The sequence below is a fragment of the Streptomyces sp. NPDC056486 genome (genome assembly GCF_042795295.1).
GTDB lineage: Bacteria > Actinomycetota > Actinomycetes > Streptomycetales > Streptomycetaceae > Streptomyces.
The window spans coordinates 1-47,257 of the sequence record NZ_JBHTSF010000067.1; the positions used below are offsets into that span (position 1 = coordinate 1).

General features: G+C 67.5%; 40 protein-coding genes and 1 pseudogene. 24 read left to right on the forward strand and 17 right to left on the reverse strand.

Features of this window, described 5'->3' with window-relative positions; translation table 11 throughout:
* Positions 1–148 precede the first annotated feature (148 nt).
* The 5 genes and pseudogenes from ACFQ7F_RS24790 to ACFQ7F_RS24810 all read right to left on the reverse strand — a co-directional run bounded on the left by ACFQ7F_RS24790 (position 149) and on the right by ACFQ7F_RS24810 (position 3,455).
* Entirely contained in the window at positions 149–1,684 is a 1,536-nt protein-coding gene (locus ACFQ7F_RS24790) for a UvrD-helicase domain-containing protein (RefSeq protein WP_383274041.1), read from the reverse strand.
* Positions 1,681–2,151, reverse strand: a complete 471-nt coding sequence (locus ACFQ7F_RS24795; protein WP_383273966.1) for a hypothetical protein — start codon at positions 2,149–2,151, stop codon at positions 1,681–1,683. Before ACFQ7F_RS24795 ends, ACFQ7F_RS24790 begins: the two co-directional genes overlap by 4 nt.
* Positions 2,148–2,480 carry a hypothetical protein gene (locus ACFQ7F_RS24800; protein WP_383274047.1) on the reverse strand — a complete coding sequence of 111 codons (333 nt, stop codon included), beginning with the start codon at positions 2,478–2,480 and terminating at the stop codon, positions 2,148–2,150. Before ACFQ7F_RS24800 ends, ACFQ7F_RS24795 begins: the two co-directional genes overlap by 4 nt.
* A 200-nt stretch (positions 2,481–2,680) precedes the next feature.
* Positions 2,681–3,022 (reverse strand): annotated as a pseudogene (locus ACFQ7F_RS24805) (DUF6083 domain-containing protein); the annotation flags it as partial.
* A 178-nt stretch (positions 3,023–3,200) separates the two neighbouring features.
* Positions 3,201–3,455 carry a helix-turn-helix transcriptional regulator gene (locus tag ACFQ7F_RS24810; protein WP_383273968.1) on the reverse strand — a complete coding sequence of 85 codons (255 nt, stop codon included), beginning with the start codon at positions 3,453–3,455 and terminating at the stop codon, positions 3,201–3,203.
* Between the two features lie 548 nt (positions 3,456–4,003).
* Here ACFQ7F_RS24810 and ACFQ7F_RS24815 point away from each other — a divergent pair.
* The 3 genes from ACFQ7F_RS24815 (at position 4,004) to ACFQ7F_RS24825 (ending at position 7,001) form a co-directional block, all read left to right on the forward strand.
* Entirely contained in the window at positions 4,004–4,627 is a 624-nt protein-coding gene (locus ACFQ7F_RS24815) for a hypothetical protein (RefSeq protein ID WP_383273970.1), read from the forward strand.
* Positions 4,628–5,286: 659 nt separating this feature from the next.
* Complete coding sequence (locus ACFQ7F_RS24820; RefSeq protein ID WP_383273972.1) at positions 5,287–5,574, forward strand: hypothetical protein; 288 nt, start codon at positions 5,287–5,289, stop codon at positions 5,572–5,574.
* Positions 5,575–5,762: 188 nt separating this feature from the next.
* On the forward strand, positions 5,763–7,001 hold the full coding sequence (locus ACFQ7F_RS24825) for an IS701 family transposase (RefSeq protein ID WP_383274044.1): 1,239 nt from the start codon (positions 5,763–5,765) through the stop codon (positions 6,999–7,001).
* A gap of 285 nt (positions 7,002–7,286) precedes the next feature.
* Here the strand turns inward: ACFQ7F_RS24825 and ACFQ7F_RS24830 are convergent, their stop codons facing one another.
* Genes ACFQ7F_RS24830 through ACFQ7F_RS24840 form a run of 3 tightly spaced genes read right to left on the reverse strand, consistent with a single transcriptional unit; the run spans position 7,287 to position 10,430 of the window.
* Positions 7,287–9,410, reverse strand: a complete 2,124-nt coding sequence (locus ACFQ7F_RS24830) for a serine protease (RefSeq protein ID WP_383273974.1) — start codon at positions 9,408–9,410, stop codon at positions 7,287–7,289.
* Between the two features lie 35 nt (positions 9,411–9,445).
* The gene (locus ACFQ7F_RS24835) at positions 9,446–10,024 is read right to left on the reverse strand and encodes a hypothetical protein (RefSeq protein WP_383273976.1); all 579 of its coding nucleotides are present in this window, start codon (positions 10,022–10,024) and stop codon (positions 9,446–9,448) included.
* A gap of 7 nt (positions 10,025–10,031) precedes the next feature.
* Positions 10,032–10,430, reverse strand: coding sequence for a hypothetical protein (locus ACFQ7F_RS24840; RefSeq protein WP_383273978.1), 399 nt, complete (start codon positions 10,428–10,430; stop codon positions 10,032–10,034).
* 736 nt (positions 10,431–11,166) lie between these two features.
* Between ACFQ7F_RS24840 and ACFQ7F_RS24845 the strand changes: the two genes are divergently transcribed.
* Entirely contained in the window at positions 11,167–11,403 is a 237-nt protein-coding gene (locus ACFQ7F_RS24845) for a hypothetical protein (protein WP_383273980.1), read from the forward strand.
* Positions 11,404–11,518: 115 nt separating this feature from the next.
* Here the strand turns inward: ACFQ7F_RS24845 and ACFQ7F_RS24850 are convergent, their stop codons facing one another.
* From ACFQ7F_RS24850 to ACFQ7F_RS24875, 6 genes are all read right to left on the reverse strand, one after another.
* The gene (locus tag ACFQ7F_RS24850) at positions 11,519–12,250 is read right to left on the reverse strand and encodes a helix-turn-helix domain containing protein (RefSeq protein WP_383273982.1); all 732 of its coding nucleotides are present in this window, start codon (positions 12,248–12,250) and stop codon (positions 11,519–11,521) included.
* Entirely contained in the window at positions 12,250–14,376 is a 2,127-nt protein-coding gene (locus ACFQ7F_RS24855) for a hypothetical protein (RefSeq protein ID WP_383273984.1), read from the reverse strand. Before ACFQ7F_RS24855 ends, ACFQ7F_RS24850 begins: the two co-directional genes overlap by 1 nt.
* A gap of 24 nt (positions 14,377–14,400) precedes the next feature.
* Complete coding sequence (locus tag ACFQ7F_RS24860; RefSeq protein WP_383273985.1) at positions 14,401–14,997, reverse strand: DNA-binding protein; 597 nt, start codon at positions 14,995–14,997, stop codon at positions 14,401–14,403.
* 90 nt (positions 14,998–15,087) lie between these two features.
* Positions 15,088–16,077 carry a hypothetical protein gene (locus ACFQ7F_RS24865; RefSeq protein WP_383273987.1) on the reverse strand — a complete coding sequence of 330 codons (990 nt, stop codon included), beginning with the start codon at positions 16,075–16,077 and terminating at the stop codon, positions 15,088–15,090.
* A gap of 180 nt (positions 16,078–16,257) precedes the next feature.
* The gene (locus ACFQ7F_RS24870) at positions 16,258–17,094 is read right to left on the reverse strand and encodes a hypothetical protein (protein ID WP_383273989.1); all 837 of its coding nucleotides are present in this window, start codon (positions 17,092–17,094) and stop codon (positions 16,258–16,260) included.
* A gap of 224 nt (positions 17,095–17,318) precedes the next feature.
* Positions 17,319–18,449 carry a hypothetical protein gene (locus ACFQ7F_RS24875; RefSeq protein WP_383273991.1) on the reverse strand — a complete coding sequence of 377 codons (1,131 nt, stop codon included), beginning with the start codon at positions 18,447–18,449 and terminating at the stop codon, positions 17,319–17,321.
* 1,255 nt (positions 18,450–19,704) lie between these two features.
* On the opposite strand from ACFQ7F_RS24875, the gene ACFQ7F_RS24880 reads away from it, so the two are divergent.
* The 11 genes from ACFQ7F_RS24880 to ACFQ7F_RS24930 all read left to right on the forward strand — a co-directional run bounded on the left by ACFQ7F_RS24880 (position 19,705) and on the right by ACFQ7F_RS24930 (position 33,862).
* A complete protein-coding gene (locus ACFQ7F_RS24880; RefSeq protein ID WP_383273993.1) occupies positions 19,705–20,427 on the forward strand; it encodes a TnsA-like heteromeric transposase endonuclease subunit in 723 nt (240 codons plus the stop codon).
* Positions 20,428–20,632: 205 nt separating this feature from the next.
* On the forward strand, positions 20,633–22,567 hold the full coding sequence (locus ACFQ7F_RS24885) for a Mu transposase C-terminal domain-containing protein (protein WP_383273995.1): 1,935 nt from the start codon (positions 20,633–20,635) through the stop codon (positions 22,565–22,567).
* Positions 22,558–23,556, forward strand: a complete 999-nt coding sequence (locus ACFQ7F_RS24890; RefSeq protein WP_383273997.1) for an AAA family ATPase — start codon at positions 22,558–22,560, stop codon at positions 23,554–23,556. The genes ACFQ7F_RS24885 and ACFQ7F_RS24890 overlap by 10 nt, the downstream gene beginning before the upstream one ends.
* The gene (locus tag ACFQ7F_RS24895) at positions 23,553–24,659 is read left to right on the forward strand and encodes a hypothetical protein (protein ID WP_383273999.1); all 1,107 of its coding nucleotides are present in this window, start codon (positions 23,553–23,555) and stop codon (positions 24,657–24,659) included. The genes ACFQ7F_RS24890 and ACFQ7F_RS24895 overlap by 4 nt, the downstream gene beginning before the upstream one ends.
* A 131-nt stretch (positions 24,660–24,790) precedes the next feature.
* Positions 24,791–26,008, forward strand: a complete 1,218-nt coding sequence (locus tag ACFQ7F_RS24900) for an endonuclease domain-containing protein (protein ID WP_383274001.1) — start codon at positions 24,791–24,793, stop codon at positions 26,006–26,008.
* A gap of 416 nt (positions 26,009–26,424) precedes the next feature.
* On the forward strand, positions 26,425–27,615 hold the full coding sequence (locus ACFQ7F_RS24905; RefSeq protein ID WP_383274003.1) for an ABC-three component system protein: 1,191 nt from the start codon (positions 26,425–26,427) through the stop codon (positions 27,613–27,615).
* Positions 27,608–28,087, forward strand: coding sequence for a three component ABC system middle component (locus ACFQ7F_RS24910; RefSeq protein ID WP_383274005.1), 480 nt, complete (start codon positions 27,608–27,610; stop codon positions 28,085–28,087). Before ACFQ7F_RS24905 ends, ACFQ7F_RS24910 begins: the two co-directional genes overlap by 8 nt.
* Positions 28,088–28,092: 5 nt before the next feature.
* Positions 28,093–28,695, forward strand: a complete 603-nt coding sequence (locus ACFQ7F_RS24915; protein WP_383274007.1) for a hypothetical protein — start codon at positions 28,093–28,095, stop codon at positions 28,693–28,695.
* A gap of 38 nt (positions 28,696–28,733) precedes the next feature.
* Positions 28,734–30,056, forward strand: coding sequence for a DUF3732 domain-containing protein (locus ACFQ7F_RS24920; RefSeq protein WP_383274009.1), 1,323 nt, complete (start codon positions 28,734–28,736; stop codon positions 30,054–30,056).
* A 384-nt stretch (positions 30,057–30,440) separates the two neighbouring features.
* Complete coding sequence (locus tag ACFQ7F_RS24925; protein WP_383274011.1) at positions 30,441–30,935, forward strand: hypothetical protein; 495 nt, start codon at positions 30,441–30,443, stop codon at positions 30,933–30,935.
* 5 nt (positions 30,936–30,940) lie between these two features.
* On the forward strand, positions 30,941–33,862 hold the full coding sequence (locus ACFQ7F_RS24930) for a tetratricopeptide repeat protein (protein WP_383274012.1): 2,922 nt from the start codon (positions 30,941–30,943) through the stop codon (positions 33,860–33,862).
* Between the two features lie 799 nt (positions 33,863–34,661).
* Here the strand turns inward: ACFQ7F_RS24930 and ACFQ7F_RS24935 are convergent.
* Complete coding sequence (locus ACFQ7F_RS24935) at positions 34,662–35,990, reverse strand: MauE/DoxX family redox-associated membrane protein (RefSeq protein WP_383274014.1); 1,329 nt, start codon at positions 35,988–35,990, stop codon at positions 34,662–34,664.
* A 358-nt stretch (positions 35,991–36,348) separates the two neighbouring features.
* Positions 36,349–36,804 carry a DUF4231 domain-containing protein gene (locus ACFQ7F_RS24940; protein WP_383274016.1) on the reverse strand — a complete coding sequence of 152 codons (456 nt, stop codon included), beginning with the start codon at positions 36,802–36,804 and terminating at the stop codon, positions 36,349–36,351.
* 1,176 nt (positions 36,805–37,980) lie between these two features.
* On the opposite strand from ACFQ7F_RS24940, the gene ACFQ7F_RS24945 reads away from it, so the two are divergent.
* The 8 genes from ACFQ7F_RS24945 (at position 37,981) to ACFQ7F_RS24980 (ending at position 44,875) form a co-directional block, all read left to right on the forward strand.
* Positions 37,981–38,601, forward strand: a complete 621-nt coding sequence (locus ACFQ7F_RS24945; protein ID WP_383274018.1) for a DUF2589 domain-containing protein — start codon at positions 37,981–37,983, stop codon at positions 38,599–38,601.
* A 16-nt stretch (positions 38,602–38,617) separates the two neighbouring features.
* Positions 38,618–39,331 (forward strand): hypothetical protein, encoded by a 714-nt coding sequence (locus ACFQ7F_RS24950; protein ID WP_383274020.1) that lies wholly within the window; start codon positions 38,618–38,620, stop codon positions 39,329–39,331.
* A 3-nt stretch (positions 39,332–39,334) separates the two neighbouring features.
* Complete coding sequence (locus ACFQ7F_RS24955; protein ID WP_383274022.1) at positions 39,335–39,883, forward strand: DUF2589 domain-containing protein; 549 nt, start codon at positions 39,335–39,337, stop codon at positions 39,881–39,883.
* A complete protein-coding gene (locus ACFQ7F_RS24960; RefSeq protein WP_383274024.1) occupies positions 39,880–40,518 on the forward strand; it encodes a hypothetical protein in 639 nt (212 codons plus the stop codon). Before ACFQ7F_RS24955 ends, ACFQ7F_RS24960 begins: the two co-directional genes overlap by 4 nt.
* Complete coding sequence (locus ACFQ7F_RS24965) at positions 40,515–41,237, forward strand: peptidoglycan-binding protein (protein ID WP_383274025.1); 723 nt, start codon at positions 40,515–40,517, stop codon at positions 41,235–41,237. The genes ACFQ7F_RS24960 and ACFQ7F_RS24965 overlap by 4 nt, the downstream gene beginning before the upstream one ends.
* A 732-nt stretch (positions 41,238–41,969) precedes the next feature.
* Entirely contained in the window at positions 41,970–43,469 is a 1,500-nt protein-coding gene (locus tag ACFQ7F_RS24970; protein ID WP_383274027.1) for a matrixin family metalloprotease, read from the forward strand.
* A gap of 3 nt (positions 43,470–43,472) precedes the next feature.
* Positions 43,473–44,078, forward strand: coding sequence for a hypothetical protein (locus ACFQ7F_RS24975; protein ID WP_383274029.1), 606 nt, complete (start codon positions 43,473–43,475; stop codon positions 44,076–44,078).
* Positions 44,079–44,665: 587 nt separating this feature from the next.
* Positions 44,666–44,875: a hypothetical protein gene (locus ACFQ7F_RS24980; protein ID WP_383274032.1), complete on the forward strand. Its 210-nt coding sequence runs from the start codon at positions 44,666–44,668 to the stop codon at positions 44,873–44,875.
* Positions 44,876–45,519: 644 nt separating this feature from the next.
* On the opposite strand, the gene ACFQ7F_RS24985 is transcribed toward ACFQ7F_RS24980, so the two are convergent.
* Positions 45,520–46,095: a CGNR zinc finger domain-containing protein gene (locus ACFQ7F_RS24985; protein WP_383274035.1), complete on the reverse strand. Its 576-nt coding sequence runs from the start codon at positions 46,093–46,095 to the stop codon at positions 45,520–45,522.
* Positions 46,096–46,296: 201 nt separating this feature from the next.
* On the opposite strand from ACFQ7F_RS24985, the gene ACFQ7F_RS24990 reads away from it, so the two are divergent.
* A complete protein-coding gene (locus ACFQ7F_RS24990) occupies positions 46,297–46,920 on the forward strand; it encodes a LysE family translocator (protein WP_383274038.1) in 624 nt (207 codons plus the stop codon).
* Positions 46,921–47,257 lie beyond the last annotated feature (337 nt).

Below are 47,257 nucleotides of genomic sequence, written 5' to 3' on the forward strand. Positions count from 1 at the left end.
GGAGGAATTCAGCCGGGCGCCTTCGCGCGTCCGCCCTCCGCCCCGGGTCCGGTAGCGGCGGGCGGGGTTCAGGCGCCGGGGGGCGGAAGACGCCAGAGGGCTCCGCAGGGACGATGCTGTGGCCAGCCCGAAGATCTCAAACACGCGCTTAAGGACCCATCAGGCCGTCTGCCACCACGGCCAATGTCCGGGGGTGGCAGCCAGGGCTACTCAACGCTGCGCCCGGTTGCAGGCTGGCGGGGTGGCTGTTGATCCAGCCTAGCCCTCCGATGTCGAGCCGGGTGCGGGTGCGGGTGACAGCGACATAGGCGAGGCGCGCTTCGGCGTCGTCGACCGGACCGGGGAGAGGCTGGCCAGCGTCGTCGCGCTCGTCACTGTCTTTGGGCTGGGTGAAGTCCTCGGCGATCTTCACACAGGGCCATTCGCGCCCTTTGGCCTTGTGGGCGGTGGAGACGGTCACCTCGGCGGCCTTTTCGGGGGCGAGTTGGGCGACGGCGGCCAGGATGGTGTCGGTGCCGTGGGTGTCGACCAGGTCGACCAGGGGCTGCAGGTCGCGTCCTGCGGGGTCGTGGGCGGCGTAGTCCTGCAGCTCGCCCCAGGTGAGGAAGAGCACGAGCTCGGGGTGGTGGGTGCGGCGGCCTTCCTTGAGGTCGCCGGCGGCCTGGGCCAGGGCGTGCAGACTGGCTCCTCCCCCGGCCAGGGCCACCCGGAGCCCGGCAGCCAGCAACTGCATGACCTGGGTCATGGCCCCGACGTTGGTGCGGCACAGCACCGCGTCGGGTCGATCCACGGGCCCGAGTTCGGTGAGCACCTCCGCGGTTCCCCTCAGCCGGAGGGGGGCGTCGGCCAGGGCCAGCCAGCGGTTGGCCTCGGCGGCGAGGTGCGGGCCGAAGCGGAAGGACTGGGACAGGGCGAGCTGGGTGCCGTCGAAGGCGGCCATCACGTCTTTGGCGCCGCGCCATTGGTAGATGGCCTGGGCGGAGTCGCCGACCATGACCAGCTGGGCGTGGTCGCGCTGGCTGTTGAAGATGTGTTCGACGACGGGGTTGGTGTCCTGGGCCTCGTCCAGGAGCAGGAAGTCGGCGTGGATCTTTGGGGAGGTCAGGGACCAGAGTTTGAGGTAGTGGTCGTGGTCGAAGCGCACGGCGCCGTCGTCGGGGTGCTGCAGGTCGGCCCAGGCCTTGTGGGCGAACGGGAGGATGTGTGCGGCGAGTTCGCGGTGGTAGCCGGGGTCTTCCAGGCCGCGCAGTCGGGGCACGTGATGCTGGGTGAGGGTGGGGTCGGCGGAGTGGCAGAAGCGGGTGATGGTGCGCAGGGTGGCGTAGGAGAGGGCGGTGGGGGTCAGGTGGCGGTCGCCGATGCGGATCATTTTGGTGATGCCCAGGGCCTGTCCGGTCTGCCAGCCGGGGCGGCGGGGTGCGTTCAGGCGGCGGTGGTAGCGGTGGCCGACGGCGGCGTAGGCCAGGGAGTGGGCGGTCTTGCAGGTGACGGTGGGCGGGAAGCGGGTGGCGGCGTCCTGGGCGATGGCCCGGTTGTAGGCGAGGTAGCGGCCGCGGCGCGGAGTGGACTTGGCGAGCAGGGCCAGGGTGGTGGTCTTGCCGGTTCCGGCGCCGGCCTGCAGGACCAGGTGGTGGCCGGCGTGGAAGGCGTCGGCCGCGGCGGTCTGTTCGTCGGTGGGATTCAGCACGGGGGTGCTCCGGTGGTGAGGGCGCGTCCCAGGGCTGTCAGAAGCTGGGGCGTGGACGTGCGGGCGAGCAGGGCGTGCAGGGCGAGGTCGAGGTAGTCGGCTTCGTGGCGGCTCTGGCGGGCCAGGGCCTGGGTCAGCGTCTGTTCGACGTAGGTGTGCGGGGATTGTCCGTGCGTCCTGGCCGCCCGGCGGACGGCTTCGTGCGCTGCGGGTGTGAAGGCGATGTTGAGCAGGGTGTGGTTCTGGGGGGCGGGGTAGTGGGTGGTGATCACGTCGATGGGCAGCACGGTGTCGAGTTGGCGGTGCAGGCGGTGCAGCGCCAGGTGGGGGGTCTTGGCGCGGACGAGGGCCATAAGACGGGTCGCGTCGGGGTTGGCGGCCAGCGGCACCGTGCGGGCGGCCTGGTGAAACTCGGCCGAAGTGAGCGCCCGGGTCAGGGTGATTTCCAGGGCGTGGTGTGTCACTGCCGGTCCCCGCAGCGGCTGCTGGCGGCGGTGTCGGGCAGGTGGGGGCGGATGTGGGGGTGGTGGATCAGGGGGTCGAAGGCCTGCCACTGGGTCAGGGCGAGGTCGGCGGCGCCGGGGGCACCTGCGTGGGCGGTGCAGCGCTGGGCGCGCCAGCGCAGCTGCTCGGCGTAGGGCAGGTGGGTGAGGTCATAGACGGCCATGAACCCGTCGGGCAGTGCCAGTTGCCCGCGCCCGGGGCTGGCGGGCCGGAGGGTCCAGGTGCCGGAGGGGACGGCGGTGTCCAGGACGAGGTGCGGGCAGCGGTGGCGGGCGCGGCTCTGAGCCACGCACCGGATGGCCTCGAGGGGTGCGCGGCGAGGTAGCGGGTGTAGAGGAACTGCACGACGGGCCGGGTGATGGGACAGGCCGTGGATGGCCCAGGTCGTGCCTGCGGGGGCGCCGGTGCGGGTGGGGTGAAGAGACCGGCATCGATCAGAGTGCGGGTGCGCACGGCGAGTTGGCGGCGCGCCTCGGCCAGGCGGGGAGTGAGGCGGGCGGTGGGGGTGCGGTGGGGGCACAGGACGGCGTGCGGGATGCGGCACCAGGCGCTGGTGTCGGCGTGGCGGTGGGCGATGCCTCCACTCAGGTGCCAGCGGCAGGAGTCCGGGACGGCATTCGTAGCGACTTCGTCCGGATGCAGACTGACGGGCCGGTGATCCTCGCGCTGGTACCACTCGATGCGGTTGCCGCACGCGCGGCAGCGGCCGGCCTGTCCGGTGCGCAGCAGACGGCTGGGGCTATTTGAGGACACACGCAGCGAGCGGTGGCGGCGGGGGCCGAGCGGACTGCCGTCCCAGCGGCGGGCCACAGGTGGCGGGTGGCGGCACATGAGAGGGAACGTGCCAGGCAGCACGCTGCGGACGCGGGGCTCACGGCGGATGTGTCCCGCGAATGGCGCAGCCAATGAGAACACCCGCGCGAGACTGGGAGTGTTCGTTCTATTGCAGTGACCCGTCCGGGTGGTGCGTTCGCGGCGGCCGCGGGACGGCGGGGGCGGTCCGGACGCGTCAGGCGTCGGGCGGGGTGTGGCCCTCGCAGAGGGTGCCCAGCAGGTGATCGACGGGGACGTCGAGGGCGTGGGCGAGGGCGTGCCAGGTCTTCAGGCTGCCGATGGTGCGCCCCTGTTCGATCTCGATGAGGGTGCGCCGGGCCAGGCCGCTGCGGTCGGCCAGTTCGTCGTACGTCCATCCCCGCCCGGCCCTCAGGCGCGCCAGCTCCAGGCGCAGCGCGGTGAGGTTGAGGTCGGGCGGGAAGATCGTCACTCCACCATCCGATGGTGCAGCACCCTGCCCTGTCAGTGCAGACCTCTGCCCTATTTCCGCAGGTCGTCGCCTTCAGCGGCAGGGCAGGGGTCTGCACTAGCGTGTGCGGTCGTCGTCATCCGACACCGGCGCGGACCAGGCGGAAGGAGCGCACCCGATGAGGCTCTGCACGACGCACGTGAGGGTGCGGCGCATCTGGACCGTGGAGCTCAGGCCGCAGGAGGGCGGCCCAGTGCTGGTGTGCCCGCACTGCCACCCCGGCCCGCTCCCCCTCACCGCGGGATCGGCGCGCTCGGCGGCCCTGGCGCATCTGGCGCATCATGCCCGGCGCGACGTGCTGGCACCATATCTGCGGACCTGCCAGTGCCACGGGCGGGGCTGCCGGTGGCATCCGCGCCACCGGGGCTGTTCCGGAGCCGTGGTGCTGGTGCGCGCACACGGCGGGCGCCTGTGGCGCCTGGCCGATGCCTGCGCGGCGTGCGCGGCGGCGACCGCGCAGGCAGCCGTCGTGCCCGACGGCTTGTTCCTGGCCACCAACCCCGGCCTGCATGCCGTCCCTCACACACGGAACCGACCCGGTCCGCCGCTCGCCGGGGGCGGTGGAGCGTGAGCGTGTAAGGGAGATGCTCACCTACCTGGCCGCCGCGCTGCCCCGCTTCTCCTCCCCCGCCGCCCGCCTTCTCGCCCTGCAATGCGCGCTGCGCGCCGACAGCCAGGGGCACGTCGAACTGCCTGAGGGGTTCCTGCGCGGCATGCGCCTGGCCTCTCACGCGGCCCCCTGGCATGAGCTCGAGCACGCCGGATGGCTGCGCTGCACCGCCCGGCGGCACGGGCGTACCCAGGCGCAGATCCTGGACGCCGCGATCCTGCACCAGGCGCCCGGCCGCCAGGAGCGGGCGCGCGCCGCCCACTGGGCACTGCACCCCACACCGCTGGCCGCGCCCCATGGAGCACCGCCGTCGATGCAGCTGGCGGCTCTGGTCCTTGCGGTGCACACCGAGGCCAGCAGGGGAAGCGCCGACCTCGACGACCTCACCCGGCTGTGCACGGCCGACGCTGCCTCACTCAAGGACCTGCTCGACCAGTTCATGCACTCTCGCCGGCTGGTGACCTGGCGGCAGGATCTCGAGACCAGTGAGGTCTGCTGGCAGCTCCCCCCGGCGCAGGGCTGAGCAGACGGCACCCCGCTACCGTCCCCCTATCCGTCCTCGGCCTCTGGACGCCCGTGCCCTGACTGTCCCGTGCGGTCGAGAACTCGCCCCGAAGTGCCCGCTGGACACCCTCGACGAGTTCAACACCTCTGCACCGGCACCTGCCCCACCCTCACCCTGGAGTTGAGGTTGAGGTGCACTTCGATGTACCCGTGCGCCACCGCACGCGTGCAGCAGCCCGCTGGTTCAGCTGCGCTCGGGCCGAGCAAAGCTCCCGATATCGGCAGATCCCTGGATGACCTCCGGGGCCACGCCGACCAACGTCTCTCGTTGGCTCCAGACATAACGGCAATTTCTTCACCGGAGCAAAAGAACAGCCGGACGCTCGCGGAAGAAGACGGACGCGCAGGCCCTGACCGCATCCACCGGTTGCTGAACCGGATCGAATGGGACTCGGACGAGGTCCTATGCGACATCCGCGGCTAGTACTCCAGCTGTAGATCGTTATCTTGCTGGTGGGGCCCCGGGTGTGGGCACGGGTCTGGCCATCATCGTGACTTGTGTGGGGTAACGATGAGACGGTGGCTGCGGGTGGGGTAGCAGGCACCTCGCTGCTGTATAGCGGCGCCTTCGGTGAGATGGGATGATCGCCGGAGGCCGTTCGAGTGGTAGGGGCCATCGTGATCGAGATGCTGGTCGGAGCGCTGATTTTCGGGACGGGGCTGGCGGTCGGTCGCCTGCTGCCCCGGCGCAAGCACCAGACGAAGGCCGTTGAGACCGGACCGTTGTGCCAGTGCGGGCACGGTGCCTCGTTCCACGATGTCGAGGGACGCTGCCGGGCAGGCGTTGATCGCGCAAAGTGGAACAACGGCGCGTGGGTGGGAAATGAGTTGCTGCCCTGCGAATGCCAGAAGTACACCGGGCCCGAGCCGCTGCCATCGTTCTACGCTCCGGAGCTGCCGGAGTAGAAACACAGATTGGTGCTCCAGCTAGATCGTGATCTTGCTGGTGGGGGCCGGTTCCGGACATGGGTGCGGCCACCGTTGATCATCAGTGTGTGAAGACAAAGGATCAGCCGCAGGTCACAGGTCACAGGTCACAGGTCACAGGTCACAGCATAGATCCTGCCCGCTGGCAGGACACGTTCGAGGCCCTGATGGGCCGCATCGCAGGACGCTTCGCCCGGGTAGAACCACGGCGCCGAGCACGGGAGTTCGTGCTCGGGCTGCTGTCGGACCTACCGCGCAAGAACTGCTGGACGCTGGCCGAGCACGCCGGGGACAGAACCCCTCATGGCCTGCAGCACTCGTTGTCACGGGCGAAGTGGGACGCCGACGCGGTCCGTGACGACCTCCGCAACTTCGTCATCGAGCAACTCGACGACGAGGAGGTGGTGTTGGTGGTCGATGAGACGGGCGATCTGAAGAAGGGCACCGCCACCGTGGGCGTGCAGCGCCAGTACACCGGCACCGCCGGGCGCATCGAGAACAGCCAAGTAGCCGCCTACCTCGCCTATTCCAGTCCACGCGGACACGCGGCGATCGACCGGGAACTGTATGTGCCGCGCTCCTGGACCACGGACGAAGACCGCTGCCGGTCCGCCGGAATCCCCGAGGAAGCCGGCTTCGCCACCAAGCCCGCACTCACCCTCCGCATGATCAATCGCACCCTGGACGCCGGAGTTCATGAGCCCTGGGTGGCCGCAGACGAGGTCTACGGAGGCAACCCGCAGCTGCGGGACACCCTGGAAGACCGCCAGGTCGGCTACGTCCTCGCGGTCGCCCGCGATCACCAGATTCCCACCCGGGCAGGGAAGGTCCGGGCCGATGCCCTGGCCAAGACACTGCCGAAACGGGCCTGGCAGAGGCTCTCGGCAGGCGCCGGCGCCAAGGGAAACCGACACTACGACTGGGCCCTGGCCGACATCCCCGTCGACCGGCCCGGCCACCGCCATCTGCTCATCCGCCGCAACCGCAGCAGCGGCAAACTCGCCTTCTACCGCTGCCACTCGGCCGCCACGGTGCCGTTGACCAAGCTGGTGCAGGTGGCCGGACGCAGGTGGACCATCGAGGAGATATTCCAGGCCACCAAGGGCCTGGCCGGGCTGGATGAACATCAGGTCAGGCGCTGGACGTCCTGGCACCGCTGGGTCACCCTCGCGATGCTCGCCCACGCCTTCCTAGCGGCATCAACCGCCCACGAACGCGCCCACCGCCCGACCCCCCACGAGCTGATCCCACTGACCTGCAACGAGATCAAGCACCTGTTCACCGCACTTGCCGCAACAGCCGTACGTCCAACCGGACATCGCCTCAGCTGGTCTGACTGGCGCCGACGCCATCAAGCCCGATCCCGAGCCTGCCACTATCAACGGCAGGCCGCTCATCAACGATGAAGATCACGAACTACAACTGGAGTACTAGGTCGTGGAACATCTCGGGGACCCGCGCTCTGTCCTGATCGGGGATGACACTGGATTCCTCAAGAAGGGCATCCGCTCGGCCGGCATGCAACGGTAGTGTTCCGGCACCGCGGGTGCAGGACCGCCGGGTAACGGCTATTGCCGCCCGCGAGAGAGGTGTCATGACGCTCCATTCCCACCCTCGATATGCGCGCCTGAGCAGTGAAAGAAGCGAGTACGTTGCCGAGACTGGAGCCTCGCGGGTGTCCTTGCAGATGATCAAATGGAGAGCGTCAGTATGGCAGCGAGCACACTGAGAACGGCCAGTGTCCCGATGGCGGCCTGCTTGAAGCGGGCTCGACGCCGCGAGTGGCGGCTGAGCAGGATGTAGTCACGCTCGTCGTCTGAAAAGTCGTTGGGGTTCAATGCCATCCTGCGATCGGCCTCGGCCAGGTCTGCTCCGCGCAACAAGCGGGCGGGGGCACGATGCTGTGACTCCCAGCGGAATAGGTCAGCCCGCAGTGTCTCCTGCCAGAGGAGGCTGCCCCGGGACTCGACAAGCCATTGCCTCCCGGTCCGCCAGAGCCTGGTTAGCGCCTCATGTGCCAGGTCGACCATTTCCTCTTGCCCGGCATCGCCCGGAGCGCGGGAGAGGACAACGAGCCTTCTCAGGGCCAGCATTCTTGCCGTGGCAGCGAGTTCGGGAGCGAGATCGGTGACGCGCGAGGATCTGCGGACAAAAGTATCGCCGTCGCTGGGTCGGGTCAGCTGAATGAACAGCCTTCGGACATATTCCTGTTCATCTTCAGGCAGTTGGGCGAACACCTGAATCGCGTGTGTGACCAGAACTCCCGTGACACCGCCCATGGAGCTGTAGGCGGCGTGGGTGAGCATCGAGCCAGTGCGCTCCTGCCACAGCCTGGCGAGGGTGAACTGAACGAACGGCATCCGTCCGGGCTCGTCGCCCGCATCTGCGGCAACCCGTTCCGGTAATCCTGGCTCGGATCGTAGCCCAGGAACGGCGTCGATTTGCGCCGATATCGCGTGCTCCAGCTCATCGGAGGCCAGCGGGGCGAGGAACTGCACGGAGTTGCTGACGAGGTTGGATGTCCCGGGCGTCACCAGCACGTCGAGTGAGTCGATCCGCGCGGTGGCAACGACCCGCAGTACGCCCGCGCCGTCCTTGCCCGAGACGGCGGCGAGCAGGGTGAACAGGTCGCGCGCAGCAGCTGGTTCTGCGTCCGCGTACTCGTCGAGTTGGTCAACGAAGAGGACGTGCTCGACGCCTCCCACCTGGGCGAGGACCTTGCCCCGCAGCTTTGCGGGCACATCGGCGTCCGCCTCCAGGAGCCGTCCCAGTTCCTCGGCGAGCTGGTCGACCATGTCGAGCTCCGGCTCCAAGATGCTGGCGAGTGCAGTGGTCACCGATGTGAAGGGCGAAAGCGTCAACTCGGACGCCCTGATGCCTTCGGCTCGCAGCCGGGGCAGTACCCCTGCCCGTACAAGGGATGACTTCCCACATCCGGTAGGCCCTGACACGAGCGTCAGCGGCCCGCTGTGGACGGCCGCGTGCACACGGCGGGTGTCAGCGTCGCGACCGTGGAAGAACTCAGTGTCGTCCTCTCTGAACGACCAAAGCCCCGGGAAGGGACTCTGCGGCTGCAGCGTCTTTTCTTCGACCAGGCAGCCCGACGGCACCAGATAGCCAAGGCGCGCACCCTCGTGTGCAGCGACCATCATTCCGACGACACCGCCCTGCGTCTCGTCCCAGGCCGGCGCCCCGCTGAACCCTGCCACGATGCGATGCGCCTGCGACGACGTCTCCACTTGCAGCCAGCCCGATGCCGTGTTTCCACGCAGTGTGCCCGACGTCCATGAGCCGTCCGGGAAGTCGGGCGGGAAACCGAGCGCCCGGAACGTGTGCCCCCATGCGAAAGCCCCATCGACAAGCGGTACCGGCCAGCTGCCCTCGACTGCCGCGTCGAGCTGCAGCAGCGCCACGTCCTGTCCATCGCGACGCCAGGACACCACCTTGGCCCCGGCCCTGGGGCTGTCGTCCAGCAGCGGAAAGTCAAGTTCCACCCGCTCGCCGTGCACCCCCTGCCCGGTATCCGGTACCACCTTCCCAAGTGCCATCTCGACGACATGCGCGCAGGTGCACACCACGTTGGCGGCGACGAGGAAACCGGAACCGATTACGTCACCGGTGGCCGAGTAGATCCGCACCTGCGACGCCGCGAGCGCAGCGCCTACCCCACTCGGACGCGGGCCCTGGGGTTTCGGAGGGCGGGCTCGATTGTGGGCGATGCAGATCTGACCCGCTGTGTTGAGGTTCATCCTCTCCGGCAACGGACCTGACACAGCGAGGAGCCTTTCGCGCATCCTGCCGAACAGGGCTTCCATGCCCAGCAGTTCACCGGCACCCGGCACTCCCTCCTTCAGAGTGCCGAGCAGTTCACCAGTAAACGCAGTGAACTCCTCCCCAGGCTCAGCGAGAGCCAGAGCCGTCGGGCCAGCAGCCGCGATGACGTAGGTACCTTCGACGACAGTTTTGCCAACGACGTCCGTGGCGCTGCCGTCCATCGCAGTCTGCAAGGCCCGGCCACTGAAAGTACGACCTTCTTCTTCGCGCCACTGTTACGGATGACGCGCCTCAGATACTCGAAGCGAAGAGCTGAGTGAACGAGGATGTCCCCTATGCGTGACCCCGAGAGGGCCAGATAAAGCTCCCAGCTCAGCGGGTCGGTCAGACCGTGCCCTGCGTAGTACACGACAAGAGTGTCACTGGCGCTGTCTGCGGCTTGCCTCACCACGCCAAGGACGTCGTCAGCGTTCGAAGGTTGCGCCAACACCGCGATCCTGTCCTTCGGCACACCCCAGACTTCCGGGTCGGTCAGCATGTTCCGGAGGCCGGCGAGGTTGTTCTCAACGGCGGGCAGATCCTCCAGTGCGGTGAAGGTGTGGCAGCCGATGAGGACCACATTGGAGGCGTCGCCTCGAGAGAGTGCGTCGGCCATACGGAAGTCAGGAGCCTGGTGTAGGAGCAGAGCTGGGGCCGTCGGCTCCCGGATCGGAGTCCGGGGCCGCGCCGCGGAGCAGCTCGATGAGGGAACGGATGGCCTCGGGGTCGTCTGTGTTCACGGTGACCAATACACCATTCACCTCGATGCGAACGGACGGCTGCGGTGACGGCCGGCTGGAGCGCCAGGCCACCAAGGTTGTCAACAGGCTACCGAGAGCGATCGAGTTGGAGAGCGCGACGTTCACGACATCCAGGGGAAAGCCGCCCATGCCGCCGGGGATCTGAGTCCCTCCCATGACCACCCGCGCCTGCCCACGGAGGCTCTGCTCCTCGTGGAGCCAACGGAGCAAAGCCTCCGATTCACCACCAACCACCTCATCAGCCTTCAGAGCAAGTTCCATACGACGAAGATTATCGCCACACATGCGAGCCCGATGGCTCTAAGCCTTGTTACACCGGTCCGGCGGCTGTCGATACCTCATTGAGAACGTGGGCGGGCGCCGGTCCCACCGTCAGCGCGCCACGGCCCCTCATGGCGTACGCAGTCGAGACGGCCCAGCGCAGCCTCCCGCCCGCTTCTGGCGCACGGAACTGATAGGGCCGCTGGCGGCACTTTCGTGCGCGGTGGAGTTCCGTGCTTCCCTGGCGCGCCGAAGAGCCTCCAACGTCTCCGCAGGAACGAGGGGCTGGTTCGGTCGGGTCCGAGCTGGCGGACCTCATCGAACGCGGCCCGCCCCGTCGGCCATTACATCTGTCCGCCGCAAGCGCCACTGCGGCCTCGATCTCGACAGGCTTGCCCAGGTGGGTACGCACCATCTCACGGAGCCTAGGGCACTGATAGATCGTGTCTAGTCCGCGAAACGGCAACCAGCGAAAGCGACTCATCGCGTTGTGCCTTCACGCCGTCCACTCGCCCGGTCTTCGCGTAGACCTTGTTCTCGGCACCTCCGAGCGACCAGCGCGAGAATTCCGTGATCCGCGGGTTACGAGTCTGCGTATCTCTACCGATCCGCGGCTCGCCGCAGGGCAGGCTTGCAGCCTTGAGACCTGCACAGTCAACACGGCGTATGCCAGCTGCCGCATCAGCCTCTGCAGTTTTCGATTCTCCGACACCGAACAGCAGGGCAAAATAGACCGTTGCCGGACAAGACACTCAGCGAGAATCCAACACCAGGCTCACAGAACGGCGTTGAGCGCACTCATGAACTGAGCCTGCCCGAAGTCATGGAGCTTCTTAGCGTTGCTATCGGCCTCGTCCTTAGTGACGACAGCGGGACTGCGTCGCCGTACCACGTCTGCGCCTACATCCAGATCGACGGACCTTGCATGATCCGTTCTCTCGGCCATTTCTCGCTGGGGAAAGTGCAACTCTAGGAGCCCGGCTTCAGCGGCCGTCGCCCCTGCGCCCCTCAGCCGTCATCAGGCTCACCACCGCCGCTGCTGTCGTTGTCGACACCTCGAGGATTGTGGCAGCCGTGGCTGTCTGCCATCAGGCTCCGCGGGGCCGCCAGGTGCGCACCTCAAGGTGGGTGATGTGCGCGTCGGGGTGGATGCGGCTGCCCTCCACGAGCCACTGGTGCACGGCGGCGGTGACATCGCCGCCCGTTGCATCCACGCGGTGGGCGAAGTCGGTGGCGTCGAAGCCGCCGGTGGTGGCCGAGCCGTAGGAGCGTTCCTCGCTGTGGTCGGCGCGTTGGATGACATCGCGGCGGATACCCGGTGAGTCGGTACGGCTCCCGGAGGGGTGCACGTATCCGCTCTTGCCCAGGCGGACGGTGAAGGCCAGGCGCAGGTTCTGGCGGACGGCTTCGGCGATCAGGGGGCGCAGGCGGGCGGAGCCGGAGGCGATGGCCTGGGCGGCGACGCGGCCGGTGCCGGTGCCGGTGGGGGTGATCAGGACGGCTTTGGCGCGGACCCGGGCGCGGGCGCCGGAGGCAGTGGTGCGGCGGGTGACGTGGGGGGCGGCCAGGGCGGCGAGCTCGGATACCTCGCTGATGTGGCCGCTCTGCACGGCGGCCAGGGCGTGGCGCAGGGCTGGGACGAAGGCGGCGCCTTTGTGTTTTGTGTAGAACTGGGAGACCAGGGAGGCGTCGCGGTTGATGATGCGGGCGATGTCGCGTTTGGTGTAGCCGACGGCCTGGAGCTGGTCGGCGAGCTGGGCGGCTTCGTTGAGCTCTGGCGCCGGACGGGCCGGGGCGGGGCGGCGGGTGCGGGGTGGCATCAGACCCCCGTGGTGGTCTGGGTGAGGGCGGCGCGTCCGGCATCGCGCAGGGCCAGGAGGTCTTCCTCGCTGGCGGGTGCGGCGAGGGGGCCGGTGAGGTGGCCTTTGTGGAGGTAGTCGCCGGGCTGGTGCTGGTAGGGCCAGTTGTGGGTGCTGGTGAGGTAGAGGGCGTCGGTGCGGAAGGCGACGACGCTGCCAGGCGGGGTGTGCAGGGCGCCGGCGTAGGTGTCCTGTTCGCGGTGGCGCTGGCTGAGCAGGGCGGCGCGGGCCCCGGACCAGATGGCGGCGGCCCATTCGGGGTGGGCGTTGGGATCGCGGGAGAACCCGGTGGGCTTCTGCCAGGTGATCAGGTCGTCGTCGAAGCCGATGATTTCGGCGTCCGCAGGCACCTCGCGCTCCAGGGTGCGGGGGGTGGTGCCGGTGACCATGCGGGGGCGCTGGGCGAAGGAGCCGATGCCGTACAGGAGGATGGCGCGCACGGCGCGGGAGGCGAGGTGCGCGGCGCGGGCCTGTGACCGGTCCTGCTGGAAGTGGGACTGGGTGGTGAGGTTGGTCCAGGCTTCTTTGAGTTTCTTGGCCCAGTCGTCGAGGGGTTTGCCGTCGTCGAACAGGATGCCGTCGAGGATTTCGATCTTCCAGGGCTGGAGGGGGTTGGACAGGGCGGTGTGGATTTCGGGGCCGCCCGCCCAGGTGGTGAAGGTGGTGCCCGGAGTGCTGGGGTAGTGCCAGGCGCGGTCGCCGGGGGCGGCGGCGGGCAGGATCCCGACGTGGTTCCAGGTGTCGGGGACGGTGACCCGCACGTGCCAGTGGCCGCAGCCGTAGAGGGCCTTGGTCTGCTCTTTCTGGGACCAGGAGGCGAAGGTCCGGGCGGTGATGCGGCGGGGGGTGCCGACCGGGGACTTCCAGGTGTGCTTGGCGTAGGCGAAGGTGCGGTCGTATTCGACGAGCCCGGGCAGTTGGTCGGGCACGCGGGGCGGGGTGATGAGTTCGGTGCGGCCCTGGCCGGCGGTGGCGTGCAGCAGGCCGCGCAGTTCTTCGGACAGGACGGGGTAGCCCTCGGCGTGCTGGCCGCGGGCGGGGATGGTGCGGGTCCACAGGTCTCGGCCGGTCTGGGAGGGCGATCCCATGATGACCGCGTCGTCGAAGTGGCGGCGCAGGGCCTGCCACAGCAGCACGAACGCGTCGCGGGCCACGGCCGGTTCGTCGCCGTCCAGGTCGAACCACTCCCCCATGGAGCGGATCTCGACATGCTGGCTCTCGTCGTCGCGCTGGTAGCGGGCGACGGGGGTGCGTGGGTGGACGAAGTGTCCGGCCATGCGGTCCTTGCCGCGGCCGGTGTCGGTGCGCCAGCCCGGCGTGGGGGCGTTCAGCCAGGCCGCGACCGCGTCGCGCAGATAGGGGTAGCGCTCGGTGTCGCGGTGCCAGGGGTCGCCGCCGGTGATGTAGATGCGCTCCACACCGTCGGGCACCGTGTGGAAGACGGCGGTCAGGATCTCCGCGGCCGACCGCGCGCCGAGCTCAAGGCGGTGGATCTGGTCGCGGTGCACCAAGATGCCGGTACCGGTGTCGAGGAAGACGGTGGATCGGGCCTGCTGGACGAAGTTGGGGCGTTGCGAGTTGAGGTTCGCGGTATGCGTGAACCACCGTGCCTCCGGGGCGTCTGCAGGAATGGAGGGCAGCGTCCGCGGTGCGTCCAGCGCTGCAGGCGGCGTTGAGGCATGCTGCGGAGGCATCGTGGCCCTTGGTGGGCTAACTGGCTGGGGGGCAGGGGTCATAGAAGGCGCCGGGGCTCCTTCGGCCGGAGCCACGGATAGGGGCGCCGTGTCCGCGTGTTCGGCGGGCTGGGCTGTCGGTTCCGGTTGGGCATCTGGTGTGCCGGGTGCTGCGTCTGGGGTGACGGTGAGGCTGTCCGGCGCTAGCGCGGGCGCCCGGGCGACAACTTCGGCCAGGCTCAGCCCGGCCGCAGGCGCGATCCGCTCCGCCTTCGCCTTCTCATACCCGCCCAGCACTGCGAGCTGTTTGTCCCGCACCGCCTCCAGCTTGGCCAGAGCGGCCTGCGCCTTCTTGATCTCGTCCCGCACGGTGCGCAGTTCGGCGAGCGCGGCGGTGTAGCTCGGTGCTTCCATCACGATCCCTTGCAGGGCGATAGTTCAGTCGGTAGTCGTAGTGGTGACATAGGCGATCGCCCCACCGGAGTGTGAGACGAGCCGGGTCCCCAGGAGTAGCTCAGCGATCTCTCGGTCGGCAGTCGCGGTAGCGGTCAGTTCCTTGACCGGAACAGTTAGGTCGGTTACGTAGCCGGCCAGTCGAGCGTCGGGGAAGACGTGACGGCCATGCTCATTCTTCTCCCACCTCTCCAGACCGGTCAGGACGGCGACCACATAGCTTGACAGGGTCACCGGCAGCACTCCCCCGGTCGCCATGGCCGCTGGGTCGCAACGCCACCAGCCGCGCAGCGCTTTGAGGAGGTCTTCGGGCGACAGAGCGGTGGAGAAGCCGATCCACTGACGGTCCACGTCGGTGACCCGCTGGGCGGCATCCACGCGTAGGACCGCGATCTCGGGGACCGCCAAGCAATGAAGCGGAGCATCGGGGCGGGCGGCGAGGGCCTGGACCGTGGCGAGCGGGACCATCACGCGCACCCCGTGCCACGACAGATCCGGCAGCAGCCCGGCACGGACCAGACGACGGAAGGTCGTGATTGCACAGCCGATTTCCTGAGCAGCCTGACCGGTGGTCAGCAGCACCTTCCCCCCCTTCCATGCTGGATCAGATATCTGATCCAGCATCTACACTATGCATGCTGCTATTGCAGGGCAAGCAGCATCCGGGAAGGTTCAGTACGTGTGGCGGGCGGCCTCGTCGGCCGCGGGCCCCGACGCGCCGATCTTGTTGAGCCTGCTGATGACGGCGCCTTCATCACGTCCGAGCTCTTGTGAGAGTTCGGCGAAGGTGGCGCCCTCGGCAGAGCGCCGGGCCAGTCGCTGCTCGTCCTCGAGCTGCCACTTCTTGTAGGCGTTCGGGTGCGTTTGGCGCTTTTCTTCCGCGGTGTATGCCTTGGGTTGCTCGGGGACGGTGCCCGCACGCTGCTCGGGGACAAGGTCGTCAGGGAAAGGCCCCAGCCTGAGGTCGTACAGCTTCCAGCGGATGGCCGCCTCACCACGCCCGAACTCGGCTGCGAGCTCCGCAGCGTCCTTCCCTTCCGAGTGGGCGGCACGCAAGCGCTGGAGCAGTTCCTGGGTCCACGGAGTTCCGCGGTGCACCGGTTTGACAGAAGGAGCGGGGGCCGGTGAGGGGCGGGGCGGACGAGTGTCGGCAGCCGCAGCCAGAAGGCGGGAGAGCGGGGCCAGGTCGGTGACGTCGATCTCTCCGCTGAGGTCGCCGAGGATCTCGCCGCTGTCGGCGGTGATGATGATGATGTTCACCTCGATGCGCTGGTTGCCGATCAGTTCCGCATCCAGGCCGTAGCGGTGGTCGGTCGCGTAGATCTCGAGCTTGGCAGGAGACACCGGGGGTGGCAGGGCGGATTCGGCCGGGTACCCATCGGGGGGTGTCTGATAGGAGGCAGACAGGAGTTTGTGGACGTGCCGGGAGGCCAGGAGCATCTCCCCGCTGTCGAGTTGGTAGGTGGTGGTGCTGGGCTCGAGGTCAGTGGTGGCATACCACACGCGCAGCATCTGGCCGGCGAACAGCCCGGCCCCATCGTCGGTTTGTTCTGGTGGAGGGAGGGTCAGGGCGCCGTGTCCGGCCTGGGGGGCGCAGATGTCGGCGTCGGGGTCACCGTGCCAGGTGCCGTGGGCGTCCGTGAAGGCGTAGATCAGGAGCATGTCGTGTGCTTTCCGGGATGAGGGATCGTCGGCGAAGCCGGTGCGGTCCCAGGTACTGGAAGGGTGAAGGAGGCAGGCGGCGTGGAATTTCGCGGTACGACGCAATTCGCTCCCGCAGGCAGCCGGCGGGCCAAGCGGTAAGCCGATGGCGAGCGTTGGCCGGGCGCAGGCTTGGCCTGCTCAGAACAGGGTCGTGGTCGGCTCGTCGGAGGTGTCGGGGCAGAAGAGTTCCGCCGAGGGCTGTGGGAGGGGCGTGCAAGGGTCGTTGATCCGTGCAGCAGGGTTGATGTGACGTGCCGTCAGGGCGTCGGCCCAATCCATGGTGTTCGTGGCAAGGGGCGTGACGTGTCCGAAGCGGGGGCCGAGGGTGAAGCTGCCCAGGACCGGCCGTTCGTCGGGGAGGATGTCCAGGGCTGTGGGCCTGGCGGCGGGGTAGACGATGCATCCGGACAGCACGGCCAGCGGGTAGCGGCCTGCGATGGCCAGGCTGGTCATTTTGCGGTGCATCTCGGTACGGGCAGTGGCGATGATGGCGGCGCGGATGTCGGGGCGCCAGGTGACGCGTTCGAGGGCCGGCCAGCTCTCGTAGGGGGTGTGATCGGGGCCGGTGGGGCTTTCCCGGAGCTTGTCGATACCGCCGTCCGCAGTGGCCTCGATGACCGACAGCAGCATCCAGTCCAGTCGGTCGCCCGTGGCTTTCGCTTCTTCGCAGGCGCGCAGGAAGGCCGCGCCGGTGACGCCGGGGGCGATCCGCAGACGGCGCAGTGTCTGCTGGTAGGCCTCTCGCAGCCGCGTGTTCCAGGGGTCCAGGTAGCTGCCGCCGTTGCCGCGCCGCAGGTAGGCCTTGATCGGCTGGATGGTGAGGCCGCGCTGGGATGCGATCTTCTGGGCGTAGGCCAGGGTGGGAGTGGCATACCAGGCAGGGCCGGTCGGCGGCTGTCCGTTCGGGGTGAAGGGGGACGGCAGGCGCGGGTCGGTGACGATGCGGGAGAGGTCGGCGTACCAGGTGCCGGGCACGGACGGGTCGAGGGCGGGCCGGTGTTCGAGAGGGCCGGGCGGCCCATAGCCGATCTTGAGTTTGCCTGCGGCGTTGGTGAGGGCGAAGTTGACCCCGAGGCACAGCGTGAGGGTAGGTCTCGCGTTCCTCCCGGGTGGGCTGCCGGTACCAGTTATGAAGCTCCTCGTTCAGGACGTCGTCGGAGTTTTTGTTGCGGGCCGCCATCGGGTGAACGGGGGGCGCTTCAGGCGGGGCGGGATCGTAGGCCCGGGTCAGAGCTCCGCGCGGGGCGGGCTCCGGAATGCGTCGGCCGCTGCCTGCGTGCGTGGTCCACTGTCTGGGCGGGCGCAGTTCGGTCATCAGCTCTGCGCCGCAGGCTGCGGGGGTGTCGTAGGGGGGCAGCACGGTGCTGGCATACCGGGTCGTCACCACGGCGAGGTCTTCGGCCTTCAGAGCGTGAAGGCCCCAGCGCTCCCCAAGGCTGGATGGCGAGCCGGACCGTGATGTGGTTGCCGGCGCTGACACGAGCCTGCAGCCGGCTCCAGGGGCCCATGCCCTCTGGGGCGGGATTCCATCCGGCTCGGTCCAGGTCGGCCGCGACGGGGTGGTGATCCGGCAGCCGCCCCGTATGTCCCGGGGCATCGGGCAGGCCAAGGAAGCCGGTGGCGGCCGCGCTGAGGATGAGCAGGGGCGGGAGGTGGTTGCCTTTGGCGTGCAGCCGAGGCGTTCCGGTGCCGCCCGTGTAGGCCCATGCCAGCAACGCAGGCAGGGTGCGTGCCGGGCAGTGCATGCTGCGGTGGTCTTTGAGATGGGCGACAAGCCGGTCGGTGTCGACGAGGTGGTCGATGACCGCCAGGGGGCCGAGGGGGAAGCCGTCGGGTGGTTTGGGCAGGCGCAGCGGCAGTGGGGAGGCCGGGGCGGTTTGCCGGGGGACGGCCGGTGGTTGCGAGGCGCAGTGCACGCCCTGGTGCAGCCATTGTCCTGCGGTTTTCCTGGTGGTGGGCTGGCCGCACCGTTCGCAGCGGCCCAGCGGCTGTCCGCAGCCGTCGCACGGCGCTGCCGGGCGGAGCGCGCTCGGTGCTGGGCCGGGACGTCGGCGCAGGGCTGCCCAGTCCGGTTCGTAGGCGGGGGGCAGTTGTTCGCGGATCCTGTTGAGCAGGCGCAGGTAGGCGATCTCGTCGCTGTGGTCGGCGTTGTGGCGCCCGGCCTCCCAGTGCGCCATGTCGTCGATTTCCTGGTTCAGGGTGCTGGCGAATTCCTCGAGGGAGGCACCCCAGGCTTCCCGTAGGAGGCGGCGCTCTTCGGGTGCGGGCAGCCGGGGCCCGCGGGGGCCCTGCCCGATCAGGGCGTCTACTGCTGCGAAGCGTTCGTTCATGTGCAGATCCGAAGAGTGTGGTGTCCAGTCCGACAGGCGATCGCCCGCTACCCCTGGCCAGACCGTCGTCGGGGAGGGTGGCGTGTGCGGCGTTTCGCTGCGCAGCATGCCCGATCAGGAGGCACCCCCGTTCAGGGTAGGCGAACGATTCTTCACCGGTACGACCATCTGACCTGCACGAACTTCCGTGGAGATCTTGTACGAAACACCCGTGCGAGTGGCCCGAGCGGTTCTCCAATTGATCGCGTTCGCTCGTTCGAGCTGTTCGAGCCTGAAGGCCTTCCCCTGCCGGACTGCGTCCCTCACAGTGATCGCTCTCAGGTCCGTTCAGGCATACGCCAGATGGGATTTCGCAGCGCCCAGCGAGCCGGTCTCATGACGGGCCGGCAAGCCGCGAGATGCCGGCTCTGCTCGATCACTTGGCTGGCGAAGGGGTGTGGTCTTCTCGTGTCGGAGACGTTGGTGGGGGAGCACGATCAGGCGCCCGGACCGGCGGCCGCTTCGCATGTGCGCCGCGTACGACGCGTTGACCCCGCGCTGTTGGGGGCACGGCTCATCACCCGCTCCGGTACGGAGCCGAAGCGGCGGTACACCTCCGCCCGCGTCACCGGCGCTGGCCGCTCCCCCACCGCGAGAAGGCGGCCTGCATCCCTCTGCAGACGCTGCTCGAAGTCCCGTGCGTCTACCGCCAACGCATCGCTCTCCTACGAGCACATCCCCGCCGAGGAGATCATCGCCCTGGCTGCAGCAGTGGTGTCAGCGTCGCGCGATGAACTCGGCGGCGAATCGTGCACCTCAGCCAAGAGCTCACCACCTCATCCCCTGAGGCAAATCGCTCACGATTTCGCCGGCGGCACGGGTGAGAACAGTGGTGATACCACCGGAGCCGACAGACACCGTGAGTCGTGCACGTCGGCTTCGGAGCGATACGTACGACAGTGAGGCTGCTCCTCTGCGGTGGCACCGCCTGACGGGCGTGTCAGCCGTTCCTTCCCGCTTAGCTCTCGTACGCCGCTGTGCGTGCGGAGCGCCCTGCCCCATCACTTGAACCAGGCGTGCTTCTTTGGCGCGCCTGCCGGCGCGGAGACGAAGAGCTAGCCGCCGTCTCGTGGCCGAGGCACTGCGTCTGATCCATCTTCCGTTCCTTCCCTTGCCAACAGGAGACTTGTACATGTCTGAATCCTCTGCGGCGGCCCCGGGCGCGTCGTGCTCCCCGCGCCCACTGGGCACTTGGCGTCCGGTGGATGCCTCGCGCGTGACGGCCCGCTTCGTGGATCCCTCCGGTGGGGCGCATGAAGCATCGTGGCCGCAGGCTGCTCGCGAGTATCCGCTCGAGCAGTGCGTGCCGGTGCGTAGGTTCGCGGTGCGCCGGGGTCGGCGCATCGCGCCAGGCTGGTACTGGTCGGCCACGATCGGCCGGTTCGTGCACTACGGCTTCGGGGCGATGCGTACGCAGGTGATGATGCTGGATCACGATCCGTTTGTGGTGGCGCTGTCGTGTCGGCCCGTGGAGTTGGCCTGGCACGGCCGCAGGGGCCAGGAGGTTCGGCACGCACCGCATCTGATGGCGCGTCTGGACGATGGCAGCGGGCTCCTCGTGGACTGCTGCGGGAGCAGCGGCGCGGGCCGCAGGCTGGCCCGGCGGGCGCGGCACGTGGCAGCTGCGGCGGACGCAGTCGGCTGGCACTACCGGTTGGCCGGCCCTCCCCCGCCGGTGGTGGAGGCCAATGTGCGGTGGCTTGCGGGATACCGCCATCCACGGTACGGGGCGGGCTGGCATCAGCGGGTCGCCGAGGTGTTCGCGCAGCCGCGGCCGCTGGCGGAAGGGGTGGCGCTGCTGGGGGATCCGATTGCCGCGTGGCCGCCGGTCTACCACGCCTTGTGGCACGGCGAGTTGGAGGGGGCGCTGGATTATCCGCTGCGGGAGCGGTCCGTGGCGGTGTCGGCTGCCGGGGCCGAAGGGCGGCTGGAGCGATGACGATGCCAGGTCTGAGTATCGGCGCCACCGTCACCTTCGACGGCCGTCAGTGGGAGGTTGCCGGTCTGGGCGACGGCCCCAAGGGCCAGGAGGAGGCGCTGCGGTGCTGGCTGCGCGATGAGAGCGGGACAATTGTTCAGTTCGCTCTGCCGGATCTGCTGAGTGCAGACGGCTTTGCGGTGGAGGGCGGCCCGGGCCGGCACGGGTGCCCCCGTTCGGGCGGCTGGAGACCCTGGACGAGGCCGTCCGCGAGCAGGCCTACCAATGGCGGGGCCATCTGTATGAGGTGGAGTCGGGTCTGCCCGGGCCTGGCCGCCTGGGGCCGGTGCGGGCTTGCTTCGACCCGGATTCCACGACGGTGGGGCAGCGGATCGAGGCCAAGTCTCGGCAGTTGCAGCGTGCGGGTTTCAAGGCGAGTGTCGCCACGGTGCGGCGGATGCGGGTTCGGTGGATCAGCGAGGGGCTGTGGGGGCTGGTGCCCAGGCAGCGCTCGGCGTCGGAGCTGGGGCGAGCCGATCCGGTCCTGGTGGCAACGGTGCGCGAGGTGCTCGGGCACAACGAGCGGCGTTCACGCTCGCGCGGGTGGAAATCCCGGATGCGCAAGGAGGTGGGCTGGCGCCTGGAAGAGCGGGAGGAGCTGGGCCTGCCCGGCTTCAAGATGCCGCCGCCCTCCACGTTCAACAAGCTGCTGTCCGCGCTGGAGGACAAAGGGCTGCGGGACAAGAACATGGCGCAGCGACGGTCGTGGTTCTCGCGCCCTGCGCCGCCATTCACTCCCACGATCGTGCTGCGTCCCGGGGAGCGGGTGCTGTTCGACTCCACGCCGGTGGACGTGCTGGTGGTGCTGGATGACGGGACGCTGGCGCGGCCGGAGATGACGGTGGCGCTCGATGTGGCCACCCGCTGTGTGCTGGGCATGGTGCTGCGGGTGGCGGGCACGGCGGCCGTGGACGCGGCGGTGTTGCTGGCCCAGGCGGTGACGCCGCTGGTCATGCGGCCGGGCTGGGGCGAGGAACTGCGGATGGCGCACGCCAATGTGCCCTTCGAGCGGCTGCTGAGTGTGGATGAGCGGCTGGCCGAGGCGGCGGCCCGGCCGGTGATCGTCCCGGAGACGGTGGTGATCGACCAGGGCCGGGTGTTCATCTCGGAGTCGTTCTTGGGGGCATGCGAGAGTCTGGGGATCTCCGTTCAGCCGGTTCCGCCCGCCAACGGGCCGGCCAAGGGGCACGTGGAGCGGCAGTTCGGGTCGCTCAACTCCCAGCTGTTCCAGTTCCTGCCCGGTTATGTCGGCTCCCATGTGGGCGAGCGGGGGCAGGACGCCGAACGTGAGGCGTGCCTGACGCTGCCCCAACTGCAGGACATCATCGAGGAGTTCCTGATCACCGGGTGGCATCGGCGCAAGCATGACGGGCTGCGTCATCCGCTGCTGCCGAAGCAGGCGCTGACACCGCTGGAGATGTGGGCAGCGCTGGTCGCGGTGACGGGGCATGTGCCGCTGCCGTTGAGCCTGGACGACCACGTCGAGCTGCTGCAGACGCGCTGGCATCCGATCACCGACCACGGGATCCGCTTCGACTACCGCACCTATGACGACGAGGCCCTCAACGGCTTTCGCGGCCAGGACTCGGGCGTCGAGGCGAAGCAGGGGCAGTGGGAGGTCCACTGGAACCCCTACGACCTCTCCCGTATCTGGGTGCGCCTGCCGTCCGGTTTCGTCCCGGTGCCCTGGATCCATGCGGGCGAGGTCGCGCTGCCGTTCACCCATCACACCTGGCAGCACATCCGCCGGGTGGTTAAACGCCGCGACGGCTACGAGGACCACGAGGCAAAGCTCGCCCGTGCCCTGGACGACCTGCTGCGGCGCGTCAGCCGGCTCCACACCCAGGCCACGAAGGCAGAGCGGCGGGTGGTGGCCAAGTCCCGTGCCAACCAGCACCTGGCCGTCCCCCCTGCCGCGCTGGACGCATTGGGTTCCCCAGGCATCCAGTTCACGCTGGCCGGTGCCGGTGCAGCGCTCGACGAGGACGACGAGACCGTCCCGGACGAGGACGACGAACTCCTCGACACAGACCCACAGCCCGGCTGCCCGGGAGCATCGGTGCGTGACGACACCCTGCAGGAGGATCCGTCATGGCTGTAAAGACGGCTCTCGGGTTCGGCGACGACGAGATCTTTGAACCCGTCACCACCTGGGAGGGGCTGCACACCTTCATGGCCGCGCAGCGGCCCGTCCCACCGCCAGCACTGGATGAGCGGTGGACCTTGGAGAGTCTGCGGGACTATCACTCCCGGTTCGTGGTCCTGACCACGCCCGCCGTGGAACAGGCCACGCAGCAACTCCATGCGCTGGCCGGGCTCAACCGGTGCCAGCAGGGCACCGCGCGCCGGGGGCTGATCGTGTCCGGGCCTCCGGGCACCGGCAAGTCGACCACCCTGCTGGAACTGGCCCGCCATTTCTACCGGGCGGGGCAGCTGAAGTGGCCGGACTTCGACAGCCAGCTCCCGGTCGTCTATGTCATGGTGCCGCCGTCCTATACGCCCAAGAACCTCGTCAAGGAGTTCGCCCGCTTCTTGGGCATTCCTCTTCACCGTCGCATGAATGAGGCAGACATCACCGAGGCTGTGTGCCGTGTGCTGTGCCAGCGGCGCACCCGGCTGGTCCTCATCGACGACGTGCACCTGATCAACACACGCACGCACGACGGCGCGGAGACATCTGATCAGATCAAGCACCTGACCGAACGCGTCCCGGCCACGTTCGTGCTGGCCGGCATCGATGTCGAGTACTCACCTCTGCTGAGCGGGGTGCGCGGCCAGCAACTCGCCGCCCGCTACAAGCTCGTCCGCACCACTCCCTTGCCCCACGGCACCGCGCAGGAAAAGGAGATCTGGCGCGCTCTGGCCAGAGATCTGGATGCCGCCCTGCGGCTGCGCTTTCACCGCAAGGGCACGCTGGTGCGGCTGGCCCCGTATCTGCACAGGCGCACCGGTGGTGTGATGGCCAGCCTGTCGCAGTTGGTCCGCGAGGCCGCGCTGGCCAGCCTGTCGGATGGCAGCCATGCCCTGACGCGCAAGCACCTGGACGCGGTTCAGCTGGACGTGCGTGCCTCGAGAGGAGACAGGCCATGAGCCGGCGTGGGCGCCAGCTGCTGCAGGTGGCCCCCTTTCAGGGTGAGTTGACCAGTTCCTGGCTGGCCAGGATGTCCGACACCTGCGGACTGCACATCCAGGATCTGGTGCGCGCCGCGCTGGCCGATGCCCAGCCCGCACAGGTCACCGGGGCGCCACAGCCGGGCCGCGAGGTGTTCTTCAACCGCCCGGCCCGCGCGGCGGTCTGCCACTTCACCGCAATGCCTGACCAGCGTCTGGGGGCGCTCCTGCCCTCGTTCGCGGGCGGGCACGAGCTACTCGATGACGGGTTCGAGAGGGCCCTGGCCGCCTGGTACACGCCCCGCCTGCCGTGGGTCAGCGCCTGTTCCCGCTGCGACAGTTCCACGGCCAGGGCCAGCGCGTCGGTGATGATGTATCCGGGGAGCGATCGGCACATCTGCCGTCGACATCGCCGCTGGCTGCTCGCCGCCCCCGGCCGGTGTCCGACGATCGCTCTGGCGCAGTTGCCGGAGGTCGTGGCCGCCCACGCCGGTCACATGGCGCTGACCCGGACCGTGCCACAGGCCCCGGCGATGGTCGCGTTCGGCGCGGCCGTCGTGTGGTCGTGGCAGGTCCAGGGCTGGGCTCTGGAGCCGGTGTGGGCCCGGCGTATCTCCGTGCTGGCCGGTCAACTCGACTGCAGCAGCACGGTGGTGGCGGCCCATCCGTTGATCCCCTATCCGGAGACGGTGGCAGTGGCCCGGCTCCTGGGAGCTCCGGCATGGCGCCGGCACCTGGTGTCCACCGCCGCCGTCCACGGCCTGCGGACGGCCCGGCAGGAGCTGTACGAGGCGCTGGCACGGTGCACCGACCGGCCCTGGCTGGCGGACTGGCTGGCAGCTGGAACACGGCTGCGCCATCCCGCCGCGCCGCACCCCGACCCGCTCGAGCACTGGCTCGCCTGTCTGCTGGGCACCACTGCATGGGACGGCGGCCCAGCCCTGCCGTTGTGGGATCTGCCCGACAGTATCCGCTGGCCCGGGCACTACGGCGTGCGCTCCAGCTGCCTCACGGAGGTCCGCTCCCGCGAGATCACCGACCAGGCACGGCACCTGGCGCTGACCGGCGGCTGGCACCCCTGACTCGCCAGGCGCCGTGGCCTCTGGCGCTCGCCCGCCACGTGCCCCGGCACTCCCCGCCCGCTGCTCTCCCCTCCGCCACCTCGAACTCCCGCACCGCAGTTGACGGTTACCCTTCGGAAAGGCCTCTGATCATGCTACTTACCCCCTCAACAGCCCAGTACTTGCTCGACGATCTCACCCGCGCCAGCGCCGTACCCGCGGCCTGCGGGAGCCTGTCGCGCTACGCGTTCCTGGAAAACGACCACGTCATGATCGGCGAGGTTGCCGTGCGCGGCTTCAAGCACAAAGGCAAGTGGCACGTCGATGAGCGCGACATCCGCCGTGCAGCTGCGGCGCTGGCCGCGCTCGATCTGCAGCCGCAGCACACCGTGGCCCTCGCCCTGCCCCGCCCACGCCGCAGTGAGGAGACCCTTCGGCACAACTGGCGGGCACAACTGCTGGATTGGGTCGGCCAGGCCCAGGACCTGCACCAGCACACCCAGGCCTGCGGCTGCACCGACTTCGTGTGCCAGCAGTCACGCACCGGCCGCGCGGAGCGCGTCACGGTGCCGGAGCTGACGGACGCCAACACCCTGGAACTCTTGCTCGGCCGGACCAGTCCCCTCAGCCTGGCGGGCACCCGCCCTTTCCCTCTGCTGTCGTGGTCCGGCACACGCTGGATGCTGCCCGCCGCCTACGCGGACCTGCTCACCCGCGCCGACACCGTGGCCGGTGACCTGGCGGTCAGGGCGTCATCGTGTGCGGACTGCGGCCTGAGCGGACAGTGGCCGCGCAACTCGAGCGCCCGCGGATTCGTCACCCTCTGCCCGGCCTGCGCCCGCGCCAAGTACCGGCCCTACACCGGGCATCTGGCCAGGACGCTCTACACCGCGCTGTCACCGGCCACACGGGCCGATGCCTACCTGTGCTGCCTGTGCCAGGAACCGCGCCGCGCCTACTACTGGGACCACTGCCACGAGCTCGAACACGGAAAGGTACGCGGGCCGGTCTGCGCCAGCTGCAGCACCCTGGAAAGCGGCGGCTGGTACTACCTGCAGACTCCCGGGGCGATGTCGCACCTGCTGCGCTGCATCGACTGCCGACGCGAGGGCACGCTGCCCGCGCATCATCGCGCCCGGCTGGTACGCGACCTGCTCAAGCCCGACGCGCATACGGACTGCGGGCGGGAGCCATACCGCGATCATGCCCGTAGTGAACCAGACGGCTCGGTATCGGTGGCCCTCTCATGCGACCACGGCCTGGTCACGCGCCGGTGGGAGCAGGTGGTCTCAGCCGCCGACGTCACACGGCTCGTCCGGGCAGTCGTCACCAGGGCGCTGCAAGAACAGGACACGGCTGAGAACGGCTGAGGGACCCGGCCTGGCTGGGCTGACAGCCCCGCCGAAGCCGCCCGCCGCATGCAGCGCCGTCTGCGGATTTCACGCCACTCTGGCCTCGGCCTACCCCGCTGGTGACAGGGTAGGTCGTGTCCAACCCGGTCCCGACCCGAAGTGGCATACCTGGCCCAGAGGGTCGGCAACAGCATGCCGGTGCACCACAATCGAGCAACCGTCGGCGATCGGCAGAGAGCGGCGGTCCCCGGCCCTTTGCAGGCGCCCCGACAAAGCTTCAGGGGCTGGCCCGTCGAGGCCATCCGGGGTCGTCTGTACTGCCGCGCCGACTCGGTGCTTGTCGGGGAGGGCCCGATCGCGATAATAGAACCTTTGTTCATATTGGGTGTGCTGGTATCTGGACACCATGCAGCTTGCGTCGGGAGACTGAAGAGATGACATCCGCCGTTCATGAGGCCTCGTCCTCGGCCCTTGGATACTTGTTCCAGTCGCAATGGGCGCTGCTGCAACTGCTTGAGGGCTCAGAGCAGCGTCCTGACGGCGCGATCAGCGTGGAACTGCATGATGATGTCGCCTGGGAGGAGTCCGGCAAGGCCGTTGACCTGCTCCAGGTCAAGCACCACCTCAAGACGGCTCGCACACTGGGCGACAAGGACGACGACGTGTGGCGCACCATCCAGTCCTGGATGGACACGCATCTGCCCGGGGATGTGGACGGGCCCTGGCTGACGTTGGTGACCACCCAGCAGGCGCGTCCCGGCACGGCCATGGCGGCTCTGCGCAGCGGTGGTGCGGGGGCCGTTGAGGCACTGAGGCTGTTGAACGCCGCCGCGGCGGCGTCGACGGCGAAGGAGTCCGCCAAGACACGCACGGCGTTCTTGGGCTTGCCCATGGCGGAGCGGGCCGTGTTCGTGGGGCGGATGCGGGTGATCGACTCCGTCCTGGTGATTGATGAGGTCGACCAGGCGGTGCGCCAGCGGCTGCGCACCACACTGCCGCAGGGCCACGAGGACCCGTTCATGCGGCAGTTGTGGGCATGGTGGCACGAGCAGACTCTCGCCATGCTGCGCAAGCGGATGACGAGTGTGTCGGTGGACCGGCTGGTCGCGCAGATCAGCCGGATCCGCGATGACTACACCTCGGACCGGCTGCCGACGCTGGTGCAGCGTGACGACGTCACCGATGACGCACGCGAGGAGTTGTCGGATGCGTGTTTCCTGCACCAGCTGCGGTGGGTGGGGGCCGGTCGACAGCTCGACAAGGCGATGGTGGACTACTACCGGGCGTACACGCAGACCGTGATGTGGCTCGAGGACGATCTGGTGGGTATCGAAGAACTGGAACGGTTCGAGGGGAACTTGAAGGACGAATGGGGGCGCGAGTTCGACTGGATGCTGGACGAACTCGGCGAGGGCGCGACGGACCAGGAGCGCGAGCGGGCGGGACGGACGCTGCTGCGCTGGGCTCTGGATCAGGCCAAGTACCGGGTGCGGGAGCGTTACGACGAGCCGTTCTTCGCGCGAGGCAAGCACCATGAGCTGGCTGACCGTGGCCGCATTGGCTGGCATCCGCTCTTCGAGGACCGTCTGGAGAACCTGAATTTGTCCAGGACGACTCATGGTTAGTTGGCAGCAGCGGCCGCAGGCGCCCGCGGTCTTCCTCAATCCCGCGCTGCTGGCCGCGGTGCAGGCGGCCGCTGCGGCGGCCTATGCGCGTGAGAGCGGGGGCGAATTGATGGTGTGGCCGCTGGCGATGCTCACCCCGGCCCTGGTGCTGCACGGCCCCACCCGGCGTGCCCTGCCTGCGGCGGTATCCACACACCTGTCCTCGTGGGTTTCGCGCAACCCGATCCTGGTGGCCGGATTGCCGCAGCGGACCGCCTCGTTGACACCTGCCGTCCAGGAAGGGCTCCGGTTCGGGCTGCGGCACGGCCTGCTGACCTTGCAGGACGGGCGGGTGCAGGGTGCGCTGCGCGGGGTGTCCCGCCTGGAGGGCGAGGTGGCCGAGATCGTTCGCAAGGCGCAGCTGGTAGGCCGGTGGACAGCCCGGACTGATCGGCCGTCGACGGTATTTGCGCTGCTGGGTGTGAGACCCTAAGCCGCGTGCAGCTGCGGTCGATCATTCTTTACAGCAAGAGCGGCGAGAAGCGGGTCCTGGAGTTCCGGCTGGGCGAGTTGAACATCGTCACCGGAACGTCGCAGACCGGCAAGAGCGCACTGCTCGACATCATGGACTTCTGCATGGGCCGCGACGAAGTCACCCTGCCGATCGGGCCGATCAGCCGCACGGTGTCCTGGTATGCGGCGCTGTTCCAGCTGGGCGACACCCGGGCGTTCGTGGCGCGCAAGGCGCCGGCCCCGGGGCGCAAGTCGGTCACCAATGCCATGCTGGAGCTGGGTGCGGATCTTGAGCCGCTGGACTTCGACCAGCTTCGGGTCAATGCCGACTCCACCACCGTGCGCGAGCAGTTGGGGCGCCGTATCGGGATCGGGGACACGGCCGTGGACAGCGGGAGCGGGGGGCCGCTCACCGCTCACCTCGGCCATGCTGCGCTGCTGTGCCTGCAGAATCAGGACGAGGTCTCTAACCGGCGTTGGCTGTTTCACCGGCAGGCCGAGGACGGAATCCGCACCGCACTGCGCACCACGCTGCCGTATTTCCTGGGGCTGTCGCCGAGGACCAGGCGGCGCGCCAGCAGCAACTGACCGCAGCCCGGCGCCAGCTGCGGCGTCTGCAGGGCGAGTTGAAGGCGGCCGAAGGCCTCAACCGCGACGTGGACGTCACCCTGCAAACACTCCTGCGGGAGGCGGCCGCCCGCGGGCTGCTGTCCAACGACGCCGCGACCGCGGCGGTGGTGGACCGCGCCGGCGCCCTCGATGCGTTGCGCACCGCGGCGTCGATCGCCTCGCTGCCGACACCGATGCGGGATGAGGAACAGCGCCGGCAAGAACTGCGGTTGCAGGAACTGCGCTCGCAGCTGCGGGGCAACCTGCGGGACATCGCGGATCAGCGGCAGCTTCTGACCGACCAGGAACAGCATGCGAACGGGTTCGCCTCGGCCGTGGGCCGTGGCGCCTCCCGCTTGCAGGCTCTCGATTTGGTGGGCGAAGAGGCCAGACACGACCTGGCGTCCTGCCCGGCGTGCGGCAGCGCCCTGAGCGAGCCGGATCCCAGCGTCGAGCAGATGCTGGCGACGCTCGGCGAGCTGCGACACCAGCTCGACACGGTCCGCACGACGCATCCCGGGCGGGAGCGGGCGCTGCGGGCGCTGCAGCAGCAGACCGACGGGCTGCGCCAGCAGCTGCGCGGGGTGGAGGGGGCGCTGTCCGCGCTCTCGGAGGCCGAGGCCACCCGGCGCGGGTTGCAGAGCCGGGCCGAGGAACAGGCCTATGCACGCGGAAGGATCGACACCTACCTCGGCCAGCTCGACCAGAGCGGCGCCCGCGGAGAGCTGGAACGGCTGCGCTCTCAGGTGGCGCTGGCCGAACAGGTGGTCCGCGGCCTGGAGGACGAACTGGACCCGCAAGAGACCGAGGACCGGCTCGCCCACAGCCTCAACTACCTGAGCAGCGACATGACCGCGTGGGCCGACCAGCTCAAACTCGAGCACGGACGGCGCCACGTGCGCCTGGACCTGAAGCGGCTGACCGTGGTCACCGACTCCGACGACGGGGTGGCCGAGCTGATGCGGATCGGCAGCGGCAAGAACTGGGTCGGCTACCACCTGGTGGCCCACCTTGCCCTGCACCAGTACTTCGTGGCCCACCAGCGGCCCGTGCCGCGCCTGTTGATGCTCGACCAGCCGACCCAGCCCTACTACCCCTCCGACGTCGCCAAACAGGCCGGCTCACCGGCCCAGGACGCCGACCGCGAAGCGGTGCTACGCCTGTTCGAGCTGATGCGGGACGTCGTCACCGACCTGCGGGGCGGCTTCCAGATCATCGTCAGTGACCACGCCAACCTCCCCGAACAGTGGTTCCAGAACTGCGTCCGCTACAACTGGCGCGACGGCGAGGCCCTCATCCCCCAGGCCTGGATCGACGAACACGGCGACAGCAGCAACTGAGCAGGCGCCGCCCCTGCCGGTTGTTTCAACGCGGCGGTCCCGGGCCCTTGAAGTCCCCTGCCAGCCACGCACCGGCGAGATTCGGTCAGGGGATAAGCAAGGTACGGGCGATGACGATCAGTCATGCCTAGAGGCATTGCTCGAGTTCGGAGCGGGATGTGAGGCGCGGCAGGGCGTATTCACTGCGGATGTCACCTTACAACCGATCTTGCTCACGTGACCTACTGGACAGCAGGTCGAGATGACGAGTACGCATACCGATCGATACGCCGTCTAACTTCTCATCACTTCATCGTCCATATGTTCGGTCCCTTTTGGCCCATGCCCAGCCTCCAGCGGAAGCGAGATGCTGTTCAGTCTGGGAACACGAAACGGGGGTGTGTCGTGGATCCGATCATTTTGGCAGCGGCGACCGCGGTGGTAGGAGCAATGGCCACAGACGGTTGGAAGCACGCTCAGAGCGGGCTCACTGCCTTGTGGCGCAGGGTATGGCCGGAGCAAGCAGATGCGGTGGCCGGCGAGTTGGAGGCAGTTCGATCGGTGATGTCGGGTGCCCGCGAAGAGTCCAACGTGACAGAAGCCGAGCACAACCACCTGCTGGTGGAGGACTGGCGCGAGCATCTACACGAGCTGCTGAGTCGGGATCCAACGCTGACGAGGGAACTTCGGGAGCTGACAGAACGCCAGCTATTGCCGTTACTCCCACCAACTGAACGAGCGGCGGTGGGTGGGCTGTTACAGCAGGCGCAAATGGCCGACGCGGAACACGCGGTCCAAGCGGGCCGGGACGCAGTGGACAGTTCAGTGAAGGGCAACACCTTCCAAGGACCCACCGCGTTCCAGAGCGGGCCGGGCAGCACCCAAGACATCACCTTCTGATCATCGTGACCAGCGACTTCGCAACGTTCGTGGCTGATGGCACGTTGCGAGACAGCGTGTTTCACGGTCCAGCGGTGTTCCAAACCGGGGCGGGAAGCACGCAGCATGTTCATCTGCCCCCCACCGTTCAACAGCCGGTGGTGTGGCCTCAGCAGCTAGGAACGGTTCCGGAAGTTGCCACCGCCTTTCACGCACGTGCAGACGTCCGCGCGCAGGTAGACCTCGCATGGTCGAGCTGCAAAGCGGTGGTATTGACCGGGGGGGGCGGAGTGGGCAAAACCCAGCTGGCAGCCGATTGCGCCCACCAAGCCCGTGCCGAGAACATACAGCTGTTGGTGTGGGCCGACGCCAGAGAAACCAGATCGATTATCGAACTCTACGGGCGGGCTTGCCAACGCCTGCAACTTCCAGGCACCACCGCACAAGACGCCGAATCGGACGCCCGGCTATTCCTGGAGTGGCTGGCCATCACCGATAAGACCTGGTTGGTAGTACTGGACGACATCACCGACCCCCATCAGTTGGCCCCGTGGTGGCCACCATCGTCATCGTCGGGCCGGGTCCTGGCCACGACCCGGCGCCGTGACGCCCTGCTCCACGGCAGCGGCCGTGTCATGGCCGTCGTGGATGCCTACACTCCAGAAGAAGCCTCAGCTTTTCTGCACGATCGGCTCACTCATGCGAGCGCTGCATATCTGATTGACGATCAGGCGGACGCGCTTATCGCGACGCTGGGGCAGCTGCCATTGGCAATGGCACACGCTACCGCGTACATGATCAGTGAGGATGTCTCGTGCGCCCACTACCTACAGCGATACACAGATAAGCGCACCCGCCTCCATTCCCTTTTACCGCACAGGGCGGACACCGAAGGGTACGGGCAAGACGTAGCGGCGGGCCTCTTGCTGAATCTGGAAGCCGTCCGCGCTCATGCGCCCGCGGGCCTTACCGACCCGATCCTCCACATCGTTTCTCTGCTCGACCCAGTAGGCCATCCCGGCAGTCTTTGGTCCACCGCGGCAATAATCGACTACCTAACCCATCACCGAGCCATGCAGCAGGCCGGTAGCCCGTCAGTCGACCGCCCGAAGGACGGACTCACTGCAGAGCAGACCCATGTCGTGCTCCGGCTGCTGCACCGTTACGGACTGATCGTTTACAACACCTATGACGAGTATCGAACTGTGCGCATCAACGCGCTGACAGCCCGTGCCGCGCGCGAAACCATCACGGACATCGAACTCGACGGCCTGGTCACAGCAGCCGCCGATGCTCTGCAACAGATCTGGCCCGACCGTGACCACATCAACTTTTCCCTAACTGCTGTCCTGCGGGCCAACACCGATTGCGTCCAACACCACGCTGGAGACCTGCTGTGGTCCACCGACGGCCATCCGGTGCTGTATACGGCAGGAGTCAGTCTCCTCGACGCCGGTTTGTACGCCGACGCCATCACCCACTTCAGCCACCTTGCCCAGACCGCAGAGCGATCCCTTGGTCACACCCACGTCGCCACACTCGCCGCTCACAACCGCCTGGCCCTCGCTTACGGAAGGATGGGGCGGACCGCGGAGGCCATTTCCCTCCAAGAACAATCCCTCGAAGTCAGCGAGCAGCTGCATGGCATGGACCATGCCGAGACCCTAACAGCGCGCAACAACCTGGCCGTCTATTACGGGGACGCAGGCAGGATCGACGAGGCGATCGTCCTCCAGGAGCGGGTATTTGCCGATTGTGAACGGTTGTGGGGCGACGATCAGATAAGCGTCCTCGCAGCCCGCCACAACCTCGGCACCCTCTATGGACAGGCAGGCAGGTTCAAAGAGGCAATCGTCCTCCAGGAACGACATATCGCCGACGAGGAGCGGTTGCTCGGCGCCGAGCATCCCGGCCTACTCACCTCGCGGCATAATCTTGCCTGCTTCTACTTTCAGGCTGGCCAGATTAATGAGGCCATATCCCTGCAAGAACAGACGCTTAGGGCCAGCGAAGGTTTGTTCGGACCGGACCACCCCAGCACCCTCACCTTTCGCAATAACCTAGCAGTTTCCTACGAGAAGGCTGGCCGGCCGACTGAGGCCATCACCCTTGCCGAGCGCGTGCTGCAAGTTAGTGGTCAACGACTCACCCCGGACCACAGCCTTGCCGCACGCCACATCCTCGCCGCATGCTACGAACAACAGGGACTCACCCACAAAGCTATCAATCTGGCTCAGGAGATCCTCGAGACCCGTGAACACCTTTCGGGCCGCGACCACCCCGACACGTTAGCCATTCTTAGCCTCCTAGCGATAGCTTATTGGAAGGTAGGAAGAACCAGTGAGGCGATCAGCCTGCAGGAGCAGATCCTTGCGAGCCGCGAACAGTCGCTGGGTGGCGATCACCCCCACACTCTCTTAGCTAGACACAACCTCGCCGCCTCCTACGAGCAGGCAGGTCGGTTGGATGAGGCCATCACTCTGCAAGAGCAGCTCATTGAAGTCAGTGAACGATTGCTTGGCCCTCACCACCCTGACGTCCTCACCATGAACGGAAACCTGTCCCTCTTCTATCAAGGAGTAGGTCGGCTTGATGACGCTGTCGCCTTGCAGGAGCAGGTTCTTGAACTCAGTGAACGAGTTCTGGGCCCCCATCACCCTAACGTCCTGATGGACCAAAATAATCTTGCTTTCCTGTATGGGGAGTCAGGCCGGCTGAATGATGCCATTCCCCTGCAGGAGCAAGCTCTTGACTCCAGCCAACGAGTTCAGGGACACGACCATCCTGACACTCTTGTCATTCGCCACAACCTCGCCCTCTCCTACGGTGAGGCGGGGTACATCAAGAAGAGCATCGCCCTCCAAGCCGAGATACTTAAGGCAAGCAAACGGGTGCTCGGCCCTCAACACCCCGACACTCTGGAGCGTGTCACAGCTCTTGAGCAGTAGCGAGACAGAACAAGGCGGCGATGGTGGAAGGTCGGCCGTTGACACCCTGGTACCTGCCTGGCCGACCACACCGGGGTGGTACCTATGTCATCAAACCTTGACCATCAGTCAACCAGCCCTCGCGCTCGTGAGCAACATCCTCAGTAAAGGCGTTGCAGCAGGCCGGACCGGCTTGTCCCGCTAAGCGCGGGCTGGTCCATTCCGGGGAGTGACACCCCGCATCAGGCGTGCGCTGTAGCCGCCGCGGACCATGTGAAGAGTGACCTTCGAACGGTGCGTCAGTTCCCGGAGGGCCGCGGGGCTCACCGGTTCGCCGTCGAGCGTGAGCACTCCGCGCGGAATGCCGTGGCGCGAAGCGACCGGCCGCGCGGTGCCCCCTCGGGACCACGGGAAACGGATGGCCATGGGTCTCACCCCGGTTTTCGGTTCGGGCGTCGAGGATTTGAGCATCGGCGCTCCCCAGAGCCCGGACAAGGCCCGGTCGCATGCAGCTTTCGGACACCATGCATCGCGCCGATTGCTGGGATGACGCTGCAGGGACGGCAGCGGCACGGGAATGTTGCTGCGGCATCGGCGCGCGGGCCTGGTACCTCCGCTGCCGCGTACGGCCGAGTACAAGGGGACGGCCGAGGCCGGGAACGCGTGCCGGGGCGTCCTCCAGAACCCGACGTGCCCGATGCCGGTGTCGTCCCGCCACAACTCCCCCTGTCCGTGCACGAGGTGACGAAGCGCCGGACCGTGATACGGCGGGAACGGAGGATTGGCGACGGCCGGTAGCGGCGGGACGCGCGGCCCGGGGTCAGGCGCACGTCCTGCAGTCGAAGTCGGGGATCGGCTGGCCGGCCGGGGTCTTGTGCCACTCCTTCGAAATGCGGTCGAGCTCGTCGGCGAGCCGGTCGGCCTCCGCCTTGAGGGCATTCTTGATCTTGGCTTCGACTGCCTGGCGCGCCTCGGCGCGGGTGGCCGCGCACGCCTCGTACCGCTTCCCTTTCATCGCGTCGCCGATTCCCACCGCCAGGGCCCGGGCGTCGCGTACGTGCTTGGCCTCGTGTTTGACCACCCGCTGCCGCCACGCGCAGACCACCCTCTTGCACACCGCGGAGAGCTTGCGGGTCGGCTCCCACTCCAGGGCGTACACGGCGGTGACCGCGTTGAAGGTGACCTTCTGGAGCGTGGCTTCGATGCAGACCTGGCTGCCTGCGGGCTCGCAGATCCCGGTGAAGCAGCCCAGCGAGGTCCGGCAGTCGGACAGGCAGGCGCTGGCGCTGTCGTACTCCTTGCCGTTGCAACGACAACGCACTTTGGTGATGCTTCGGGTCTTCTCGAGCGGCGGAGCGTAGGTGTAGGAGTACCTGGCTATGGTCCATCCCACGTGCCCAGGGTGTGCGTTGCCCTCCTCGTCCTGGACCCCGACCGTTTCACGGTAGTTCGCCACGGCGTTGCAGTCGTTCTCTTCGATGGCGTTCGCCGGCAGGCGGGTGACGTCAACGGCCAGTGGGCAGTCGGGGGTCGCCGTGGCCGGGGGCTTCGCGGACGTCGCACGGGGCGCGGACGATGAGGCTGCCGGTGGTGTCCCGCCCCGCCCCGTGCAAGCCGCCAGCAGGGAGGAGACGGCTGCCGCCAGGAGCATCCGCCTGCCGGGGCCTGCTCCCACGCGGACGGCGCGGCGCCTGGGAGCGGGTGGCCGCGACACCCGCCAGACGAGTAGGACGGCCACCGCAGGGGGTACCAGAATCGCCATCCACGTCACGCCGTCGGGCGGCGTACCCGCCGCCACCGCGGCGAGCAGGACGAGGGCGCCGTTCCGGGCCACCGTGCGGCGGGACAGCGGAGCCCCCGCGCGGCCGAAGCAACCGCACAGCACCACGCGGCCCGTTGCGACGGCCCACCTAGCGAAGACGGTGAAAGCCGTCAGCAGCCCCAGGGCGCCGCAGGCGCCGACATGAGCTGTGCCCGGCAGCACAAGCAGGGCGGCCAGCAGTGCCTCCGCGCCGATCAGCAGCACGGCACCCCTCGGTGCGAGGCCCGCCGCGGCCAGCGCGGCGCGTACGGTACCGGGTCGCAGGGACTTGCCGACTACCGCGCTGACCAAAATCACCGCGAGCAGATACCGGGCGGGCAGGTCCATTCCCGCACTGTGAACCTCTGATCGCCAGCGGTCCATTCCATCAAATGGCCATAAAACTAAGCGCGTTGTCCGATTGACGTCTCGTTCAGCGACGGAAGGTCGTCACGGGCGGCGGCAGCACGGTGGCCTGTGGTCTTGGCGTATCGGATGCAGCCGAACGAGCCTGCGGTCGTACCCCGCGCTGAGCATGGCAAGTGACATCAGGTGTGCTTCGTACCTGGCACTGCCGGCGAGTTTGCGGACTTGTTGGCACCGGGCGTGGCCGGTGTTCACTTGGCATCGTCTGTCGAGAAGGGCTGCGCCGCACTCAGCACAATTCACCAGGGCCGTGCTTGCTGACCTGCCTCTTCGCCCTGTCTCAACTCGTTTCGTCTGCACCGCGTTTGTCAGCGGTGCACTCCGCCATGCGCCCGACCCATCGGGCCGCATCCTCCTGCACGATGGTCTCAACTCGGGCCACGAGGAGTGAGCGGCGCGCATCGTCATCAGGACCGCCCCCGTAAGGGGGTATGAGGTGATCGAACCAGACCACTTCCTGCTGGATGGCCATGAGCACCGCGGTCTCTCTGATCCAGTTCTCCTTCCACTGGAAATTACGGCCCAGGCTCTGCACGATCACGACCGCCGCCCCCAGGAGCGCGAGGTAGTACCCGGGAACCCGGAAGGCGGCCGCTGCTGGAATCGCCGCCGCGAGGATGATGACGGCCAGGTCCACCCGGCTGGCGTTCCGCTTACACGAGGCCGCCCCGTCCTCGAAGAATCGCAGGTGCCCCTGCACACGGTCCGGGATTGGCCCTCTTCCTCCGACCTCCATCGGTTCACCTCCGCAGATAGGCTGCGCGGCCTACGCCCTATATGAAGCGGCATCGCTCCATATGGTGTGCCCCGGTGGCCCCTGCCACCGGAAGGCCACGACACTTCCGGCAAGGGGGGCGCAGGTGCTCGCAGCGCCAGGTTTACTACTGCTGCTTCGCCCATAGCCGGGTGGTAGCAGTGGTGGCCCGCACCCGGCCGGAGGGCACGGCGAGGGCCTTGACCCTGCCGTCGGGAACAGCGCCGGATGGTCCCGGTTGCCCCGGAAGCCGTTGACGGTGACGCGGAATGGCTCCCTTGGCCATGGCAGCCTCCTTCGTCCTTCACGCCCGGCGGCGCGGTACCCGCGCAAGGGGTGCTTTCATCAACCCATCCGGCCGATGCCGACGAAAGGCTTCGACAGGCGTAAAGGGCGTACGGTCTACCCCGCCCCGGTGACGATCCCACGGTGCCGTCTTCGGTCGTATTGTCCAGGGCAGCGTCGGCCCGGTCGAGTTGAGACAGTGCCGCACCGAGCCCATCGCTACAGGTTTCGAGGCCATCACTCCGCCGTCATACGACTTCTGCCAGCGCTCCCTCCACCGAGCTCGCCGAAGAAGGCCAGGAGGTCACCGAAGCCACTCAGAAGCACCGGGCCCCAGCAAGACCCCGCGTGTGCTTCGGCTGGCTGCTGGTGGTGGTGTGGCGGGCGTTCAGAAGTGGGCAAAGACAGCCATCGAACAGCTCGGCGCTCCCTTCCAAACCTCGAGCTTCTAATGGGATCACCCGCGCGTCAGGCCGCTGGCGACGGTTTTCGGGTTCGAGCCGAGCGAAGCCAACGTCGAGCTGCACTTCGTGCCTCAAGGGTGAGAGCGAGTTCGTGCATGGAGCATTCACCGAACCGCGTGACGGGCTCGGTCAAGTAGGGGGAGATCTCCGTCTGGCCCTGCAGCTCGCTCTTCCAGGCTTCGCTACGACGATGAGGACGGTTCGAGAACGGTGCGAGCTCCGCGGAGCTGCTCGCCCAGGTCTGCTCGCCCAGGTCTGCTCGCACGCGTTACGCCAGATGACTCGAACGGTTCTGGCACGGCGCGGCTGTTTGGCCGGGGAGGCGCTCAGTCCGCCTTGACGGTGCTCGTCTCCGGCTCTTGCATGGACTGTGCCCGCTCGGGCGGTACCGCAGAGCAGGGGGATTGCCATGTCACGCGCGGTCGAAGAACTTCAACAGATTCCCTTCTCGCAGCTCATCGGCGCCCCTTTGAAGGCCGCTGTCGAGGCCCAGGCGCTTGCTGCACAGTCAACGATTGAGTTCATCCATAAAGTCGGCTTCAAACAGCCGGGCTTCGGAGGCGACGACCAGGACCTGGTCTTCACCGACCTCGACAAGGATGCGGAAGCGGGAGAACTGCGGTCGGTAACCTTCAGTTATACGAAGAAGGGCGAGAACGAGGCTCCCGAGGAGTTCTCGCTGACGGTGCCGTTCCTGGCGATCACTCCGATCCCTTACATCAGGATCGACGAGATAACCATTGACTTCAACGCCAAGCTGACGGACTCGGTCGAGCGGAAGACGAGTTCGACGTTCAAGCTCGACTCGGAGGTCAAGGGCAGCTATAGCGCCTTCTGGAGCCCGATCAAGATCGAAGCCCGCGTGTCGGCAACGTACAACCAGAAGTCGAGCAGCACCGAGAGGCAGCAGCGCGAGTACGCGATGCAAATCCACGTCCGGGCCACGCAGGACGAGATGCCTGCGGGTCTCTCCCGCATGCTCGACATCCTCGAACAGGCCATCCAGGAGCAGCCGACGGCTCCGGCGTAGCTGCGGGAGGCGGGCAGTGCCCAGGCTGGGAGAAGTGCTCGGAGGCCTGCTCACCGACGTGCTGCGGGCGCGGCTTGCCACCGACGCGCTCTCCGCGCAGGCGCTGGAGGCGTACCGCGAGGATCCGGTGCTGGCTTCGTTCTCCGTGCCGCGGGTCGCCGTGGCTGACATGACGGTGCGGCTTCGGTTCCTGGTCACAGGAGTTGAGGTGCCCGAACCACCGCGGCCGGACCGTGTCCGGGCGGGCCGGGCGTGGAACGCCGTCGTCCGGGAGCAGGTGCTGCCGCGGCTGAGCACCAACCATCCGGACGCCGGCCTGGAGGAGGTCGTACGGCTGCTGCAGGACGCGGTGCGCAGGAGCCCGATCGGTGTCGGTGAGCGGGAGCTGGATCGTGCGGTGGACGGCGACATCGCCCCGCTGGTCGACTCGGCGCTGGTGCAGGTGGCCGAGCAGGTGGACGGCCTCTCGCCCGCGGCACGGGGACGGCTCGCCAGGATCCGCTGGGAGGAGGAGGTGCACCGTGAGCTCGCCCTGCGGGCGGGACCGTTCGCCGAGCGGGTACGTCAATGGGCCGCGGCCGAGCAGGCGTTGCGCTCCCGCGTGGAGGTCGAGGTGAGCGCGGACCGATTGCAGGAGTGGCCCGCGGAGACGCTGCAGCAGATCGAGCTGACCGTCGCGCTGGCCGACATCGAGGAGTTCGTCGATCTCGCCACCCGAACGGAGCCCTGAGACATGCCCATTCGCGACCTGACCTCCCTCGGACTGGACGAGCTTCTCGGCGCCCTGCTCGCGGCAGTTGTCAACAGCCAGCGCGAGGCGACAGCGAGCACGCTGGCGCTGGTCGAACAGATAGGGCTGCTCCGCGGCGACGACGGCGAGGAACGCTTCCGTACCGTGAGTATCCGGTACACCAAGCTCGACGAGAACCAGCGGCCCTCCGAGTTCGTCCTGGAGGTGCCGCTGCTGGCCATGGTGGCGATCCCGACACTCACCGTGCGCAGCTCGAAGGTGTCCTTCCGCTACGACATCACGGAGACGACGGTCGAGAAGCCGGCCGAAGCCGAGCGGGGTGCGCCGCAGCCGCTTGGCGGCCTGGCACCACAGCAGGTCATCCTCAAGGGCTTCGTCCCCCGGACTCGGACGACACGGGAGACCCGGGAGACGGCGGGCATCGACGTGGAGGTCACGGTGGAGAGCACACAACTGCCGCTCGGCCTTGAACGGCTGCTCGATCTCACAGAACTCACGGTCGCGCGGCCCGCGGAGGATGAGCGGTCATGACGAGGCCGGTGGACCAGGACAACGTCGTGCAGAGCACAGGTGCGGCGGCACAGGCACTCGACCATCTGGAGCGGGCGCTGGAAACGGCCGGTTTCCTTGAGGGCAGGAGCTCCTACCGGCGCATGGCCGAGGTGCTGCTCGCGCAGCGGTTGTCCGCGAATCCGCCTGTCGACCCGCGGGCGCTGGCCGGGTTCGAGCAGATCGCGCTGACTGCGGGGCGGATCTACGCAATGCTCCAGCCATACGTTGAGGTGATGCGGAGCCTTGCCACACTCGCCCCTGATGAGCCAGACGGCCCAGAAACCCGCCCGACCACCCCAGGCGCTACGGCGCCAGGCACGACGGGACGCCGCACGGCTCCGGTCGGCGCCACCGGTCCCGGCACGCCCGGGACCGAAGCGGTCCGCGCGGCCGTTCTCGCCGAACTGCGTCGCCGCGGCCGCCGGGCGGCCTCCGTGTCCGTGCTGGCCCGCTCGGCACACAGCAGCACCGAGGCGGCCGAGGCGGTGCTGGCCGGGCTCGTCGGCGACGGCACCGTCCAGGTGCGCACGGTCGGCAGCGAGTCCCGCTACCTCCTCACCGCGCCCCAGCCAGCCCGGCGCGCTGCGCCCCGAACCGCCAGAGGCACCCGATGACGACAACCGCCCCTTCCATCTCCGCGACCGTCGGCGCGGGAGGGACCAACACACCCGATGATGTACGCGTCGTGCAGGACCTGCTCAACCGCGCCGCGGACGCGGGGCTGGCCGTGGACGGTGTGTGCGGACCGGACACGCGCCAGGCCATCACCGCGTATCAGGCGGCCTTCCTGCGCACCCCGGACGGGCGTGTGGACCCTGGCGGCCAGACCTTGCGGCGGCTCGCGGCCGAGGCGCGAGACCGGAGGGGGCCGCCCCGCAGCGACCCCGCGACTGCCGCCGGGCCAGCCGACGGCCTCCGCCTCACCCAGTTCGCTAGCCAGGGCAACGGCCACTACGCGTACTCCTTCCCGGAACGCCAGTACGGCACCGACACCATGCTGCAACTGCTGACCTCCACCGCGGCCACCCTGCACCAGGGGGGACTCGAGTTCGGCGTCGGCGACATCAGTTTCCAGCAGGGCGGCCAGATGCCCCCGCACACCACTCACCGCGCTGGCCGTCACGTCGACCTGCGCCCGCTTCGGACCGACAATGCCCGCGGCCCCGTGTCCCTCGGCGACTCCCGCTACAGCCGGGAGGGCACCCGCACCCTGGTCGAGGCCCTCCTCGCCCAGGGCTCGGTCCGCAGAATCTTGTTCAACGACGCCGAGATCGCCGGCGTACGCCACTTCGCCGGCCACGACAATCACCTGCATGTCGAACTCGGCCAATAGCCCAGACCGAGCGGGGGATCATCGCCGGAAGAGTGCGCGCCCAGCGGCCGCGACAAAGGGACTGGCGAGCCCCATCGTCTTCTCTTGCGCCGTCGGGAAGCTCGTGCATCAGTGCTCGCCGTCACCAGGCGCGGCGTCAACCTGGTTCCACTCGCCGTCACTTGGGCTCGGGCTGATCGTTGCACGGATCCGCCGATCCTGAGCGAGGTGTGTGGTGGGCCCGCCCCCATCGTTGAGAAGCAACAGGTGCAACTGAACCGTTGACGGGCGGTTGTCCCTTCCGGTGGGGCAGTGCATCGCGCTCTCCGCCACCCATCTCTCCCCCGGCCAACTCACCTCTGGACCGCAACATCTGGACCGCAGCAAGGGATAGAGGTCACTCGTACGCTCGTTGAAGGGGCCGGCTTTCGGCGTTGGGGTCACCGCTTGACAGTGGAAAGGCTCCGCCACATCAGTCAAGAGGTCCGCCCGGTCCGTCTAGTGCTGCGTTCCTCAAAGGCGTATCGCAAGCGGGCTCGGAACTGCCGCGTGGATGGTGCGGGGCGGCCCATATCCACTTTCGGAAGTGAGTGTTGAGCTGCAGGGTGGCGCAGATGGGAATGGAGAGATCTCGTTGGGATCGAGGACGCGTCAAGACGGATCAGACTCAGCACATGACGGTATATCTGCCTTCGCCCATGATCGCCTGCCATGCTTTCCGTACGAACTCCGCGCCCACATCAGGGGGATGTCATGGGCGATCAGGCGTACTGGAACAACGGAGATCGCCCCCGAGTCTTCATCAACTGGTCATCGTTCACCGCACAGGGAATTGACAGCTCATGGCAGGGTCCGGTCACGGACGCGGTGATCAACGCGTATACACGGTGGATGAATGCGGGTGCGGACTGCCGTTTCCAATTCTGGAACTACACCGACCGGAGTGACGCTCAGGACGGCGAGATCATCATCTCGATGAATGAGCGGCACGCCGACACCACGCGCATCGCATCGGCCTTCGTCAACTGGCGGCGCGCGAACATTGTCGTGCACCGCAAGAACGGATCCAACCTGACCCCCTGGCCCCTGGTGCCGTTTAACGCGCAACCCGGCCAGATCGACCTCCAGGGTGTCCTGACCCATGAGTTCGGGCACTGCTTCTGGCTCGACCACAGCTCCAGCGCCCAGGACACCATGCACGCCGACTATGCGTACCATCGCCAGCGGTTCGGCCCCTGGGAAGGCGACGTGGCCCGGCTCAAGGCGCTCTACCGCGACATGGACCGCAACCGGCTACGGGAGTTTCGTTCGACCGACGGCGGCAGCTCCTGGTTCGCGCAGGGCAACCAGCTGACCAACTACAACAACTACCAGGCACGCACGTGCCTGACCCCCGGCATCACGTCCATCGGCAATAGCGGCCTGTATGCGCTTGGCTGGAGCCACCCCAATCGCATCCCCACGTGGTTGCGGACGGACGGCGTGAACTTTCTGTTCAACGGCTGGGTGTACTACGGCGGTGAACGGTCCGTGCACGGCCCCGCACTCGCCGACGAGCCGGGCGGGCTGATACTCATGGCCTGGGTCCACAACGACGACAACGGCAGTATCCGAGTGGTCCGCTCCACCAATCAGGGAGCCAGCTGGGCCTGGGCCGCAACACCCGTCGGCGCAACCACCTTTGGCACCCCCGGCCTCGTCTCCACCATGGTCGGTGGGCGCCGCGCCTGGGTACTCGCCTGGGCGCACTTCGACCGCTCCGACCACACCGGGACCGGCCGCATCCGGGCCAGCGTCTCCTACAACGACGGCGGTTCCTGGTCGCAGCCCACCGTCGTACCGACAAGCTTTGACTACAGGTCGCTCGTCGGCGTATCCCTCGCAGCAGCCCCGGACAACCGGATAGTGTTGGCGTTCGCCTGGGGCGGGGAGTCGATCGCGGCCATGAACCTGGTGCGCAGCCTCGACTGTGAGGTCTCCGGTGACCGGCTGGTGCAGCGCGGCACTGGATTCTCCGGCGCCCGCACGCGGGCGCAGCCGGCCGTGGCCTACGACCCAGGTCATGACCTGTTCCACCTGGCCTTCCGAGAGCAGAACTTCCTCACCTCACTGCGTGTCGCGCGCAAGGAGTGGCTGAAACCGTCGACGTGGTCCGCAGCTCAGCAGCTGCCCAATTCCACATCGAGCACCGGGCCGGCCCTCGCGCACAGCCGTGGAGGCAACAATCTTCTTCTGTGGTACGGAGGTGAGTGAGCTGTGGCCACGTATGTGAGGACCATCCCGACCCTGTCGCAGCAGATCCGGGACTGCCAGATCGTCGTCGTACTACGGGAGGCGACCTTGGAGGCGGCCGTCGAGGACCACGAGGCACATGAGCCCAGGCAAGTGGGAACCTTCCGTGTCACACCCGTTGAGGTACTCAAGGGCGACGTCCAGGGCGAGCTGACCCTGCACGTCCCCAGCCAGGGGTCCGCGGAGCAGACTGAGTGGCAGCTTGCTCCGCAGGGCGCCGAACCCAGGGTGGCCTTTCTCGTTCGGGACAGCGTCGACACCTGGGTGCCGTACTTCTCCAGCATGTTCCCGCTCGACGGCGAGACGGTGCTGCTGTCCGAGGCCGTGGAGGACGACCGGCCCGGCCACGAAACCTCCCTGGATCTAGCAGGGTTGCGCACGCTCATCCGCCAGGAAGCCGAGGAGCGCCGCGAGAGGGAGGCACAGCTGAGAGAGGCTGAACCCGAGATCACGACCCGTCGCGAGCCCTACCCGATCGAGGAGGCCCCGGACGCACCGGACCCAGGCGGCAGCCCATCCGCCCCCACCCCACGCCCGGACGATGACACCGGGGCACCAGGAGGACCGTGAGCAGGCCCCGGCAGCCTCGCACGCCGCAGGAACGAAAGAAGCCCGGCGACCACAGCGGCGATGGAATTTACGGAAGTACGTCCGGCTGGTCTCGTCCGGCACGCTGCACACCTCCTGGGCTTGAAGAACTCCAGGCGGTGGTCGGCGAGATGAGCGCGGGTGCGTCCGGGGATCTCGGCGTACAAATCAAAGCTTGCGGACCTGGTCGTGACAGGCGAGGCGCCCAGGCCGCTGGAAGCAGGACATCCACGCGAGCCAGCGGGAATCCGGGCCACGACATGGTTGGCGGACGCCATGTTGCTCCACACCGAGCCGCCGTACACCAAGCGGGGAGAGACCAGCACTTCGTCCAAAACCACTACCACTTCGACCCCGCGCCACCTCGCTACCGCGAGACGGTTCAAGACCATGATGACGGCGACGAAGCGTACGTCTTCTACATGGGACCGTGGCACATCCCAGTCACGGCTCTGCTCTACCTACTTACCCCGGTGCCCTTGCTCGTAGGCGGCACCAGTCTGCGACTTCTCTTCGATGCCAAGCCCGGACCTTCCATCTGGTGGGTCGTGGCCTACACGGCATGCGCCATGATCGGTAGCGTGGCCATCGAGGTCATCGTGCTGAACAAGGCGCTACTGCGCAGCCCGTGGAGCTTCGACACCGACACATACGTCAGGGCACTCCACGGTCTGACCGCCGCTGGGCTCTTCATCTACTCCTTGATCCGATCCCCTGATGAAGCCGGAAGCATCGGACGCTTCGCCCTCTACTGTGCCGAGGTCCTGGGGCCGTTGTAGCCGGTGTTCTGGCACCAGACCATCCAGCGTCTTCCTGGCACGGAATCACAGACAACCATGGGTCCGCTTCAACCAATCGTTGGCCGGACAGCTTTAACTGCACTCCGCTCAGTACCGTTGAGCATGAGCACTAGACGCGCCAATCCAAGCTGGCCAGAGGCCGCAGCCACCATCGACTGAGTCCCCGTCCCGGTCACTGCCGACCAACGGATCAACAAGAATCGCTCAATTGCAATGGCTCAAGCCCAGCTCAGGCAATGAGCTCCGCTCACCCACATCGGGCCGTGACAGCTGTTCTCGCCGCAAAAGTGCGGTACATAAGGACAGGAGTGGGGCACGGCGCGGAAGTCACCGCTGGCCGCACGCTGCCACGGAGCGGGGCATTCGGCTTGATCTCAGGCACGGCTCTCCTCACTCTCACTGAACTGGCCCGCGCCCGCGGCGACTTCGGCGTCGGCGTCGGCGTCGGCGTCGGCGTCGGCGTCGGCGGGGTCAGCATCGGGCCTGGATCAGTTGCCTGCATGACGCACACGGGAAACGGTCGACCCTCACGGAAAAAGAATGCGCGCAAGACCACAACCATGAACGCGCAGTGAGACCCCGGGGGCGACAACCCGATGCTTACGATCGCTAAGAGATGACGGTCAGCCAGCAGGCTGTGAGTTGTTGCGCCTGCTGGCAAGGAAGCGCGCCTTCTTCTCACGATTCCCACACGTATCCATATCGCACCATCTCCGTGTGCGGCTTCGACTGGTGTCGAAGAATGCGGCCCGGCACGTTGGCGATGCACACAAAGCGATTCTTCCGTCGCGCTCCCCCGCAATAATGCTGATCGCGTCCGCAGCAATCACGCCGAGAGCATCTTCAACAGAAGCAGGACCCAATCGCCACTTCCGAGTGCCCTCGGATGTCAAGATTTCCGAGGCCTGACCGCCAGTGCTGCAGTCATTGATCACTTGGATAGCTGAAGACGGGAGCGGCTCCTGATTGGCAACGGCGGTAGCAGCTACATGAATCGATTCCCGTAGCTCTCGAGCGCGGTCAAGCTGGGGCTGGGTACAGGAGTCGACCGCGAGCCCATTGACCGTCAACCAATCTGCGAGTCGCTGCGGCACAGGGATGCGCTCCAGCGCATTGCCGCAACGCTCCGTCAGAGTCCCCGTGAAGCTCGTCGCCAGCACGACGCCATGACGGAACCCCGGAAAAGATGTAGCAGCCATGGAACCATCATAGCCGGTTGCCCCCTGGCGCACAAGCATGCTAGAACCGCCATTGATGGTTCCACGTCGACTCGGAGATCTCATGGCATTTCCCAAGGTCAGAGCTGGGTTCGCGACCGCAGACTGCGGCATCCCAGCACAGAGTGACCGCTGCCAGCACTGCGGAGCTCCTGCACGCCACGGCAGGACTGGAGGTACTCGATGCTGGACCTGACGGTGCTGCCGGGCTTCGTTGCAGCGATCCTGCTCTTTCTCATTCCGCCCGGGCCTGACATGGCCTACATGCTTGCAGTGGGACTCGAAGGTGGCCGGCGGGCCGCACTGAAAGCCATCCTCGGCATCTGCACAGGCATGAGCATCTACGCCGCCACCGTCGTCGTGGGGGTGGGGAAGATCGCCCAGTCGCACCCACTAATACTTGATGCACTGAGAATCTTCGGCGCAGGGTATCTGCTGTGGTTGACATACACGACAATACGCAACGCCCGCCGCATGATCGGCGAGCATAGCGATATTGCGGCAGACAAATGGTATCTGCGGGGCGTGCTCGTCAGCCTGACAAATCCGAAGCTCATGCTGTTCTTCCTAGCGGTGCTCCCGCAATTCACGGGAAGTGCGGAGAGCTATGCATTGCAATTGGCGATGCTCGGTGCAGTTGATGTTCTCATGGAGTTGATTCTTTATGGAGGCATCGGGGTATTGGCAGGATCCTTTCACGCGCGCCTTGCAGGATCCACAAACGCGGCGGCTGTGCTGAACTATATTTCGAGCGCCGTTTATGCCGTATTGGCGACGACGATTATCGTCGGGGTCGTTACTGGTTAATAGTTTCCGCCGGCATCAGCAAACCGCCGCCTGTGAAGAGCTCGTGCCAGGATCCTGTCGAGGATCCTGGTCGGGCGCTTCGCGGTGCGACTCCAAGATCCAGGCCGTGGTGTAGCAGATCCGCAAGGTGCAGGATCCGAACCGGCCGGGCGAGGACAGGTGACGTCGGCGGCGGACGAGCGCGGGAGCTTTGTGTTTCCGCCCAGCAGGGCATTGCGACGAAGCTCTCGAGTCTCAACGAGCCCTAGGGCGTGTCTTCAAAGTGGGCGGAGCCAGAGGAGTGTTGATGCCAGGGTGACGGCGGCTTTGAAGGACGTCGCGGTTTTTTCGTAACGGG

What these genes read in the sequence shown, in the direction of transcription:
- ACFQ7F_RS24815 (WP_383273970.1), top strand. Translation starts at nt 4,004, where the DNA reads ATGCCGTCCCTCACACACGGAACCGACCCGGTCCGCCGCTCGCCGGGG.
- ACFQ7F_RS24825 (WP_383274044.1), top strand. Translation starts at nt 5,763, where the DNA reads ATGGGCCGCATCGCAGGACGCTTCGCCCGGGTAGAACCACGGCGCCGA.
- ACFQ7F_RS24830 (WP_383273974.1), bottom strand. Translation starts at nt 9,410, where the DNA reads ATGGAAGCCCTGTTCGGCAGGATGCGCGAAAGGCTCCTCGCTGTGTCA.
- ACFQ7F_RS24835 (WP_383273976.1), bottom strand. Translation starts at nt 10,024, where the DNA reads ATGGCCGACGCACTCTCTCGAGGCGACGCCTCCAATGTGGTCCTCATC.
- ACFQ7F_RS24840 (WP_383273978.1), bottom strand. Translation starts at nt 10,430, where the DNA reads ATGGAACTTGCTCTGAAGGCTGATGAGGTGGTTGGTGGTGAATCGGAG.
- ACFQ7F_RS24850 (WP_383273982.1), bottom strand. Translation starts at nt 12,250, where the DNA reads ATGCCACCCCGCACCCGCCGCCCCGCCCCGGCCCGTCCGGCGCCAGAG.
- ACFQ7F_RS24855 (WP_383273984.1), bottom strand. Translation starts at nt 14,376, where the DNA reads ATGGAAGCACCGAGCTACACCGCCGCGCTCGCCGAACTGCGCACCGTG.
- ACFQ7F_RS24865 (WP_383273987.1), bottom strand. Translation starts at nt 16,077, where the DNA reads ATGCTCCTGATCTACGCCTTCACGGACGCCCACGGCACCTGGCACGGT.
- ACFQ7F_RS24875 (WP_383273991.1), bottom strand. Translation starts at nt 18,449, where the DNA reads ATGAACGAACGCTTCGCAGCAGTAGACGCCCTGATCGGGCAGGGCCCC.
- ACFQ7F_RS24890 (WP_383273997.1), top strand. Translation starts at nt 22,558, where the DNA reads ATGGCTGTAAAGACGGCTCTCGGGTTCGGCGACGACGAGATCTTTGAA.
- ACFQ7F_RS24895 (WP_383273999.1), top strand. Translation starts at nt 23,553, where the DNA reads ATGAGCCGGCGTGGGCGCCAGCTGCTGCAGGTGGCCCCCTTTCAGGGT.
- ACFQ7F_RS24900 (WP_383274001.1), top strand. Translation starts at nt 24,791, where the DNA reads ATGCTACTTACCCCCTCAACAGCCCAGTACTTGCTCGACGATCTCACC.
- ACFQ7F_RS24905 (WP_383274003.1), top strand. Translation starts at nt 26,425, where the DNA reads ATGACATCCGCCGTTCATGAGGCCTCGTCCTCGGCCCTTGGATACTTG.
- ACFQ7F_RS24910 (WP_383274005.1), top strand. Translation starts at nt 27,608, where the DNA reads ATGGTTAGTTGGCAGCAGCGGCCGCAGGCGCCCGCGGTCTTCCTCAAT.
- ACFQ7F_RS24935 (WP_383274014.1), bottom strand. Translation starts at nt 35,990, where the DNA reads ATGGACCTGCCCGCCCGGTATCTGCTCGCGGTGATTTTGGTCAGCGCG.
- ACFQ7F_RS24940 (WP_383274016.1), bottom strand. Translation starts at nt 36,804, where the DNA reads ATGGAGGTCGGAGGAAGAGGGCCAATCCCGGACCGTGTGCAGGGGCAC.
- ACFQ7F_RS24945 (WP_383274018.1), top strand. Translation starts at nt 37,981, where the DNA reads ATGTCACGCGCGGTCGAAGAACTTCAACAGATTCCCTTCTCGCAGCTC.
- ACFQ7F_RS24955 (WP_383274022.1), top strand. Translation starts at nt 39,335, where the DNA reads ATGCCCATTCGCGACCTGACCTCCCTCGGACTGGACGAGCTTCTCGGC.
- ACFQ7F_RS24960 (WP_383274024.1), top strand. Translation starts at nt 39,880, where the DNA reads ATGACGAGGCCGGTGGACCAGGACAACGTCGTGCAGAGCACAGGTGCG.
- ACFQ7F_RS24965 (WP_383274025.1), top strand. Translation starts at nt 40,515, where the DNA reads ATGACGACAACCGCCCCTTCCATCTCCGCGACCGTCGGCGCGGGAGGG.
- ACFQ7F_RS24970 (WP_383274027.1), top strand. Translation starts at nt 41,970, where the DNA reads ATGGGCGATCAGGCGTACTGGAACAACGGAGATCGCCCCCGAGTCTTC.
- ACFQ7F_RS24980 (WP_383274032.1), top strand. Translation starts at nt 44,666, where the DNA reads ATGATCGGTAGCGTGGCCATCGAGGTCATCGTGCTGAACAAGGCGCTA.
- ACFQ7F_RS24985 (WP_383274035.1), bottom strand. Translation starts at nt 46,095, where the DNA reads ATGGCTGCTACATCTTTTCCGGGGTTCCGTCATGGCGTCGTGCTGGCG.
- ACFQ7F_RS24990 (WP_383274038.1), top strand. Translation starts at nt 46,297, where the DNA reads ATGCTGGACCTGACGGTGCTGCCGGGCTTCGTTGCAGCGATCCTGCTC.